General features: G+C 66.6%; 52 protein-coding genes and 2 pseudogenes (1 of these 54 running past the window's edge). 33 read left to right on the top strand and 21 right to left on the bottom strand.

Going from position 1 to position 56,861, the window contains the following annotated elements:
• Both MC380_RS17615 and typA read right to left on the bottom strand, forming a co-directional pair.
• Positions 1-316 carry the 5' portion of a 2'-5' RNA ligase family protein gene (locus tag MC380_RS17615; RefSeq protein ID WP_242166437.1) on the bottom strand. It extends 269 nt beyond the left edge of the window, so the window shows 316 of its 585 coding nt (coding positions 1-316); its start codon is at positions 314-316; its stop codon lies beyond the left edge, outside the window.
• The gene (gene typA / locus MC380_RS17610; RefSeq protein WP_242103036.1) at positions 313-2,142 is read right to left on the bottom strand and encodes a translational GTPase TypA; all 1,830 of its coding nucleotides are present in this window, start codon (positions 2,140-2,142) and stop codon (positions 313-315) included. Before typA ends, MC380_RS17615 begins: the two co-directional genes overlap by 4 nt.
• 184 nt (positions 2,143-2,326) lie before the next feature.
• Between typA and MC380_RS17605 the strand changes: the two genes are divergently transcribed.
• The 6 genes from MC380_RS17605 to MC380_RS17580 all read left to right on the top strand — a co-directional run bounded on the left by MC380_RS17605 (position 2,327) and on the right by MC380_RS17580 (position 8,094).
• Complete coding sequence (locus MC380_RS17605) at positions 2,327-2,821, top strand: peptidylprolyl isomerase (protein WP_242103037.1); 495 nt, start codon at positions 2,327-2,329, stop codon at positions 2,819-2,821.
• Positions 2,822-3,059: 238 nt separating this feature from the next.
• Positions 3,060-4,259 (top strand): aminotransferase class I/II-fold pyridoxal phosphate-dependent enzyme, encoded by a 1,200-nt coding sequence (locus MC380_RS17600; protein ID WP_242166435.1) that lies wholly within the window; start codon positions 3,060-3,062, stop codon positions 4,257-4,259.
• A 63-nt stretch (positions 4,260-4,322) separates the two neighbouring features.
• Complete coding sequence (locus MC380_RS17595) at positions 4,323-5,306, top strand: malate dehydrogenase (RefSeq protein ID WP_242166427.1); 984 nt, start codon at positions 4,323-4,325, stop codon at positions 5,304-5,306.
• A gap of 46 nt (positions 5,307-5,352) precedes the next feature.
• Positions 5,353-6,261 (top strand): methylisocitrate lyase, encoded by a 909-nt coding sequence (gene prpB / locus MC380_RS17590; RefSeq protein WP_242166425.1) that lies wholly within the window; start codon positions 5,353-5,355, stop codon positions 6,259-6,261.
• A gap of 188 nt (positions 6,262-6,449) precedes the next feature.
• Positions 6,450-7,601: a 2-methylcitrate synthase gene (prpC, locus tag MC380_RS17585; protein WP_242166424.1), complete on the top strand. Its 1,152-nt coding sequence runs from the start codon at positions 6,450-6,452 to the stop codon at positions 7,599-7,601.
• A 10-nt stretch (positions 7,602-7,611) separates the two neighbouring features.
• Entirely contained in the window at positions 7,612-8,094 is a 483-nt protein-coding gene (locus MC380_RS17580) for a potassium channel family protein (RefSeq protein WP_242103042.1), read from the top strand.
• A 67-nt stretch (positions 8,095-8,161) separates the two neighbouring features.
• On the opposite strand, the gene MC380_RS17575 is transcribed toward MC380_RS17580, so the two are convergent.
• Together MC380_RS17575 and MC380_RS17570 are read right to left on the bottom strand one after the other, a co-directional pair.
• Positions 8,162-8,620 carry a cell wall hydrolase gene (locus tag MC380_RS17575; RefSeq protein WP_242103043.1) on the bottom strand — a complete coding sequence of 153 codons (459 nt, stop codon included), beginning with the start codon at positions 8,618-8,620 and terminating at the stop codon, positions 8,162-8,164.
• 275 nt (positions 8,621-8,895) lie between these two features.
• The gene (locus MC380_RS17570; protein ID WP_242166422.1) at positions 8,896-10,923 is read right to left on the bottom strand and encodes an NADPH-dependent 2,4-dienoyl-CoA reductase; all 2,028 of its coding nucleotides are present in this window, start codon (positions 10,921-10,923) and stop codon (positions 8,896-8,898) included.
• Between the two features lie 149 nt (positions 10,924-11,072).
• Between MC380_RS17570 and MC380_RS17565 the strand changes: the two genes are divergently transcribed.
• From MC380_RS17565 to MC380_RS17550, 4 genes and pseudogenes are all read left to right on the top strand, one after another.
• Positions 11,073-12,512 (top strand): bifunctional 2-methylcitrate dehydratase/aconitate hydratase, encoded by a 1,440-nt coding sequence (locus MC380_RS17565; protein WP_277930025.1) that lies wholly within the window; start codon positions 11,073-11,075, stop codon positions 12,510-12,512.
• Positions 12,513-12,667: 155 nt separating this feature from the next.
• Entirely contained in the window at positions 12,668-13,780 is a 1,113-nt protein-coding gene (locus MC380_RS17560; RefSeq protein ID WP_242103044.1) for an OmpA family protein, read from the top strand.
• A gap of 158 nt (positions 13,781-13,938) precedes the next feature.
• Positions 13,939-14,460 (top strand): annotated as a pseudogene (locus MC380_RS17555) (hypothetical protein); the annotation flags it as partial.
• 169 nt (positions 14,461-14,629) lie between these two features.
• A complete protein-coding gene (locus tag MC380_RS17550; RefSeq protein WP_242166419.1) occupies positions 14,630-15,358 on the top strand; it encodes a pseudouridine synthase in 729 nt (242 codons plus the stop codon).
• 19 nt (positions 15,359-15,377) lie between these two features.
• Here MC380_RS17550 and kbl read toward each other — a convergent pair whose 3' ends face one another.
• Positions 15,378-16,574 (bottom strand): glycine C-acetyltransferase, encoded by a 1,197-nt coding sequence (kbl, locus tag MC380_RS17545; protein WP_242166417.1) that lies wholly within the window; start codon positions 16,572-16,574, stop codon positions 15,378-15,380.
• A 159-nt stretch (positions 16,575-16,733) separates the two neighbouring features.
• Here kbl and MC380_RS17540 point away from each other — a divergent pair, with 159 nt between their 5' ends.
• Positions 16,734-17,411: a hypothetical protein gene (locus tag MC380_RS17540; protein WP_242166407.1), complete on the top strand. Its 678-nt coding sequence runs from the start codon at positions 16,734-16,736 to the stop codon at positions 17,409-17,411.
• Between the two features lie 28 nt (positions 17,412-17,439).
• On the opposite strand, the gene tdh is transcribed toward MC380_RS17540, so the two are convergent.
• Positions 17,440-18,462, bottom strand: coding sequence for an L-threonine 3-dehydrogenase (tdh, locus tag MC380_RS17535; protein WP_242103183.1), 1,023 nt, complete (start codon positions 18,460-18,462; stop codon positions 17,440-17,442).
• A 142-nt stretch (positions 18,463-18,604) separates the two neighbouring features.
• Here tdh and MC380_RS17530 point away from each other — a divergent pair, with 142 nt between their 5' ends.
• Positions 18,605-20,779 carry a S46 family peptidase gene (locus MC380_RS17530; RefSeq protein ID WP_242166471.1) on the top strand — a complete coding sequence of 725 codons (2,175 nt, stop codon included), beginning with the start codon at positions 18,605-18,607 and terminating at the stop codon, positions 20,777-20,779.
• A gap of 76 nt (positions 20,780-20,855) precedes the next feature.
• Here the strand turns inward: MC380_RS17530 and MC380_RS17525 are convergent, their stop codons facing one another.
• The gene (locus MC380_RS17525) at positions 20,856-21,254 is read right to left on the bottom strand and encodes a DUF3224 domain-containing protein (protein ID WP_242166405.1); all 399 of its coding nucleotides are present in this window, start codon (positions 21,252-21,254) and stop codon (positions 20,856-20,858) included.
• 181 nt (positions 21,255-21,435) lie between these two features.
• Here MC380_RS17525 and MC380_RS17520 point away from each other — a divergent pair, with 181 nt between their 5' ends.
• The 6 genes from MC380_RS17520 to MC380_RS17495 all read left to right on the top strand — a co-directional run bounded on the left by MC380_RS17520 (position 21,436) and on the right by MC380_RS17495 (position 27,459).
• Entirely contained in the window at positions 21,436-22,080 is a 645-nt protein-coding gene (locus tag MC380_RS17520) for a histidine phosphatase family protein (protein WP_242103050.1), read from the top strand.
• A 73-nt stretch (positions 22,081-22,153) separates the two neighbouring features.
• Positions 22,154-23,497 carry a folylpolyglutamate synthase/dihydrofolate synthase family protein gene (locus MC380_RS17515; RefSeq protein WP_242166403.1) on the top strand — a complete coding sequence of 448 codons (1,344 nt, stop codon included), beginning with the start codon at positions 22,154-22,156 and terminating at the stop codon, positions 23,495-23,497.
• A gap of 88 nt (positions 23,498-23,585) precedes the next feature.
• Positions 23,586-24,554 (top strand): SPOR domain-containing protein, encoded by a 969-nt coding sequence (locus MC380_RS17510; RefSeq protein ID WP_242103052.1) that lies wholly within the window; start codon positions 23,586-23,588, stop codon positions 24,552-24,554.
• 21 nt (positions 24,555-24,575) lie between these two features.
• Positions 24,576-26,048: an amidophosphoribosyltransferase gene (purF, locus tag MC380_RS17505; protein ID WP_242103053.1), complete on the top strand. Its 1,473-nt coding sequence runs from the start codon at positions 24,576-24,578 to the stop codon at positions 26,046-26,048.
• 87 nt (positions 26,049-26,135) lie between these two features.
• Positions 26,136-26,933, top strand: coding sequence for a ferritin-like domain-containing protein (locus MC380_RS17500; protein ID WP_242166469.1), 798 nt, complete (start codon positions 26,136-26,138; stop codon positions 26,931-26,933).
• Between the two features lie 52 nt (positions 26,934-26,985).
• Positions 26,986-27,459 (top strand): hypothetical protein, encoded by a 474-nt coding sequence (locus MC380_RS17495; protein WP_242103054.1) that lies wholly within the window; start codon positions 26,986-26,988, stop codon positions 27,457-27,459.
• Between the two features lie 203 nt (positions 27,460-27,662).
• Here MC380_RS17495 and lpxH read toward each other — a convergent pair whose 3' ends face one another.
• Entirely contained in the window at positions 27,663-28,394 is a 732-nt protein-coding gene (gene lpxH, locus MC380_RS17490; RefSeq protein ID WP_242166402.1) for a UDP-2,3-diacylglucosamine diphosphatase, read from the bottom strand.
• Positions 28,395-28,548: 154 nt separating this feature from the next.
• Here lpxH and gltX point away from each other — a divergent pair, with 154 nt between their 5' ends.
• On the top strand, positions 28,549-29,946 hold the full coding sequence (gene gltX / locus MC380_RS17485) for a glutamate--tRNA ligase (protein ID WP_242166392.1): 1,398 nt from the start codon (positions 28,549-28,551) through the stop codon (positions 29,944-29,946).
• Positions 29,947-29,977: 31 nt separating this feature from the next.
• Positions 29,978-30,469, top strand: coding sequence for a transcriptional repressor (locus MC380_RS17480; protein ID WP_242103057.1), 492 nt, complete (start codon positions 29,978-29,980; stop codon positions 30,467-30,469).
• 9 nt (positions 30,470-30,478) lie between these two features.
• Here the strand turns inward: MC380_RS17480 and MC380_RS17475 are convergent, their stop codons facing one another.
• The 6 genes from MC380_RS17475 to MC380_RS17450 all read right to left on the bottom strand — a co-directional run bounded on the left by MC380_RS17475 (position 30,479) and on the right by MC380_RS17450 (position 35,765).
• Complete coding sequence (locus tag MC380_RS17475) at positions 30,479-30,844, bottom strand: cupin domain-containing protein (protein ID WP_242166390.1); 366 nt, start codon at positions 30,842-30,844, stop codon at positions 30,479-30,481.
• Positions 30,841-32,085 carry an MFS transporter gene (locus tag MC380_RS17470; RefSeq protein ID WP_242166388.1) on the bottom strand — a complete coding sequence of 415 codons (1,245 nt, stop codon included), beginning with the start codon at positions 32,083-32,085 and terminating at the stop codon, positions 30,841-30,843. The genes MC380_RS17475 and MC380_RS17470 overlap by 4 nt, the downstream gene beginning before the upstream one ends.
• A 19-nt stretch (positions 32,086-32,104) precedes the next feature.
• Positions 32,105-32,545 carry a PaaI family thioesterase gene (locus tag MC380_RS17465; protein ID WP_242103060.1) on the bottom strand — a complete coding sequence of 147 codons (441 nt, stop codon included), beginning with the start codon at positions 32,543-32,545 and terminating at the stop codon, positions 32,105-32,107.
• The gene (locus MC380_RS17460) at positions 32,542-32,934 is read right to left on the bottom strand and encodes a MarR family winged helix-turn-helix transcriptional regulator (RefSeq protein ID WP_242166386.1); all 393 of its coding nucleotides are present in this window, start codon (positions 32,932-32,934) and stop codon (positions 32,542-32,544) included. Before MC380_RS17460 ends, MC380_RS17465 begins: the two co-directional genes overlap by 4 nt.
• 123 nt (positions 32,935-33,057) lie before the next feature.
• On the bottom strand, positions 33,058-33,573 hold the full coding sequence (locus tag MC380_RS17455) for a DUF2938 domain-containing protein (RefSeq protein WP_242166384.1): 516 nt from the start codon (positions 33,571-33,573) through the stop codon (positions 33,058-33,060).
• On the bottom strand, positions 33,573-35,765 hold the full coding sequence (locus tag MC380_RS17450) for a TonB-dependent receptor (protein ID WP_242166382.1): 2,193 nt from the start codon (positions 35,763-35,765) through the stop codon (positions 33,573-33,575). Before MC380_RS17450 ends, MC380_RS17455 begins: the two co-directional genes overlap by 1 nt.
• Positions 35,766-35,842: 77 nt before the next feature.
• Between MC380_RS17450 and MC380_RS17445 the strand changes: the two genes are divergently transcribed.
• The gene (locus tag MC380_RS17445; RefSeq protein ID WP_242103064.1) at positions 35,843-36,253 is read left to right on the top strand and encodes a MerC domain-containing protein; all 411 of its coding nucleotides are present in this window, start codon (positions 35,843-35,845) and stop codon (positions 36,251-36,253) included.
• Between the two features lie 232 nt (positions 36,254-36,485).
• Positions 36,486-36,665, top strand: a complete 180-nt coding sequence (locus tag MC380_RS17440) for a 30S ribosomal protein THX (protein WP_242166371.1) — start codon at positions 36,486-36,488, stop codon at positions 36,663-36,665.
• A gap of 90 nt (positions 36,666-36,755) precedes the next feature.
• Here MC380_RS17440 and MC380_RS17435 read toward each other — a convergent pair whose 3' ends face one another.
• The 3 genes from MC380_RS17435 to MC380_RS17425 are packed head-to-tail and all read right to left on the bottom strand — an operon-like array spanning position 36,756 to position 39,456.
• Positions 36,756-37,949, bottom strand: a complete 1,194-nt coding sequence (locus MC380_RS17435) for a dipeptidase (protein ID WP_242166369.1) — start codon at positions 37,947-37,949, stop codon at positions 36,756-36,758.
• A 60-nt stretch (positions 37,950-38,009) separates the two neighbouring features.
• Complete coding sequence (hutI, locus tag MC380_RS17430; protein WP_242166366.1) at positions 38,010-39,230, bottom strand: imidazolonepropionase; 1,221 nt, start codon at positions 39,228-39,230, stop codon at positions 38,010-38,012.
• A complete protein-coding gene (locus MC380_RS17425) occupies positions 39,220-39,456 on the bottom strand; it encodes a hypothetical protein (RefSeq protein WP_242166365.1) in 237 nt (78 codons plus the stop codon). Before MC380_RS17425 ends, hutI begins: the two co-directional genes overlap by 11 nt.
• Positions 39,457-39,518: 62 nt before the next feature.
• Between MC380_RS17425 and MC380_RS17420 the strand changes: the two genes are divergently transcribed.
• Positions 39,519-40,784 carry a formimidoylglutamate deiminase gene (locus MC380_RS17420; RefSeq protein ID WP_242166362.1) on the top strand — a complete coding sequence of 422 codons (1,266 nt, stop codon included), beginning with the start codon at positions 39,519-39,521 and terminating at the stop codon, positions 40,782-40,784.
• Between the two features lie 168 nt (positions 40,785-40,952).
• Here MC380_RS17420 and MC380_RS17415 read toward each other — a convergent pair whose 3' ends face one another.
• From MC380_RS17415 to MC380_RS17400, 4 genes are all read right to left on the bottom strand, one after another.
• Entirely contained in the window at positions 40,953-41,468 is a 516-nt protein-coding gene (locus tag MC380_RS17415) for a methylated-DNA--[protein]-cysteine S-methyltransferase (RefSeq protein ID WP_242103070.1), read from the bottom strand.
• On the bottom strand, positions 41,468-43,021 hold the full coding sequence (locus MC380_RS17410; RefSeq protein WP_242103071.1) for a DNA-3-methyladenine glycosylase 2: 1,554 nt from the start codon (positions 43,019-43,021) through the stop codon (positions 41,468-41,470). The genes MC380_RS17415 and MC380_RS17410 overlap by 1 nt, the downstream gene beginning before the upstream one ends.
• A 130-nt stretch (positions 43,022-43,151) precedes the next feature.
• Positions 43,152-44,435, bottom strand: a complete 1,284-nt coding sequence (locus MC380_RS17405; protein ID WP_242166361.1) for an ectonucleotide pyrophosphatase/phosphodiesterase — start codon at positions 44,433-44,435, stop codon at positions 43,152-43,154.
• A 204-nt stretch (positions 44,436-44,639) separates the two neighbouring features.
• The gene (locus tag MC380_RS17400; RefSeq protein WP_242166359.1) at positions 44,640-45,401 is read right to left on the bottom strand and encodes a ThuA domain-containing protein; all 762 of its coding nucleotides are present in this window, start codon (positions 45,399-45,401) and stop codon (positions 44,640-44,642) included.
• Between the two features lie 89 nt (positions 45,402-45,490).
• Here MC380_RS17400 and MC380_RS17395 point away from each other — a divergent pair, with 89 nt between their 5' ends.
• The 10 genes and pseudogenes from MC380_RS17395 to MC380_RS17350 form a co-directional block, all read left to right on the top strand.
• Complete coding sequence (locus MC380_RS17395) at positions 45,491-46,027, top strand: nuclear transport factor 2 family protein (RefSeq protein WP_242166357.1); 537 nt, start codon at positions 45,491-45,493, stop codon at positions 46,025-46,027.
• Between the two features lie 101 nt (positions 46,028-46,128).
• Positions 46,129-46,461, top strand: a complete 333-nt coding sequence (locus MC380_RS17390) for a hypothetical protein (RefSeq protein WP_242166355.1) — start codon at positions 46,129-46,131, stop codon at positions 46,459-46,461.
• Between the two features lie 163 nt (positions 46,462-46,624).
• Positions 46,625-48,313: a urocanate hydratase gene (gene hutU / locus MC380_RS17385; protein ID WP_242166354.1), complete on the top strand. Its 1,689-nt coding sequence runs from the start codon at positions 46,625-46,627 to the stop codon at positions 48,311-48,313.
• Positions 48,310-48,969 (top strand): DsbA family oxidoreductase, encoded by a 660-nt coding sequence (locus tag MC380_RS17380; protein WP_242166352.1) that lies wholly within the window; start codon positions 48,310-48,312, stop codon positions 48,967-48,969. Before hutU ends, MC380_RS17380 begins: the two co-directional genes overlap by 4 nt.
• A 232-nt stretch (positions 48,970-49,201) precedes the next feature.
• Positions 49,202-51,907, top strand: coding sequence for a chitinase N-terminal domain-containing protein (locus MC380_RS17375; protein WP_242166349.1), 2,706 nt, complete (start codon positions 49,202-49,204; stop codon positions 51,905-51,907).
• Positions 51,904-55,167, top strand: coding sequence for an RHS repeat-associated core domain-containing protein (locus MC380_RS17370; RefSeq protein WP_242166346.1), 3,264 nt, complete (start codon positions 51,904-51,906; stop codon positions 55,165-55,167). Before MC380_RS17375 ends, MC380_RS17370 begins: the two co-directional genes overlap by 4 nt.
• Complete coding sequence (locus MC380_RS17365) at positions 55,164-55,628, top strand: hypothetical protein (protein WP_242166344.1); 465 nt, start codon at positions 55,164-55,166, stop codon at positions 55,626-55,628. The genes MC380_RS17370 and MC380_RS17365 overlap by 4 nt, the downstream gene beginning before the upstream one ends.
• 159 nt (positions 55,629-55,787) lie before the next feature.
• Positions 55,788-55,886: pseudogene (locus tag MC380_RS17360) on the top strand (transposase); the annotation flags it as partial.
• A 163-nt stretch (positions 55,887-56,049) separates the two neighbouring features.
• Positions 56,050-56,442 carry a transposase gene (locus MC380_RS17355; RefSeq protein ID WP_343223600.1) on the top strand — a complete coding sequence of 131 codons (393 nt, stop codon included), beginning with the start codon at positions 56,050-56,052 and terminating at the stop codon, positions 56,440-56,442.
• A gap of 173 nt (positions 56,443-56,615) precedes the next feature.
• Positions 56,616-56,861, top strand: a 246-nt coding sequence (locus tag MC380_RS17350) for a transposase (RefSeq protein ID WP_242166342.1), incomplete at its 3' end; no start/stop codon positions are given.

Raw genomic sequence — 56,861 nt, 5'->3', positions numbered from 1 at the left:
CCAGGAGCGTGGGGCATGTGTGCGGCAGGGCGACGACGGCACCCGACCGCGGCCAGTAGGCGAGGCGTTCGATCGTGAAATCGTGCGCTGGGATGACGGTTCCCACTTCGGCGAAGGCTCCCAGAAGCTCCGGCGTGACCAGGTGCATGACCTGGTCGCCGATGAAGCACAGGGTGACGTGCCACTGGTCCGGTCGCCGCGGTTTGACCTGTGGCCCGTGCGCAGGGCATGCGACCTGTATCGCAGCGAGCAACGCGGCGAGCTGTGTCCTGGCGGCCTCGTCCGGTCGCCAGGCAGTGAACAGCGACCCGCTCACGCCGCGCGGCTGGCCCGCTTGCGATCGGTTTCGGTCAGGTACTTCTTGCGCAGGCGGATTTCCTTGGGCGTGACTTCCACCAGCTCGTCGTCCTCGATGAAGTCGAGCGCCTGCTCCAGCGTGTACTTCAGCGCCGGAGTCAGCTTGATCGCGTCGTCCTTGCCCGAGGCGCGCATGTTGGTCAACGGCTTGGGCTTGATGGCGTTGACGGTGAGGTCGTTGTCCTTGGAATGGATCCCGATCAGCTGGCCTTCGTAGACGTTGTCGCCTTCGGCGGCGAACAGCCGGCCACGCTCTTCCAGTGGGCCGAGCGAGTAGGCAGGCGTGGTGCCGGCGGCGTTGGCGATCATCACCCCGTTCTGGCGCTTGGCGATGGCGCCGGTCTCCTTCGGTCCGTAGTGGTCGAACACGTGGAACAGCAGGCCCGAACCCTGGGTCAGGGTGCGGAACTCGTTCTGGAAACCGATCAGGCCGCGCGCGGGAATCATGTAATCCAGGCGCACGCGTCCCTTGCCGTCGGACTCCATGTTCTTCAGCTGGGCCTTGCGCACGCCGAGCTTCTCCATCACGCCGCCCTGGTGCTGCTCTTCCACGTCGACCACCAACTGCTCGATCGGCTCCATCGGCTGGCCATCGATTTCCTTGATGATCACTTCCGGGCGCGAGACCGCCAGTTCGAAGCCCTCGCGGCGCATGGTTTCGATCAGCACCGACAGATGCAGTTCGCCGCGGCCGGAGACCAGGAACTTGTCTGCGTCGCTGGTCTCCTCGACCTTCAGCGCCACGTTGTGCAGGGTTTCGCGCTCGAGCCGCTCGCGGATCTGGCGGCTGGTGATGAACTTGCCGCCGCTATGCTCCTTGCTGCCGGCGAAGGGCGAGTTGTTCACCTGGAAGGTCATGCTGATCGTCGGCTCGTCCACGGTGAGCGCCGGCAGCGCCTCGGGGGCGTCCAGCGCGCAGACGGTGTCGGAAATGCTCAGGTCCTGGACGCCGGAAATGGCGACGATGTCGCCGGCTTCGGCTTCTTCCACCTCGATCCGCTCCAGGCCCATGAAGCCCAGCACCTGCAGCACCTTGCCCTGGCGCTTCTTGCCGTGGCGGTCGACGATACTGACCGGCTGGTTGCGGCGGACCTTGCCGCGCTGGATCCGGCCGATACCGATCAGGCCCACGAAGCTGCTGTAGTCGAGCTGGCTGATGCGCATCTGGAACGGGCCGTCCGGATCGACCTGCGGCGGCGGCACGTGCTGCATGATCGCCTCGTACAGCGGGGTCATGGTGCCTTCGCGCGCGGCGTCGTCGAGGCTGGCGTAACCGTGCAGGGCCGAGGCGTAGACGATCGGGAAGTCGAGCTGCTCGTTGGTGGCGCCGAGCCGGTCGAACAGGTCGAACACCTGGTCGATCACCCAGTCCGGACGCGCGCCCGGGCGATCGATCTTGTTGACCACCACGATCGGTCGGAAGCCCATCGCGAACGCCTTCTGGGTCACGAAGCGGGTCTGCGGCATCGGGCCGTCCATCGCGTCGACCAGGATCAGCACCGAGTCGACCATCGACAGCACGCGCTCCACCTCGCCACCGAAGTCGGCGTGTCCGGGCGTATCGACGATGTTGATCCGGTTGCCCTGCCAAGTGATGGCGGTGTTCTTGGCCAGGATGGTGATGCCGCGTTCCTTTTCCTGGTCGTTGCTGTCCATCACCCGCTCGGCGAGCACGGTGCGCTCGTTCAGGGTGCCGGACTGCTTCAGCAGGCAGTCGACCAGGGTGGTCTTGCCATGGTCGACGTGGGCGACGATGGCGATATTGCGCAGGTTCTCGATGGACATGGCGGTCGGCTAATGAAGGTCGGGGCAGTCCGGTCGGGACGCGGCGGTCTAAGACATGCCGAAGGCGCGGCCGCATTGGGCCTGCGGGCCGGCGCAAGAGGCTGGGAAAGCCGCGTATTATAGCGTGCTGCGCTGCGGCAAAGTGGTCCCGGCGCCCGTCGTTCACATCCAGCCGAGGAATCCCATGCCCCTGCACGCCATTTTCGACACCGAGCGCGGCGCCATCAAGGTGGAGCTGTATCCGGACAAGGCACCGCTGACCGTGGCCAATTTCGTCAACCTGGCCAAGCGCGGCTTCTACAACGGCCTGAACTTCCATCGGGTCATCCCCGATTTCATGATCCAGGGCGGCTGCCCGGAAGGCTCGGGCCGCGGCGGTCCCGGCTACCGCTTCGAGGATGAAACCAACAACGGCGTCAGGCACGAGCGCGGCGTGCTGTCGATGGCCAATGCCGGTCCCGACACGAACGGCAGCCAGTTCTTCATCACCCACATCAAGACCGACTGGCTGGACGGCAAACACACCGTCTTCGGCAAGGTGGTCGAAGGCCTGGACGTGGTCGACGCGGTGAAGCAGGGCGATGCGATCCGGTCGGTGAAGATCGAAGGCGATGCCGAGGCGGCACTGGCGGCGAAGGCCGACCGGGTCGCGGAATGGAACCGTATCCTGGCGGCTTGATCTGCGCCGGGTAGGCGTGCGATCGATTTGTACGCTGCGCCCGTATACCCCGTTGAAATCACGCGGCTCGCACAGGCCAGTCGCGCCGGTAGCATGGCGCCCCGGAGTGTTTTTCAGCGGGTGCGCGGATGGATTCCGCGCAGCCCGCAGGCCCGGAAGCTCCGGGTCCCTGTGTTAATATTTCATCCTAATCCGGGCCCGGCGAATTCGCCCCGGGCCCACCTCACGAGGTCTCTCGATGCCCCAGCTCGCCCGGCGCATCGGTCGCGCCAAGCCCAGCGCGATCATGCTGGTTGCCGAAACCGCCAAGCGCCTGAAAGCCGAAGGGCGCGACATCATCAGTTTCTCGATCGGCGTACCCAACTTCCTCCCCGGTGAGCATGTCTATGCGGCCGCGCGCGAGGCACTGGCGAAGGATAGCGGCCAGTACGGCAGCAACCGCGGCGCGGACGCGCTGGTCGATGCCTTTCTGGCCCATGCGGGGAAGGTCGGTCTGACGGGTTACACCCGCGCCAACGTCTCGACCGGCATCGGCGCCAAGCACGTGATCTACAACCTGGCCGAGGCGTTGCTCGACGAAGGCGACACCATCGCGTTCCCGACGCCGTACTGGACCAGCTATCTCGACATCGCCGAGATCGTCAACGCGAAGATCGACCTGCTGCCCTGCCCGCCCGAGCAGGATTACAAGCTCACGCCGGCGCAACTGGAGACTGCGCTGGCGAAGAAGCCGAAGGTGTTCCTGTTCAACAACCCGTCCAACCCGACCGGCATGGTGTACACGCGCGATGAAATCGCGGCGCTGGCCGATGTGGTGGCGAAATACCCCGATACCTGGGTGCTGACAGACGACATCTACAACCGGATGGTGTTCGATGGGGTGGGTTATCACAACTTCCTGCATCTGCGACCGGAACTGCGCGATCGCGTGATCTTCATCGACTCGCTGTCAAAGACCTACGGCATGCCGGGCTGGCGGGTCGGCTTCATGGCCGGTCCCGAAGCGGTGGCCAGCGCGGTCACCACGATGAATTCGAACCACATCACCAACATCCCCGAAATCGTCACCGCCGCCGCCGTCGCTGCGTTGACCGGTCCCCAGGACGTGCCGCAGGCGAAGTGCGCAGAGTTCCAGGCCAAGCGCGACCAGGTGATGGAAGCGTTGCTGTCGATTCCCGGACTCGTCTGTCCGCGTCCGCAGGGAGCGTTCTACGCGTTTCCGGACATTAGCTTCGCCTTCGGCAAGTCGTACCAGGGCAAGGTGATCGCCAACGACGTCGATTTCTGCAATGCACTGTTGGATGCCAAGGGCGTCGCCTGCGTCCCGGGTTCGGCTTTCGGCGAACCGCGCGCGATCCGCATCAGCTATACCTGCCCGACGCCGCAGCTGGCCCCGGGTTTGCAGCGCGTCCAGGAATTCTGCTCCGAGCTGGCCTGAATCCCCGTTCGTCCAACCATTGCGGCGCCACGTGCGCCGCAAGTCTTTTCCAGGAGTCGTTCCATGAAAGCCCCCGTCCGTGTCGCAGTCACCGGCGCCGCCGGCCAGATCGGCTATGCATTGCTGTTCCGCATCGCCTCGGGCGAAATGCTCGGCAAGGACCAGCCGGTGATCCTGCAGATGCTCGAACTGCCGCTGGACAAGGCCCAGGCCGCGCTCAGGGGCGTGATGATGGAGCTCGAGGACTGCGCCTTCCCGCTGCTCGCCGGCATGGTCGGCACCGACGATCCGAAGGTCGCATTCAAGGACGCCGATTATGCGCTGCTGGTCGGCGCCCGTCCGCGCGGCCCGGGAATGGAGCGCAAGGACCTGCTGCTGGAGAACGCCAAGATCTTCACCGAGCAGGGCAGGGCGCTGAACGAAGTCGCGAGCCGCAACGTGAAGGTGCTTGTGGTCGGTAATCCGGCCAATACCAATGCCTATATCGCGATGAAATCCGCGCCCGACCTGCCCGCGAAGAACTTCACCGCCATGCTGCGGCTGGATCACAACCGCGCGTTGAGCCAGCTCGCCGGCAAGGCCGGCGTGCCGGTGGCCGACATCGAGAAACTGATCGTCTGGGGCAACCATAGTCCAACGATGTATCCCGACTATCGCTTCGCCACGGTCAACGGCCAGTCGCTCAAGGCGAAGATCGGTGATGAAGCCTGGAACGCCGATACCTTCATCCCGGTCGTCGGCAAACGCGGCGCCGCGATCATCGAGGCGCGCGGCTTGTCGTCGGCCGCCTCGGCGGCCAATGCCGCCATCGACCACGTGCGCGACTGGGCGCTGGGCTCCAAGGGAAAGTGGGTCACGATGGGCGTGCCCTCCGACGGCAGCTACGGCATTCCGGAAGGCGTGATCTATGGCGTGCCGGTGACCACGGCGAACGGCGAGTACACACGCGTGACGGGCCTTGAGATCGATGCCTTCAGCCGTGAGCGCATGGACAAGACGCTGGCCGAACTCGAGGAAGAGCGCGCCGGCGTGGCGCATCTGCTCTGATCGATCGTGGCGGCCGACAGGTCGCCTCGCCACTTGGAACACACCGATGTCCGAGCCAAGCACTTCCGCAACCGGATCCGCCGGCGCCAGGTTCCGTGCCGCCGTCGCAGCCGAGTCTCCGCTGCAGGTCATGGGCGCCATCACCGCCTACGCGGGTCTGATGGCGAGGCGCGTCGGCTACCGCGCCCTGTACCTGTCCGGCGGCGGTGTCGCCGCGAACTCGCTGGGCATGCCCGACCTGGGCATCAGCACCATGGAGGACGTGCTCACCGACGCACGCCGGATCGTGGATGCGACCGGACTGCCGCTGCTGGCGGACATCGATACCGGATGGGGCGGGGCCTTCAATATCGCCCGCACCATCCGCAGTTTCGAGCGCGTCGGCGTCGCCGCGGTGCACATGGAGGACCAGGTCGGACAGAAGCGATGCGGGCACCGTCCAGGCAAGGAAGTGGTGCCGGCTGACGAGATGGTCGACCGGGTGAAGGCGGCCGTCGACGCGCGCACCGACCATACCTTCGTGATCATGGCGCGCACCGATGCTGCGGCCAGCGAGGGCGTGGATGCTGCGATCGAGCGTGCCGTGGCCTATGTCGAAGCCGGGGCGGACATGATCTTCCCCGAGGCGATGAAGACGCTCGACGATTACCGTCGCTTCAAGGCTGCGGTGAAGGTACCGATCCTCGCCAATCTGACCGAGTTCGGTGCGACCCCGTTGTTCACGACCGACGAGTTGCGCGATGCCGACGTCGACATCGCCCTGTACTGCTGCGGCGCCTATCGCGCGATGAACAAGGCCGCGCTGCACTTCTACGAAACCGTGCGCCGGGAAGGCACCCAGAAGCGCATCGTCGACACGCTGCAAACGCGCGATGAACTGTACGATTTCCTCGACTACCACGCGTACGAGCGCAAGCTCGATGCCCTGTTCGCACGCGGGGAAGGCAAGAATTAGTCGGCCGACGGAGTGAATGGAGTTCCGCGCATGAGTTCCCCCTGTCGCCTCCGCCGGCGCGTGCCTGGTCCCGTAGCGGTTTTTGAATGCGCTCCGCGCGGGACTTCTTTCCGATTCAACGGTGACAACGAGGTGTGGGTCGGCGACCGGACAGCGCGGCTCGTTCCTTTCAATTGGAGATGCCCCTGATGAGCGAACCTGCACAGGTCCTGCCCAAGCCGAAGAAATCGGTAGCCCTGTCCGGCACGGCCGCCGGCAATACCGCGCTGTGCACGGTGGGCCGCAGCGGCAACGACCTGCATTACCGCGGCTACGACATCCACGATCTGGCGACGCAGTCCACGTTCGAGGAAGTCGCGCACCTGCTGGTGCATGGCATCCTGCCCAGCGCCTCGCAGCTGCAGGCCTACAAGGCCAAGCTCAAACGCCTGCGCGGCCTGCCGGCAATCGTGCAGGAAGCGCTGGAGCTGGTGCCGGCCAGCGCCCACCCGATGGACGTGATGCGCACCGGTTGCTCGATGCTGGGCACGGTGCTGCCCGAACGCGACGGTCATCCGGCGCCGGAAGCGCGCGACATCGCGGACCGACTGATGGCCAGCTTCGGATCGATGCTGCTGTACTGGTGGCATTTCACCCGCAACGGGCGGCGCATCGATGTGGAGACCGACGACGACACGATCGCCGCGCACTTTCTGCATCTGCTGCACGGCGAGCCGCCCAGCGCGTTGCATGCCGACGCGATGGACAAATCGCTGATCCTGTATGCCGAGCACGAGTTCAATGCCTCGACGTTCGCCGCGCGGGTCATCGCCGGCACCGGCAGCGACATGTACAGCTGCATCACCGGCGCCATCGGCGCGCTGCGTGGGCCCAAGCATGGCGGTGCCAACGAGGTGGCGATGGAGATCATCAGCCGCTACGCGACGCCGGAAGCGGCCGAAGCCGACATCCGCGCGCGGATGGAGCGCAAGGAGATCATCATCGGCTTCGGTCACCCGGTGTACACCATCGGCGATCCGCGCAACCCGATCATCAAGCAGATCAGCCGCAAGCTCTGCGCCGAAGGTGGCAATCAGGTCCTGTTCGACGTGTCCGAGCGCATCGAGAACCTGATGATGGACACCAAGAAGATGTTCCCCAACCTGGATTGGTACAGCGCGTCGAGCTACCACATGATGGGCGTGCCGACGCCGATGTTCACGCCGCTGTTCGTGATCGCGCGGACCAGCGGCTGGAGTGCGCACGTGATCGAGCAGCGCGAAGACGGCAAGATCATCCGGCCCAGCGCCAACTACACCGGACCCGAAGACCGCGCATACGTCCCGATCGGGCAGCGTTGATGGCTCTGCGATGGGCTGGCTGATCCCGACGGATTCCTTCGGCGTTTACCTGCTGGCTGCGCTGACGGCCGGTGTGGCCAGCGCCGCGGCGGTGGTCGTCCATTACGAAGGCGTGCACTGGCTGGCGCGGCGTTACTCGCGCAGGAAGATCGACATCACTGGCGATCGCGGCACGATGCTGAAAATCATCTTTGCGCTGCTGGCCCTGCACGTCGTCGAGATCTGGTGCTTCGGCCTGGCGCTGTGGGGCTTGCTGCATGTACCCGGCGCCGGCTCGGTGGTCGGGGTGGGAGGTGTGGAGACCCTGTTCGACGCGTTCTATCTTTCCGCGACGACGTTCACCACCCTGGGTTTCGGCGATCTGACTCCGATGGGGGCGGTCCGCGTGCTGAGCGGGTGCGAGGCGCTGACCGGGCTGCTGCTGATCACCTGGTCGGCATCGTTTACATACCTGGAGATGGCGCGCCTATGGAACGAACGGGACAGCGCCTAGACGGTGCGCTCTGTCGCCGCGATAAGCGCGATCAACGCGACATCGCAGCCGACGCGCCAGGCTCGGTCTAGCTCTGCCGTGGCCTGAGCTTTTGCACCCGCAGGAAGGTGTGATCGCCGATGGTCGCCACCTGGTAGGCGTTGCGCCAGCTCGGGCTGGCAATGGAATGCGCCAGGAAGTGGCTCGCACCGGGAACGATCTCCTTGCGTTCGCCCGGCGGCAGCGCCCAGTTCTGCTCGGCCTCGAGCGCGACGGTGACGGCCTGCGCCCATGCCTCTGTGTTGCTCAGGCGGGTGCCGGGCGGGACCAGGGTCGGCGCGAACTGCTTGCGCGCGGTGACCACGTCGCACATCGAATCGCCCCACAGGCCGCTCTCCTCCCGGCGCAATGCCACTTCGGCTACGGCCTTCTGGCCGCGGACGGACTGATCCCGGGCCTCCAGGTACAGGGTGGCGCTGAGGCAGAGCGAGTCTGCGGTTTGCGGCGGCAGGACCGAGGCCAGCCACAGGATCCAGGCGAGTTTCACGTCTTGCTCCTTGCTCCGTTGCGGCGCATTGCCGCCCACGGCGAACCGGGGCGCCCTGCGTCATGGCGTGTTGGGGAGGGCGGCGGCTCTATGGCGCCTTTGCCCGGGCGCCGGGCATCCGATGGAGTGCGGCCGGCGTCGGTGGCCCGCAGGGTGGCGGGCCGGAAAGTGCGCGCACGGTAGCGTGGCGAAACCCAATCGAGGCTGAACGTCAAATCAAAAACATTTGATTCGATTGGAGTTTTTGTTCGGTTCTCGCTGTGCTGTACGTGCAGTCAAAGCTGCGCCGCGAGCCGACTGCCCTGATCGATCGCACGTCGGGCGTCCAGCTCCACCGCGATATCCGCACCGCCGATGACATGTGCCTGGCGTCCGCCCGCGCGCAGCGTGTCGAACAGTTCCCGGCGCGATTCCTGACCTGCGCAGACGACGACGTGTTCGACTGCCAGCACCTGCGCGACGCCATCCACCCGGACGTGGAAGCCATCGTCGTCCACGGCTAGGTATTCCACGCCGCCGAGCATGCGCACGCCCTTGGCCTTGAGCGTGGCGCGGTGGATCCACCCAGTCGTCTTGCCCAGGCGCGCGCCCGGTCGGCCTGCGCTGCGCTGCATCAGCCAGAGCTGGCGGGCGGCGGGTTCCGGCCGCGGGGGCGCCAGCCCGCCGCGGCTGGCGAACTCCGGATCGATGCCCCATTCGGCCATCCAGCGCGCAGGGTCCAGGGTCGGCGACTCGCCGGCGGGAATGGCGAGGAATTCGGCCACGTCGAAGCCGATGCCACCGGAGCCGACGATGGCCACGCGCGCGCCGGGGACCACGCGGCCTTCGAGAACGTCGAGATAGCCGACCACGCTGGGATGGTCGTGCCCGGCGAAATCGACCGTGCGCGGGCGCACGCCGGTGGCGACGACGACCTCGTCGAAGCCATCGAGCGCGTCGACGCCAACATGCGCCCCGAGGCGCAGCTCCACCCCCGTGTCCGCGATCCGATGGTGGAAATAGCGCAGGGTCTCGTGGAATTCCTCCTTGCCGGGGATGCGCTTGGCGAGATTGAACTGGCCGCCGATCTCGCCGGCCGCGTCGAACAGGGTGACGCGGTGACCGCGCTCGGCGGCGACGGTCGCGCAGGCCAGGCCTGCCGGCCCCGCGCCCACCACGGCGATGCGCTTGCGCGTATCCACCGGCAGGTAACGCAACTCGGTCTCGGCGCAGGCACGCGGGTTCACCAGGCAGCTCGCCTTCTTGTTCTCGAACACCCGATCCAGGCACGCCTGGTTGCACGCGATGCAGGTATTGATGCGGTCGGCCCGTCCACTGCGCGCCTTCTCGACCCACTGGGCATCGGCCAGCAGCGGACGCGCCATCGAGACCAGGTCAGCCCCGCCGCCGGCCAGGATCGCCTCGGCGACGTCGGGCATGTTGATCCGGTTGGTCGCCACCAGCGGCAATGCCACGTGCGGGCGTAGGCTGGCGGTGACGCCGGCGAAGACGGCGCGCGGGACCGATGTGGCGATGGTAGGTACGCGAGCCTCGTGCCAGCCGATGCCGGTGTTGATGATGCTGGCGCCCGCGGACTCAACTGCCTGCGCCTGGGCCACGATCTCGTCGTGATCATTTCCGCCTTCCACCAGGTCGAGCATCGACAGGCGGTAGATGAGGATGAAGTCCGGCCCGCAGGCTTCGCGCGTACGGTGCACGATCTCCACGGCGAAGCGCATGCGGCCGGCCGCATCGCCGCCCCACCGGTCGCTGCGCCGGTTGGTGCGGGCCACGGTGAACTGGTTCAGCAGGTAGCCTTCCGAACCCATGATCTCGACGCCGTCGTAGCCGGCCTCGCGCGCCAGGCGCGCGGCATGGGCGAACGCGCCGATCTGGCGTTCGACGCCGCTTGCGCCTAGGGCGCGCGGCGTGAACGGATTGATCGGGGCCTTGAGCCTGGATGGCGCCACCGAGAGCGGGTGGTAGGCATAGCGCCCCGCATGCAGCAGTTGCAGGCAGATCTTCGCGCCGTTCGCGTGCACCGACTCGGTGACCTGGCGGTGCTTGCGGGTCTCCCACGTCCAGGACAGCTTGCCGGCGAACGGCTTGAGCCAGCCCTCGACGTTCGGGGCGAAGCCGCCGGTCACGATCAGTCCGACCCCGCCCGCCGCACGCTCGGCGAAGTAGGCCGCGAGCCTGGGGAAGTCGCGCTTGTGGTCTTCCAGCCCCGTATGCATCGAGCCCATCAGCACACGGTTGCGCAGGGTGGTGAAGCCCAGGTCCAGTGGCGCGAACAGGTGCGGATAGGGCGAGGGCTCGGGCATCACGCGCAACATCCAGGCAGGCATACGGACCAGTACGGAGCGCGCACCATGCCGGGAAAGCCCGGTTCGCTCAAGTTCCGTGGATGCGTTCGCAGGGGTGCGGATTGGCGATCTGTCAAAATTGCCGGCTTCGACCGATCGAGCCAGCCATGGGCCACCACGACATCCGCAGCGCCACCCGTCCCGACCCCGACCAACCCATGGTCGACATCGCCAATTACGTCATCGACACCCGGATCGAGTCCGAAGAGGCCTTCGACACCGCCCGCTACATGCTGCTGGACTCGCTGGCCTGCGCGATGCTGGCGATGAAGTTTCCGGATTGCGTCAAACACCTCGGGCCGCTGGTGCCGGGGGGTGAGATCGCCGGCGGCGCACGCGTGCCCGGTACCTCGTTCGAACTCGACCCGGCGCAGGCTGCGTTCAATATCGGCACGCTGGTGCGCTGGCTCGATTTCAACGACACCTGGCTGGCGGCGGAATGGGGGCACCCTTCCGACAACCTGGGCACGATCCTGGCCGTCGCCGACTGGCAGGCGCGCAAGCAGGGCAAGCCGGTCAGCGTGCGCGACGTGCTGGGCTGGGCAATCAAGGCGCACGAGATCCAGGGCGTCTACGCGCTGCAGAACTCGTTCAACCGGGTCGGCCTGGACCACGTGATCCTGGTGCGCCTGGCGTCCACGGCGGTCGCAACGGCGATGCTCGGCGGCGGCAAGGACGAGGTGATCACCGCGGTCTCGCACAGCTGGATCGACAACGGCGTACTGCGCACCTACCGCCATGCCCCCAACACCGGGCCACGCAAGAGCTGGGCGGCCGGGGATGCCTGCCGCCGGGCCGTAATCCACGCCCTCAATGCAGTGGAGAAGAAGGTGGTCGGGTATCCCAGCGCACTCAGCGCCAGGACCTGGGGGTTCTACGACGTGGCCTTCAAGGGCAGGGAATTCGCTTTCGAACGGCCTTTCGGCAGCTATGTGATGGAGAACGTGCTGTTCAAGATCAGCTTCCCGGCCGAGTTCCATGCCCAGACCGCGGTCGAATGCGCCATGCAGCTGCACCCGCAGGTCAGGGACCGGATTGGCGAGATCGAGAAGATCGTGATCGAAACCCAGGAAGCGGGCGTCCGCATCATCGACAAGACCGGCCCGCTCGCGAACTACGCCGACCGCGACCACTGCATCCAGTACATGGTGGCGGTGCCGCTGATCTTCGGACGTCTGACCGCCGACGACTACACCGACGCCGTCGCAGCCGACCCCCGCATCGACGCGCTGCGCGCACGGATGGAGGTGGTCGAGAACCCGCGCTTCACCCAGGACTATTTCGATCCGGACAAGCGCTACATCGGCAACGCCGTGGAGGTCCATTTCAAGGACGGAACCTCGACCGACAAGGTCTCGATCGACTTCCCGATAGGCCACCGCAAGCGCCGCGCCGAGGGTATCCCGGTGCTGATGGCCAAGTTCGAGGCGGCCCTGCGCGGCCACCTCGGGGGATCCCCGGTAGACACGCTGATCGGCTTGGTTCAGGATCCTCAGGCCTTCGATGCCATGGGGATAGACGATCTGCTATCCCTGTGCGAGGGCTGATCTGTCATGCTGCTGGTTCAGGGGGAACTGTTATGCTAGTGTTAACACGGGCTTCACATCCCTCAACCTAACCTGCGCCGGATGGCGTGTGGGTGGGGCCGTCCAAGTTTAACCACGCTTTACCGTTTTAATTACCCTGATCTAAGGAGCTGAAAATGAACAAGAAACTCCTCTGTGCTGCGCTGCTCGGCGGGCTGGGCGTCGCACAGGTTGCGTCGGCGCAGGAGTTCGACGATCGCTGGTACATCACCGGTTCGGCCGGTATCAACATCCAGGACAGCGAACGCGACACCAAGAATCCGCCCTTCGGCGCCATCGGCTTCGGCAAGTTCTTCAATCCGAACTGGTCGTTCGATGTTGAACTCAACTACCAGAACGCCAAGCGCGAATCGAACGAAGACCTGAACTGGAGCCAGTACGGCATCTCGTTCGACACCCGTTACCACTTCGTCACCGAAGGCCGCAGCTGGAATCCGTACCTGCTGGCCGGCCTCGGCTACCAGCGTGAAGAGATGGAGGGCGACAACTTCCCGAATCCGGATTCTCCGTGGGAAGAGAAGGAAGGCGCCCCCGCGCTGAAGCTCGGTGTCGGCGTGCAGGGCGACGTGGGTCGCGTCGGTATCCGTACCGAACTGGCCTATCGTGCAGTCGGCCTGAATGACACCCGCGTCCAGCTCGAGCTCGACGATCCGCCGCCGGAGATGAACGATGGCGAAGACTGGTACGGCGACGTGCTGGCCTCGGTCGGCATCATCATCCCGCTGGGTCCGGAACCGGAAGCTCCGGTCGCCCCGGCCCCGGTCGCTCCGAACTGCGCCGACAGCGACAGCGACGGCGACGGCGTGAACGACTGCGACGACAAGTGCCCCGGTTCGCAGGCTGGCCAGACCATCGGTCCGGACGGCTGCCCGGTTCCGGTCTCGATCGACCTGAAGGGCGTGAACTTCGACTTCGACAAGTCGACCCTGCGTCCGGATGCGATCGCGATCCTCAACGAGGCGATCGAGATCCTGAAGCGCTACCCGGATCTGCGCGTCGAAGTGGCTGGCCACACCGACGAGTGCGGTACGGACGAGTACAACCAGGGTCTGTCGGAGCGTCGCGCACGCGCCGTGTACGACTACCTGACCAGCAACGGCGTCGATGCTGGCCGTCTGACCGGTCCGAACGGCTACGGCGAGAGCCGTCCGCTGGAGGCCCTGGGTGACGAGTTCCCGGGCTGCAAGAGCGAGACCAACCGCCGCACCGAGCTGAACGTCCAGAACTAACGGACGCGAGGTTCAAGCAAGACACGAAGCCCGGCCTAGCGCCGGGCTTCGTTTTTCCGCCATGCATCGTCTCTATGAAGCTGAAGCGCGAGGGCGCCGCAACTTGTCGAGCCCTTTCGCGATGCCTACACTCGCCGCAACCACGACAGGATCTGCGCATGAACCGTTCGACCCTCGCCTTGTTGTTGCTCGCCGCGGCCGGCGGGGTCCAGGCGCAATCGATGAATTGCGCGACGGTGCCCAAGACCATGCCGCTACGGGCGTCGGTACTGGCGCCGGTTGCGTCGGAACTGGTATCGCCCTCCGAGCAGCTCGGGATCGCAGGTGGGGTCCTGGCGCGCGCCTACGACGAATCGCAGTCGGTCGACCAGGTGTTGCTGCGGATGCGGATCGAAAGCTGCAAGAACGTGGCGGCGGTAATGCCTGCCCCGAGCGTGGTCGATCCGCTCGACCCGGCGGCGTACAAGCCCAAGACCGAGTTCGACAATACGCCGTGGCGGTTCAACATGACCCAGAACGGCAAGAGCATGACCGCCGACGAATTCAGTGCATGGATGAAGTCGCGTGGCGTGCGTGTGGCGCGCGGCGGCGGTGCGGCCGCGGCGCCCGCAGCTCTCCCTCCAGGCACCGCGCCGGGAGCGACTCAGCCGCCGGCACCGGTGCCGGATGCGAATGCAGTGCCTGCCAACAGCCCGCCCGGCACCTTGCCGGCGCCGCCGCCCGCGACGCCTGCGCCGACCACGCCTCCGACCACGCCCTGATTCGGCGATGGTCGCTCTTGGATAGCCAGCGGCCCGGGAAACCGGGCCGTGGCGCTTCTGCGCCTTTCCGTCGTTCGTCCTCCAGCTGATGGGCGCGCCTTCGGTCCCACGGCATGGGCTCGCGCGGGTGTTGTCCAAGCGGGGTCTGTGTTCGCGTACCGAGGCCGCGCGCTGGATCGAGCAGGGACGCGTGTCGGTGGAGGGCCGTATCGTGCGCGATCCGGATACGCCGGTCGCCTTGTCGCAACAGCACATTGCAGTCGACGGCCGGCCGCTCGTCGCGGTCGAGCGCTGCTACGTGATGCTCAACAAGCCCAGGGGGCTGGTGGCGACGGTGAGCGACGAACGCGGCCGCGACACGATTTACCGATGCCTCGACGGTGCAGGTCTGCCCTGGGTCGCTCCGGTCGGTCGCCTGGACAAGGCCAGCGAGGGTCTGCTGCTGCTGAGCAACGATCCGCAATGGGCGGCGGGTATCACCGATCCGCAATACGGGCCGGGCAAGACCTACCACGTGCAGGTCGACACAATTCCGGGCGCGTCCCTGCTGGCGCGGCTGGTCAATGGCATCGAAGTGGAAGGCGAGTGGCTGCGTGCCACGTCGGCGACCCTGCTGCGCACCGGCGGGAAGAACTCGTGGCTGGAACTGGTGCTGCACGAAGGCCGCAACCGCCAGATCCGCAGGTTGCTCGCCGAATTCGATATCGGCGTACTGCGGCTGGTGCGGGTCGCCATCGGCGCGTTGTCGCTGGGTACCTTGCCCAAGGGGCAATGGCGCGCGCTGACGGCGGACGAAGTCGAGACGTTCCGCCGCTAGGCGCGGAGCGCGCCGACGTTCAGATCACGCCGAGTTCGCGGCCGATCCTGGTGAACGCGGCGACCGCACGATCCAGGTGCTCGCGGGTATGCGCGGCGCTGATCTGGGTGCGGATCCGCGCCTGGCCCTGCGGCACCACCGGGAAGAAGAAGCCGATCGCGTAAATGCCTTCCTCCAGCAGCCGGGAAGCGAACTTCTGCGCCAGCGGCGCGTCGTAGAGCATCACCGGACTGATCGGGTGCGTGCCGGGCTTGATGTCGAAGCCCGCCGATCCCATCCGCTCCCGGAAGTAGGCCGTGTTTTGCGCCAACTGGTCGCGCAGGTCGCCGGCGGAGTCGAGCATCTCGAAGGCCTTGATGCCCGCGGCCACGACGTGCGGTGGCAGCGAGTTGGAGAACAGGTAAGGCCGCGAGCGCTGGCGCAGCAGTTCGATCACCTCACTCGATGCCGTGGTGAAGCCGCCCAGCGCGCCGCCCATGGCCTTGCCAAGGGTGCCGGTAATGATGTCGATCCGGTCGAGCACGCCCTTCACTTCGGCCGAGCCGCGCCCGGTCGGGCCAAGGAAGCCAGTGGCGTGGCATTCGTCGATATGGACCAGCGCGTTGTACCTGCGGGCCAGGGCGGTGATTTCATCCAGCGGGGCGATGAAGCCGTCCATCGAAAACACGCCATCGGTGGAGATCAGCTTGGTGCGGGCGCCGGCCTCGTCGGCGGCCTGGAGCTGACGCTCCAGGTCGGCCATGTCGCAGTTGGCGTAACGGAAACGCTTGGCCTTGCACAGGCGCACGCCGTCGATGATCGAAGCGTGGTTCAGCGCATCGCTGATGACGGCGTCGTTCTCGTCGAGCAGGGGTTCGAACAAGCCGCCGTTGGCGTCGAAGCACGCCGCGTAAAGAATGGTGTCCTGCTTGCCGAAGAATCCGGCGATCGTGCTTTCCAGTTGCTTGTGCAGGTCCTGGGTGCCGCAGATGAAGCGCACCGAGGCCATGCCGAAGCCGTGCGTGTCCAGCGCGTCCTTCGCCGCCGCGATGATGTCGGGGTGGTCGGCCAGCCCCAGATAGTTGTTGGCGCAGAAGTTCAGCACCGTGCGTCCATCGGCCAGCGTGATCTCTGCCGACTGCGGGCTGGTGATGATGCGCTCGGCCTTGAACAGCCCTGCGCTGCGGATCTGGTCGAGGGTGTCGGCGTAGCGTTGGGTCAGGGAAGCGGTCGGCATGGCGGTCGGCAGGTGGTGGTATGACGCTGCGAGTGTAGCTGCGGCCGCATCGGACCGTTGCGCAAGCCTGTAAGAGCGGCTCCAGCCTCGGGCAGGCGAGAAAGCTCGCGACTCACGTCGCTCCTACGCGTGGTTGGCGCTTGCCCTAACATCGCCCCCATGGGTCCCGAGAGCTCGCCCCGCACCGGCTTTCCGCTGTGGCCGCTGGCGCTGCTGTGCGCGCTGCTGCCTTTCGTCGCGGCGCACCTGGGTTGGTGGATCTCGAGCGCGCAGGGGCTGGTTCCGGCCTGCAATCCTTACCTGGATGGCTGCGTTTCGATCAGCCGCGCCTCGCGCCATGGCCTGGGCAATTTGTTGTTCCGCATGCTGATGCTGCCGGCGGCGACGCTGCAGGCGCTGTGCTGGCTTACCGCCGCCCTCTGGATGCGGCGCCTCGGCGCGAACGGGTTGGCGCCGGCATGGCTGGGCGGCATGGCCGCGCTCGCACTGGTGCTGTACGCGACCTTCCTTGGCAGTGAAGGCCGCACTTACGAGCTGCTGCGGCGTTATGGCGTCTACCTGTGGTTCGGAGGGACATACCTGGCGCTGCTCACGGTGCTGCGCGGGATGGCATCGCGGCGTCCGGCGCATGCGTACGTGCCGCTGCTGGTGGTGGCCTGGGGCTGCCTGGTGTTCGGGCTTGCGAGCGTGGTGGTGCGCTACGTCGTGTCCGCCGATGCGTTGCGCGATCGCCTGGAGAACCTGCTGGAATGGCATGTCGCGCTCTGGCTCACGGCCATCTTCGCCGTGCTTGCCTGGAGCTGGTGGAAGGAACAGTTGCGATGGCGAATCGAATAGGCAACCGCCATGGCCGCTCTCACCACCTTCAATTCCAGCTGAGCACGACCTTGCCCGACTTCCCCGATTCCATCAGGTCGAATCCCTTCTGGAAATCGTCGATCGGCAGCTGGTGGCTGAGCACCTTGCCCAGCGGGAACCCGGACAGCACCAGCTGGGTCATCTTGTACCAGGTCTCGTACATGCGCCGGCCGTAGATGCCATGAATGGTCAGACCCTTGAAGATGATCCGGTCCCAGTCCACGCCGGCCCCCTTGGGCAGCAGGCCGAGCAGGGCGATCTTGCCGCCGTGGTACATGCAATCGAGCATGTCGTTGAACGCGTGCGGGTTGCCGCTCATTTCCAGGCCCACGTCGAAGCCTTCCATGTGCAGGTCGCTCATCACGTCCTTGAGCGATGTGTTCGACACATTGACCACGCGCGTCGCGCCCATGTCAGCGGCCAGCTTGAGCCGGTAGTCGTTGACGTCGGTGACCACCACGTTGCGCGCACCGATGTACTTGCAGATGCCGGCGGCCATGACCCCGATCGGGCCGGCGCCGGTGATCAGCACGTCTTCGCCGACCACGTCGAATTCCAGCGCGCAGTGCGCCGCATTGCCATAGGGGTCGAAGAACGCGGCCAGCTCGCTCGGAATCTGATCGGGGATCGGCCACAGATTGCTGGCCGGCATCACGATGTATTCGGCGAACGCGCCGTTGCGGTTCACGCCGATGCCCACGGTGTTCGGACACAGATGCTGCTTGCCCGCGCGACAATTGCGGCAGTGGCCGCAGACGATATGCCCCTCGGCCGAGACGCGTTGCCCCAGTACATAACCGCCCACGCCCGGGCCGATCTCCACGATCCGGCCGACGAACTCGTGTCCGATCACCAGGCCGGGCTTGATCGTGCGCTGGCTCCACTCGTCCCACAGATAGATGTGCAGGTCGGTGCCGCAGATTGCGGTTTTCTCGAGCTTGATGAGCACTTCATTGGGTCCCGGCGACGGGACCGGCACCTGCTCCAGCCAGATGCCTTTGGCCGCTTCGCGCTTGACCAGCGCCTTCATCATCTGAGCGGACATGCGCCCTCTGCGAGTGCTCGGAACGGGGGCGGATTATACGGCGCGGCCGCATCCGCAGCTGGCAGGACCCGGCCAGTCGCTAGAATCCGACGATCTTCAAGGGGAAACAAAGACCATGCGCATCAGCATGTTGGCGGCCGCGGTGGCGGCTGGAGCAGTGTCCGCGGGAATCGGAGCAGGCCAGGCGCGCGCGGACGAGGGTATGTGGATGCCTGCGCAGCTGCCGGACATCGCCGCACAGCTGAAGGAAGCCGGATTCAAGGGCGATCCGGAGGATCTGGCCGACCTGACCCGGGCACCGATGAATGCCGTGGTCAAGGTGGGCGGTGCGACGGGCGCCTTCGTCTCGAAGGACGGACTGGTGCTGACCAACCACCACGTCGCCTTCGGCGTGATCCAGTACAACTCGGGCAAGTCGGTCGATGGCCAGACGCGCGACCTGATCGGCGACGGCTACATCGCCGCGAGCCGCGCTGAAGAGTTGCCGGCGAATCCGGACTATCGCGTGCTGGTCACCACCGGCTTCGACCGGGTCACCGACCGCATCCTGGCCGACGCGCGCGGCAAGACCGGGCGCACCTACTACGACGCCGTCGACGCCGCGACCAAGGCCGCGGTCGCCGAGTGCGAGGCCGACGCCGGGCATCGCTGCAGCGTGGCCAGCATGTACTACGGCACCGACTACTACCTGATCAAGCAGCTGGAACTGAAGGACGTGCGCCTCGTCTATGCGCCGCCCGAGGCCATCGGCAACTACGGCGACGAAATCGACAATTTCATGTGGCCGCGGCATAGCGGCGACTTCACCCTGCTGCGCGCCTACGTGGGCAAGGACGGTAAGCCTGCGGCCTATGCGCCCGACAACGTGCCCTATGCGCCTCCGGCGCATCTGCAGGTCTCCACCGACCCGGTGGGCGAGGGCGATTTCGCCATGCTCGCTGGCTATCCGGGCATTACCTACCGCCACCGCATGGCCTCGGAGTTCAAGGACCAGGTGGAATGGCAGCTGCCATCGCGGGTCGAAATCTACGGCGCGATGATCAAGACCATAGACACCGAAACTTCCGGCAACAAGGACACGACCACGCTCTACGCCGCGCAGCTCGCCAGCCTCAAGAACAGCCTCAAGCGCGCCCAGGGCGAGCTCGACGGCCTGCGTCGCAGCGATGCGGTGCGGGCGCGCGGTGGGGACGAGGCCGCGATGCTGGTCTGGCTTGCCGGGCAGCGTGATGCCAGCGACACGCGTGCCGACATCGCTGCCGCGCAGGCCGTCCTGGACTCCGCTCGTGCGGAGCGCGAACGCGAGCAGCTGTTCGGCCTGATGCGCGCCCAGACGCAGCTGCTCAAGAGCGCATTGCAGTTGCAGCGCCTGGCCGCCGAACGGAGCAAGCCCGACGCGCAGCGCGAGACCGGCTACCAGCAGCGCGACGAGGCGCTGATCGAAGGCCAGCTCAAACAGGTGCAGCGCCGCTACGACGCGACCGTGGAAAAGGCGCTGCTGGCCGAACTACTACGCCGCTATCGCGCGCTGCCGGTGGACCAGCGCATCGCCGAGGTCGACGCGGTCTTCGGCCAGGACGAGGTCCAGGCCAAAGCCGCGCTGGACACCTTGTACGCGGGCACCAAACTCGGCACGGAAGACCAGCGCCTGCGCTGGATGTCGGCCGACGCCCAGGCGCTTGGGAACAGCGACGACCCGCTGCTCCAGGCGGCGGCAAAGCTGATGCCCGCGGTGCTGCGTGCCGAAGACACCGACAAGCAGCGCCAGGGCGAGCTGATGCGTCTGCGCCCGGCCTATATGCGCGCGCTCATCGCCTACCGGAAGTCCCAGGGCCGCGCGGTCTATCCCGATGCCAACTCCACCTTGCGGGTGAGCTATGGCAAGGTCAGTCCCATGTCGCCGCGCGATGGCGTGGACTACGTGCCGGTGACCACGGTGCAGGGCATCCTCGAAAAGCACACCGGCCAGGCCCCGTTCGATGCACCGCAGGCGCTGCGCGATGCAATCGTCAAGGGCGATTTCGGCAGCACTTCCGACCCGCGGCTCAAGACCCAGACCGTCGATTTCCTCACCAATCTCGACACCACCGGCGGCAATTCCGGTTCGCCCGTGCTCGACGCCAACGGCAAGCTCATCGGCCTGAATTTCGACAGCAACTGGGAGGCCGTCAGCGCCAGCTGGATGTACGACCCACGCTACAAGCGTGCGATCCACGTAGATGTGCGCTACCTGCGCTGGTTGCTGGCCAAGGTGTATCCGGCGCCGCACCTGCTAAAGGAAATGAACCTGCCTGCCGATTAGCGGTTGCGGGACTGTCCTTGTGCTGACCGACCTTCGCGAAGCGAATTGAAGTTCGCCCGCCGGCAATGCGGCAGCCTTACTCCGACCGCACTTCGTAGTCGAAGGTGTAGAAGTGCTGCCCGTCGACGATGTCGATCTGCATGCTGCCGGTGAGGCCCTGCAGTGCATCGGTGCCGGAGTCTGGGACCACGGTCAGCGACAGCGACGGCTTGCCACGGTCCATCACGCCGCTGTGCTGGGCGAAGAACACGCCCTTTCGACCGTCGAGCGTGCCGCTGACGCGTTCGATGGCGACATATGCGGCCGAGCCCTCGACCGCGGTGCCGACGGCCAGCATGTGGACCACGCTGGCGGCCTGCAACGGCCCTTCGAATGTCTTGTCGAAGCGGAAGTGGCCCGCTTCCGCACCGCCTCCCAGGTCGACGGCGCCCTGCGACGTGCGCTTCACTTCGAACCTGCCTTTCGCCTGTGGCATGGGGAACGCTCCGCGGGATGGGTGGGCATCGTCGCGCAAAGCGCCGGGGGCCGCCAGCAGCCGGGGCGGCGTCGTGTCCTCCAGGCGTATGCCGAATCGCTGACTGCCAGTCGCAACCGGCAATCAGCCACCCCAGCGAGCGCTCTGATAACCTGCCGCGCCCGGTCCACTGCGTCGATCCATGAGAATCCTGCTTGCCCGCCACGGCGAAACGCCCTGGAATGCCGAAGGCCGCTACCAGGGGCAGGAGGACATCCCGCTGTCGCCCGTGGGCGAAACGCAGGCGGCCGCCCTGGGCGCGCGCCTGCGGGACGTGGCGATCGACCGCGCCGTCTCCTCGCCGCTGTCGCGTTCGTTCCACACCGCCCAGCTCGCGCTGGGGCCGGAGCGCGCAGCGATGCTGACCACCGACGAGGGGTTGAAGGAAATCGCGCACGGCACCTGGGAAGGCCTGCTCTCCAGCGAGATCCGCGAGCGCGATCCCGAGCGCCTGCAGGCCTGGCGCGACGCGCCCCACGAAGTCCTCATGCCCGAGGGCGAGTCCCTGCAACACGTTTTCGAACGCGCCTGGCCGGCGCTCGCGCGTGCGGCACGTGGCCTGGGCGATGGCGACACCCTGCTGGTCGTCGCCCACGATGCGGTCAATCGTGTGCTGCTCTGCCACGTGCTCGGGATTCCGTTCGCCAAGTTGTGGACCTTCCGCCAGGCGCCGACCACGCTCAACCTGCTGGAAGGCCCGGACCTCGAACACCTCGACGTGGTCCGCCTCAACGACTGCGCGCACCACACGCCGCTGTTTGGCGAGGCCGTGCACCGGGCGCTGTGAACGGCGGACTTTGGCGCTGCAGCCTGCGGCAACCTGCTTTGCTTCGCCGTGAAATCCGCCGCTTCGATCGAGCATGACACGTACCCTCGCCGACTGGCTGGACTACATCGAGGCCCAGCACCCCAAGTCCATCGACATGGGCCTGGACCGGGTGCGCGAAGTCGCCCGGCGCATGCAGCTGGCCAAGCCGGCGCGTCACGTGATCACCGTCGCCGGCACCAACGGCAAGGGCTCGACGGTCGCCTTCGTCGAATCCATCGCGCTCGCGGCCGGCTGGAAGGTCGGCGCGTATACATCGCCGCATCTGCTGCGCTACAACGAGCGCGTACGGATCGGCGGCGTCGAAGCCGCAGATGCGGATCTGGTGGCCGCATTCGAAGCCGTGGAAGCGGCGCGGTTGGGGCGAGTTGCGCGCGCTTCGGTCCAGACATCGGGCGAGCCGACGGGTGCTGCTCCCGCAGAGCAGGATCGCCCCGTGTCGCTCACCTATTTCGAGTACGGCACGCTCGCCGCGCTGTGGCTGTTCGGCCGTAGCTCGCTTGACCTGGCGATCCTGGAAGTCGGCCTGGGCGGGCGCCTGGACGCGACCAACCTCATCGATCCGGACGTGGCCGTGATCACCACGGTGGACCTGGATCACCAGGACTGGCTCGGCGCCGGGCGCGAGGCGATCGGCTTGGAGAAGGCCGGCATCGCCCGCGCCTGGAAGCCCCTCGTGCTTGGTGAGGACGATCCGCCGGCCAGCGTGCTGCGGCATGCCTATGCCATCGGCGCCCCGGCGATCCGGGCCGGCTGCGACTTCTTCGTCGATCCGCCCGCCGAAGGTGTCGGTACATGGCGCTGGCGGGAGCTTGGTTTCGAACTCGAGCTGCCGATGCCGCCCCTGGCGGCGCCGGTGCAACTGCGCAATGCGGCCAGCGCGATCGCCGCGCTGCGTTCTCTTGATGAGGACATCCCCGACGAGGCCTTCATGCGTGGCGTGGCGCAGGTGCATATCAATGCGCGCCTGCAGCGGTTCGCTCTGGATGGGATCGAGGTTCTCGTCGACGTCGGCCACAATCCGCAAGCCGCGCGCGAGCTGGCGGCCGCACTGCTCGCCAGGCCCTGCATCGGGCGCACCATCGCGGTGTACGCGGCGCTTGCGGACAAGGACCATGCGGCGGTGGTGGCGGGGCTGGCGGCGCAGGTGGATGCCTGGCTGCTGGCCAGCTCGCTGGCGGCCGGTGCGCGTGGTCTGGGCGCGGATGAACTCGCGTCGCGTCTTGCGGGGACCCCGGCGGCCTCCGCGGAGCGGTACGTCGATGTCGCGACGGCCCTGCACGCCGCACGCGCCCAGGCCCGTGCCGGCGACCGCATCCTGGTGTTCGGCTCCTTCCATGCGGCGGCCGAGGCGTTGCAGGCGCTGAACCGGACCTAGGTTCGCACCCGGCCCGCAGTCGGGGCACGACAGGCCACGCGTATAATTCCGCACGCCTTCAGGTCGCCCCACGACCGAGCGAGTGCCGATGGATACTCCGACGAAACAGCGCCTGGTCGGCGCTGCCGTGCTGATCGCGCTGGCCGTGATCTTCCTGCCGATGCTGGTGAAGGGCCCGGCGCCCGACAGCGGCGTTTCCGACGTGCCGCTGGACATCCCCAACCAGCCGCCGAGCGGAATGGAAACCCGCGACCTGCCGCTGGTGAGCCCGCAGGCGGGGGACGAGGGCGCGCTCGCAACACCCGCACCGCCGGCGGGGGAAAGGCTGCCCACCGTCGACACGGCCGACGCCGGCGCCGAGCCGATGCAGCCACCCAGCGTGGTGGGCGGCGATTACGCCGTGCATTTCGGCTCCTACGCCACTCGCGCCGATGCCGGCACCGTCGTCGGTCACCTGCGCGGCTCGCAGCTGCCGGGCTACAGCGAGCAGACCACGCTCAATGGTCGCAGCGCCTGGCGCGTGCGCATCGGGCCCTATGCCACCCGCGCCGACGCCGAAGCCGCGCGCCTGCGCGCCGCGCACGTGCGCGATGACGTGGGCGCCCGCGTGGTGGTGCTGGATGCCGATGCGGGCACAGCCGCCACAACCGCACCCGCCGCCAGTACCTCGCAACCGGTCGCCAAGCCGGCCGCAGCGGCGGTGACCACCGAGCCCCTGCCAGCGGAAACGCCAGCGCCGAAACCTGCGACCGCGCCGGTGGCGACGGCGCCGACAGAAACTCCCAGGCCGGCAGCGCCTGCGTCCGCGCCCGCCGCTTCCGGTACCGGGTTCGCAGTGCAGGTCGGCGCCTTCGGCAATGCCACCGAAGCCGGGAAGCTGCGCGATCGCCTGCGCGCTGCCGGTTTCACCGCCTTCACCGAAACGGTCAACAGCGACAAGGGTGCGCTCACCCGCGTGCGCGTGGGCCCGGTGCTCAGCCGTGCCGAAGCCGACCAGCTGCGCGCGCAGCTGAGCGCGAAAGCCGGCGTCAGCGGCATCGTGCGCCCACATCCCTGAGCGCGAGGAGCAAACACACACATGTGCGGCATCGTCGGCATCGTCGGCACCTCGGACGTCGCAGCCCAGCTGTACGACGGGCTGACCGTGCTGCAGCACCGCGGCCAGGATGCCGCCGGCATCGCCACCGTCAACGGCACCCAGCTGCGCGTGCACAAGGGCAACGGCCTGGTGCGCGACGTGTTCGACGCCAAGGCCATGACCCTGCTCGAAGGCAAGGTCGGCGTCGGCCACTGTCGCTACCCGACCGCGGGCAGCGAGGGCAGCGACGAGGCGCAGCCGTTCTACGTGAATTCGCCTTACGGGATCGCGCTGGCGCACAACGGCAACCTGATCAACACCGATGCGCTGCGGCGCGAGGTGTTCGAACAGGACCGCCGCAACGTCAACACCCAGTCCGATTCGGAAGTGCTGCTCAACGTGTTCGCGCACGAGCTGGACATGCAGAAGGCGCTCACGCCCGAAAGCGCGTTCCGCGCGGTGGAAGGCGTCAACCGCCGTGCCCGCGGCGGCTATGCGGTGGTGGCCACGGTGCTGGGTCTGGGCCTGGTCGCCTTCCGCGATCCGCATGGGATCCGTCCGCTGGTGCTCGGTCGCCGGTTGGGGGACGCGGGCCCCGAGTATGCGATCGCTTCGGAATCGGTGGCGCTGGACATCCTCGGTTTCGAGCGCGTGCGCGACGTGCGCCCGGGCGAGGCGATCGTGGTCACCGCGCGCGGCGAGCTGCACGAGCGGCAGTGCGCCGAACCGCAGCAGCACGCGCCGTGCATCTTCGAGTACGTCTATTTCGCGCGCCCGGACTCGATGATAGAGGAGATCTCGGTGCACAAGGCACGCATGCGCATGGGCGTGACCCTGGGCGAGAAGATCCTGCGCGAGCGGCCCGATCACGACATCGACGTGGTGATCCCGATTCCGGATACCTCGCGCGACTCGGCGCTGGAAATCGCCAACGTACTCGGCGTGAAGTACCGCGAGGGCTTCATCAAGAACCGGTACGTGGGCCGCACCTTCATCATGCCGGGGCAGGGCGAGCGCGCGAAATCGGTCAAGCGCAAGCTCAATCCGATCCCGCTGGAGTTCCGCAACCGCGTGGTGCTGCTCGTCGACGATTCGATCGTGCGCGGCACCACCTCGAGCCAGATCGTGCAGATGGCGCGCGACGCCGGTGCGCGCAAGGTCTACCTGGCCAGCGCCGCGCCGCCGGTGCGCTACCCCAACATCTACGGCATCGACATGCCCACGCCCGAGGAACTGATCGCGCACGGTCGCAGCGAGGACGAGATCGAACGGATGATCGGCTGCGACTGGCTGGTCTACCAGGATCTGGCCGACCTGGAAGCCGCGGTCGCGGGGCCGAAGTTTCCGGGCCGCGTGTTCGATTCGTCCTGCTTCAGTGGCGAGTACGTGACCGGCGTGGAGCCAGGCTATTTCGAGGGGCTCAAGCGCCTGCGTTCGGACGATGCGAAGCGCCAGCGCCGGCTGGCGCTTTGACGCCCTGCGTGTAGGAGCGACGTGAGTCGCGAGCATCTGACCGGAACGCGCGAACAGCTCGCGACTCACGTCGCTCCTGCGACACGGCTGTTCGCCACGGCCAGGACCTGCCTGGATGCCGCGACCTGCGAAGCCAAGGTCGCGTCGACCTTCGCCGCCGCGCAGGCGTTCCAGCGCGGTGAGCTGGACATCGACGACAACGGTGCCGCGCCCGAACCCATCCACATGCCCGGACGCCCGCCCAAACCGACACTGGTGCATCCGCGCGATCTCCCCAGACGCGGCTTCGGAACGCAAGCCGGGCGCGCGGTGTTCGTCCACTCCATTGCCCATATCGAGTTCAATGCGATCGACCTGGCCTGGGATGCGGTCTACCGCTTCCGTGGCCTGCCCGAAAGGTTCTATGCGGACTGGGTAGGCGTTGCCAACGACGAGGCCCGGCATTTCGTGATGCTGCGCGATCGGCTGCGCCAGCTTGGGCACGACTACGGCGACTTCGACGCGCACAACGGTCTGTGGGAAATGGCGGAAAAGACGGCGCATTCTGGGCTGGCGCGGATGGCGCTGGTGCCCAGGGTGCTGGAGGCGCGCGGACTGGACGTGACACCGGGCATGATCGTCAAGCTGCGCGCCCTCGGCGACGATGCGACCGCAGACATCCTGGAGGTGATCCTGCGCGAGGAAGTCGCGCACGTCGCCGCCGGCTCGCGCTGGTTCCGTTGGTTCTGCGAGCGCGAAGGCTTGCAACCGCATGCCGAGTTCCGGCGCCTGCTACGCGAGCACGCCGGCGGAGCCCTGCACGGCCCGTTCAACCTGGAGGCACGCCTGGCGGCCGGGTTCGACGAGGACGAGCTGCGCAGCCTGCAGGCCGTCAGTTTCTCTTAACGTGTCCCCGCGCAGGCTCGGTGGGCCGATGCCGATTCCAGGAGAGTCCGACATGTCACGTACCGCTGCGGTTGTCTCGTTCGCGTGCGCGCTCGCGCTGGTATGCATCGCCGGCTGCACGGCGCCGGACCCCCAGCCGACTCCCGAATCGCCAGCAGCGCCCACGCCGCCGACGCCAGCGACCGATACACCGCCCCCGCAGGGCAAGCGCGGCCCGGGGCAGGAAGGCGAACCGGTGCTCGCCTATCGGGTCGTAGGCACCGAGCCGTTCTGGGGCATACGCGTGGACGGCGACACCCTGCACTTCACCACGATGGAAGACCAGGTCGGCAAGCATCTGACCGGGCAGCACACGCTGCAGGCCGATGGCATCCGCTACGAAGGGACGGACGCTGGTACCGCGTTCGAACTGGATATCCGTCGTGGCGAATGCAGCGACGGCATGTCCGACACGCAATACGCGTTCACCGCGGCCTTCCGCTACGGGAATACGGATTACAAGGGTTGCGCAGAAGCGGCGAAGTAGGGCTGGCGCCTGCTCGCTCCGGCGTCGGGGGTAGTACGAGGGAGCGCATTTCCTCCGCGGCGCGGCGAAAGCGGTCGGCTACAGCGCTTCGACCTTGAGGCCGCCGCGGTCTACCCGCAAGACGGAGCCGCGTCGCGATCTCTCGCCACTCGCAATTCGATTACAACGCGCCGCCGCGCGCTGGCAGAACTAGGTACGCTTTTTTAGAGCATGTCCAGACGGATGCCGTCGGGCGCGACGCGCAGGACGGAGCCCTGGTCATACCAATCCCCAAGCACGACACGCTGGCATGCACGGCCCTCGACATCGAGGTCATGGATCGCCGGCCGATGGGTATGTCCATGGATGAGCCGACCGATGCCGTAACGCCGGAACGTATCGGCCACCGTGGCCGGCGACACGTCGGTGATCGTTTCCATCGTGCCCTGGTCCTTCAGCCCTGACTGGTGCGCCGCGCTTGCCGCGCGCGCCTGTTGCGCAAAGGCGATGCGCGCGGGCAGCGGCTGTGACAGGAATTGCGCCTGCCAGCGTGGATCGCGCGTCTGCACGCGGAACTGCTGGTAGGCGGTGTCGTCCGTGCACAGCAGGTCGCCGTGCATCAGCAGGGTCGGAGTTCCGTACAGCATGGCGACCGCCGGATCCGGCAGGATCGCCATGCCCGCGCGCCGCGCGTAATCCTCGCCGAGCAGGAAGTCGCGGTTGCCGCGGATGAAGGCCACGGGCACGCCCGCGCCCGCCAGCGCCTTGAGTTTCGATGCGACGAAGGCGCCGGTTTCGGAAGGATCGTCGTCGCCGACCCAGGCTTCGAACAGATCGCCCAGGATGTACAGCGCATCGGCGCCGCGCGCTTCGCCCTCGATGAATTCCCCGAACAGGCGGGTGATCTCGGGGCGTTCGGGGTCCAGATGCAGGTCGGAAATGAACAGCGTGGTCATGCCGCCATTGTAGTGGTGGGTCACTGTGGGAGCGGCCTTGGCCGCGAATGCTCTTTTCAGAAAGCGCGCCACGGATGAGGCAAGGCGCGGCCAATCGCGGCCAAGGTCGCTCCTGCAGGGCGTAAAATCGCGCGGTTCCGTTCCAGGCCTGCCCATGACCACGCGCACCCGCTTCGCCCCGAGCCCGACCGGTTACCTGCATATCGGCGGTGCGCGCACCGCGCTGTACTGCTGGCTGCAGGCGCGTCGCCATGGGGGGCAGTTCATCCTGCGGGTGGAGGACACCGACCGCGAACGCAGCACTCAGGCGGCGATCGACGCCATCCTCGAAGCGATGGACTGGCTCGGGCTGGACTACGACGAAGGCCCGATCTACCAGACCGATCGGCTGGACCGCTACCGCGAAGTCGCCGAGCAGATGGTGCGCGCCGGCACGGCCTACTACGCTTACGAAACCAGGGAAGAGCTCGAGGCGATGCGCGAGGCGGCCATGGCCGCGAACGAAAAGCCGCGCTACAGCGGCGCCGCCCGCGATGCCAACCTGGAGTATCGCGACGATACCAACCGCGTCATTCGCTTCAGGAATCCGCTAGAAGGAGCGGTGGCCTGGGACGACAAGGTCAAGGGCCGCATCGAGATCGCCAATGCCGAACTCGACGACCTGGTGATCTTCCGTTCCGATGGCTACCCCACCTACAACTTCGCGGTGGTGGTCGACGATATCGACATGCGCATCAGCGATGTGGTGCGCGGCGACGATCACGTCAACAACACGCCGCGCCAGATCAACATCTATCGCGCGCTGGGCGCCGATGTGCCCGCGTTCGCGCACCTGCCGATGATCCTGGACGAACACGGCGCCAAGCTGTCCAAGCGCACCGGCGCCGCAGATGTGATGCAGTACCGCGATGCCGGCTATCTGCCTCACGCGCTGCTCAACTACCTGGTGCGTCTGGGCTGGTCGCACGGCGATCAGGAGATCTTCTCGATCGCCGAAATGACGTCGCTGTTCGACCTGAAGGACGTCAACGCCAAGGCATCGCGCCTGGACCCGGCCAAGCTCGGCTGGCTCAACCAGCAGTATCTGAAGTCCGACGATCCGGAGCAGGTCGGCAGGCACCTCGAGTGGCATCTGCGGCAGGCGGGTTACGACCTGTCGGCAGGGCCCGCACCGGCGGATATCGTCTTCGCGCTGCGCGACCGCGTGCAGACGCTCAAGGACATGGCTGAGCGCGCCGCGGTGTGGTTCGGTCCGCTGCACGATTACGACGCCGCCGCCGTCGCCAAGCACCTCACCGCCGCGGCCGGCATGCCGCTGGCCGAAGCGCGCGAACGCCTGTCAAAGCTCACGGCGTGGAGCGCCGAAACTGTCTCACAGGCCCTGCATGCCAGCGCGGAAGCGCTCGGCCTCGGCATGGGCAAGGTGGCGCAGCCGCTGCGCGTGGCGATCACCGGCACCCAGGTCAGCCCCGACATCGCGCACACCGTCTACCTCGCCGGCCAGGCAGAGGCGCTCAAACGCATCGACGCGGCGATCGCGCGCATCGCTTGAGTCGCCTGCGTTTCGGCACCATCATCCGATCATGACCCATCCGTGCACCTCGCCGGAACTGCACGTCCACGACGCCGCCGGCTTCGTGGCGGCGGTGGAGCGCGCCTGCAGCGATCGTGGGCTGCGCCTGACGGCGATCCGCGCGCGGGTGCTGGGCCTGATCGCCCAGGCCGGCCAGCCGATCAAGGCCTACGACCTGCTGGACAAGGTGCGCGACGGGGAAGGCGCCGGCGCGGCGGCACCGCCCACGGTGTACCGCGCGCTCGACTTCCTGCTGGCGAACGGCTTCATCCACAAGCTCGAATCGGTCAATTCATTCGTTGCCTGCCACCACCCCAATGCCGCGCAGCATTCGGCGCCGTTCCTGATCTGCGATGCCTGCCACAAGGCGGTGGAGCTCGAAGACGAACACGTCGTGACCACCCTGGACGCGCAGGCGCGCGCGCTCGGCTTCAGCCCGCAGACGCAGACGCTGGAAGTGCATGGGCTGTGCGCGGATTGCGCGCAGCTGCCGCCGCGTTGATCAACGCTGCTAGATCGTCCTGCGCGTCGCGGCCGTTGCCGGATCGCCGGTGTTGGGTGTGCCGGTCGGTTCGATCAGCAGCAAGTGCGCCTCCTCGTCCGCCACCGGGCGGTGCGCGGCGCCGCGCGGCACCACGAACAGCTGCCCGGGGCCGAGCCGGACGGTGCGATCTTCCAGTTCGATGCGGAGGTTGCCGTGCAGGACCAGGAACAGGTCGTCGGTGTCGTCGTGGCTGTGCCAGACGAACTCGCCCTTCACCTTCACCACCATGATGTCGTGGCCGTTGAACGTGGCGACCGTGCGCGGCTGCCAATGTTCGGAAAAGGTGGCGAGCTTGCGTCCGAGATCGATGGCTTCTTCCGGTGAGTCATTCATGCAGCCTCCGGGGCGATTCGTGCAGGGAACAGTCGGGCCTCGCGGATCGGCAGATTGGCCAGCGCGGCCAGCAGGGCCAGGGCGATGTCGGCGTACCACATCCAGCTGTAATCGCCGAAGCGTTCCATCGCAAGACCGCCAAGCCATGCGCCGAAGAAGCCGCCGACCTGGTGCGAGAGCAGCGTCAGGCCGAAGAGCGTGCCCAGGTAACGCGCGCCGAACAGCTTGCCGACCAGGCCCGCGGTTGGCGGCACTGTCGCCAGCCAGGTCAGGCCCAGCCCTGCGGCGAACGCATAGAACACCAGTGGCGTCGGCGGCGAGGCCAGGTACAGGACGATCAGCAGTGCACGGCTGGCATACATCAGCGCCAGCAGCGACTTCATCCGGTAGCGCTGCCCGAGCCAGCCGATTCCCAGGCTGCCCGCCACGTTGAACAGGCCGATCAGCGCCAGCGAGATCGCCGAGACCCGGTCCGACAACCCGCACAGCGCGATCTCGCTGGGCAGGTGCGTGACCAGGAAGGCGATGTGGAAGCCGCAGGTGAAGAACCCGATGTGCAGCATCCAGTAACTGCGGTCGCGCAACGCGATGTGCAACTGCTGACGGAGGCCGATGTCTGCAGATGCAGCAGCGACCGCTGCGGTATTCGTGGTGCGATGCTTGCGGCCGCGCAGCGGCCACGCCAGCGGCAGCGTGGCCAGTGCGGACACCGCCAGGGCCCACATGCCGGCAGCCCAGCCGAATGCCGCGATCATGGCCTGGGCGAACGGGGCGAACACGAACTGGCCGAACGATCCGCCCGCGTTGATGATGCCGGCGGTCATCGAGCGCTTCTCGGCCGGGACGCGCTGCGCCGCGGCGCCGATCAGCACCGAGAAGCTGCCCGCTCCCGCGCCTGCCGCACCGAGCAGGCCGAGGGTGAACACCAGGCCCCAGGGCGAGACCAGCATCGGCGTCAGCGCCATGCCCAGTACCAGCAACAGGCCGCCGGCGACCAGCACACGGCCAGGCCCGGTCTTGTCCGCCCAGGCGCCGAACAACGGCTGGACGATGCCCCACACCAGCTGCGCCACCGCCAGCGCGAAGCTGATCTCGACGATGCCGAGCGCGGTGTCGCGTGCGATCGGCTGCACGAACAGCCCCAGCGACTGGCGCACGCCCATGGTCACCATGAGGGTCAGCGTGGCGGCTGCGATCAGCAGCCAGGCATGTCGGTTGGCGGAGGGTGCGGTGGCGGACATGGGCATCAGGGTCGCAGGATCATGCGGTGGGCAGGATCTGGCAGGTCGACTGGCACAGCGCCAGCACGCGATCGTCGGGATCGCGGACGTCCGCCGCCAGGTGCAGCTGGTTGCGGGTGCGCTCCACCAGCCAGGCCTTGCAGCGGATGTGCGGCATGCCCGCAACGACAGGGCGCAGGTATTGGGTATTCAACGACGCGGTCGCGCTCGGCGGCGCGATCAGATAGGAGAACGGCCCCAGCGTATTGTCCAGCGCGGCGACTATGAAACCGCCCTGCATATGTCCCATCGGGTTGCGGTAGCGCGCCAGCACCGGAAAACGCGCGCTGAGCGACACGCCTTCCACGTACTCCACGAATTCGCCCTGCATGTCGGTCAGGCAGGGCGGTGGAATCTGCAGCGATGCGCCTTTGGGCAGCAGGCCACGGAGCATTTCGTCGATGTCGGGGCGCAGGTTCATGCCTTGTGATCCAGCCGCCTGATGGCCTCGTCGAGCTGCGCGTGCAGGCGCAATGTGCGCTGGCTCCCGAGCAGGGTTTCGATTTCGTCCTGCGCATCGCGCCACAGCGGCACGGCCTGCTTGAGTGCGCGGACGCCGGCAGCAGCCACGCGCAGCGGCCGCTGGCGTGCGTCTTCGCCGGCGACCTGCTCGACCCAGCCGCGGGCGATGAGCGGCTTGAGATCGCGGCTGAGGGTGGTGCGGTCCATGCCCAGCTCGCGGGCGAGCTCGCTCACGGTGCGCATATCGCGACCGATCCGCCGCAGGATCGAGTACTGATTGACGTTGATGTCGGCAGCGGCGAGCCGGCGGTCGTAGCGCTGGCTCATCAGCCGGGTCAGTTTGCGCATGCGGAAACAGGTGCAGGGACTGGTCTGGGGCGTGAGCTGGTCCATAGGTGCATATACACGTATTTTCCGACGCACGTCAACGATGTCGGCCCGGCACGTGGCCGCTGGATCAGGCAGCAGGCACTAGGCTGCGGCCGATGGGAAGAGCAGGGCGAGGCCGGCGAACGCGAGATACAGGCCGACCCCGAAGACGGTATGGGTCAGCAGGCTCTGCAGGCGGGCCCGGGGCGGGTGCGGTGTACGCGCAGCCGCGACTCCCGCGCCCATCGCCGGCTGCATCACGAACCAAGGGAACACGATCGTCAGCCAGCCGGTCGCCAGGCAGGCGATCAGCGTCGGCCGGCGTGCCCAGTCGGCGCCCATGACCGCCAGCAGCGCGGCGGCGAACACGATTCCGACCGCATAGTGGAAGACCCAGCCGATCGCGCGTTCGCCGCGGACCACGGGCGCCGCTGCGATGCGTTCGTGCGCGAACCTGCCGCTCCGCAGATGCCCGATCCAGCGCCCGGCCATCGACCAGTCGAGCGAAGCCCAGCCCAGCGCTCGCCGCAGCAGCAGCGCCCACAGGTCGACCACGACCGTGGCCCCGATCCCGGCGGCGATGCTGCGCGCGGCGAATTCCGCCAGCGCCGTCGCCATCAGAAGAACAGCCTGACCCCGGCGCTGATGTTGCGTCCCGGTAGCGGTGCGAGATCCTTCAGGAACGAGGTATGCGGACGCGCCTCTTCGTCCAGCAGGTTGCTGCCGTCGACGAACAACTCCCAGGCGTTGCCGCCGGGGGTGTCGAGATGCCAGGCAACGTTCGCGTTGACCAGCGTGTAGCCCGCGGTTTCGGATTCGAAGTCGGCCACATTGTCCTGGCGCGCATAGCGCACCGCGCCGGCACCCGCGCGCCAGTGCTCGCCTTCCCAACGCAACTCGCCGCCCACGCGCCAGGGTGCGATCCGCGGCAGGTTGCCCGACAGCGCGATCTCGGCCGTGTAGTCGTGGGTGTGATCATCGTGCGGCACCGAGAAGGCGACCTCGCGCGTGCCGTCGCCGGTCAGGCGTCCGCGCACCAGGTCGCCGAAGGCGCGCAGACTCCATTGGCCGGTGTCGTTGTCGAGGAAGGTCCACTGCAGCTCGGCTTCGGCGCCGGTAAAGCGCGCATCGCCCTGGTTCCAGACACGCGCCGGCGTGCCATCGTCCTCCACCCCGGTATCGGCCAGATAAACGAAGTCGGTGTAGTCCACCGCATAGACGGATGCGCCGATCTTGATCGGGCCGTGGTGCCAGTGCGCGCCGATCTCGGCGCGATTGGCGGTTTCCACATCCAGATCCGGATTGCCGAATTCGAAGCTCTGGGTGGCCACGTGCAGGCCGTTGGAATACAACTCCTCGGCGGTGGGCGAGCGCTGCGCGCGGTCGAGGCCGAAGGACAGATGCAGGTCCTCGCCCAGGTTCCAACGCGCAGATGCGGACAAACTGGTGGCGCTGAAATCGCGCGATGGTCCGATCGCCTCATCCGCATCGACGTCGACGCTGTTGCGGTCGTGGCGTGCGCCCAGCTCGAGGTCCACTGGTCCGAAGCTGCGCCTGCCCATCCAGAACAGGCCGATATCGCGCGACTGCGAGGCAGGCACGAAGGCTTCGTCGCCGATGGCGCGGAAGTCGCGGTCCGACGCCTGCAGCCCGAATGCGCCGTCCCAGCCGGCCCAGCCGCGATGCGCCAGTTCCACCCGCGCCTCGGTGCTGTCGTTGTCGAATACGGTGCCGACTTGCTGGCCTTCGTATTCGGTATGGGTGTATTCGTTGCGCGCCAGCTTCACCCGCAGCGTATCGAACGCGCCCAGTCCGTTCAGGCCGCCGCGCAGTTCGCTGCGGCGCTGATCCATGAGGATGTGCACGGGGCCTTCTTCTTCGGCTCCGGCTTCGGCCTCACCCTCCTCGTGTTCCTCGTGTTCGTGCGCATGTCCGGGCACGCCGTAGCGGGTGTTGAACAGGCTGGCGCCGACGCCCAGGAAGCCACGTTCGCCGACGTAGGACACGCCCAGCGCCCCGCTGTCGGTGCGCACGAAGCTGTTGGGCAGCACGCCATGGGCCTCTTCCTCTTCCTCGTGACCCTCTTCCTCGCCTTCTTCCTGTTCGCTGGCGCGCATTGCCGCGCTCTCGGCGTAACCCGGGATGTCGTAGTCGCCGGTTTCGCGATGCAACGCGTCGGCGTGGAACACGAAATGTCCGGAGGCGCTGGTGCCGTCGACGCGCACCATGCCGGTCTTCTCGCTGTTGACGCTGCCGGCGCGCAGTTCGGCGCGGCCCTCGAACGGATCTTCGGTGGCTGCCTCGGGAATGCGACCGTCGACGACGTTGACCGCGCCGCCGATGGCGCCGCTGCCGTAGAGCAGGGTGGAGGGGCCTTTGAGCACCTCGATCTGGTTGGCCAGGAACGGCTCGATCGAGACGGCATGGTCCACGCTCACCGTGGACACGTCGCCGGAGGACAGGCCGTCGCTGAGCACCTGCACGCGCGCGCCGTCCATGCCGCGGATGATCGGACGCCCGACGCCCGGCCCGAAGTACGAGGACTGCACGCCCGGCAGGCGGTTCACGGTTTCGCCCAGTGAATTGGCCTTGGCCTCGTCCAGACGTGCGCCGGCCAGCACCTCGACCGGCCGCGCCAGGTCCTCGGCCGTCTGCGGCAGCGGTGTGGCCCGGACCACGACGGCGGACAGGTCCTTGACCTCGTCATGGCGGGCATCCTCCTGGGCCAGTGCCGGCGCGGTGGCCAGGGCCAGGAGGATGGCGGCGGACAGTGGGCCGGGGCGGGAGAGAACGCAGGGGCGTACGGGCATCAGGCTTGGTCTTGTTGGATGAGTGATGTTATATTATTACCATTCCAGCGCACCTGCCCGTCAACAGCCCGGAAGTCATGCCCGACCTGCACCGCCACCACTGGCTCGATCGCTTCGGCGCCATGGGCTCGCTCATGTGCGCGCTGCACTGCGCGCTGCTGCCAGTCGTGATCGCGGCGCTGCCGTCGCTGGGGATTGCGAGTTGGCTGAGCGATGGCTTCGAGCGGGGCTTCGTGCTCTTCGCCACGCTGCTGGGCGTCTTCAGCCTGCTCTGGGGCTACCGGCGCCATCGTGTGGTGCGGGCACTGGGGCTGCTGCTGCCAGGACTGGCGATCCTGTGGCTGGGCGTGCTGTACCAGCCGTTGCACGAGACCGTGGTGCCTCACGCCGTGGCCATGACCCTGGGTGGAACCCTGGTCGGCCTGGGACATCTGGTGAATCTGCGGCTCAACCACGGCCACGTGCACGATGCTTCCTGCGCGCATTGATCCTTGCTGCGCACGGATCAATCCCAAAGTTCGCTGCGCGAACCTTGGTCCCGGCCATGCGCTGTCAAACCCTGCCCCTTCAGGGCGCCCCCGTACTAAGAGGGCTATAGGGCCGGCCCTGATGCACCGGGTATCCTGATGGGCCAACGCGGGCTCCAGCCCGGCTTTTCCTTTAGAATGCGCGCCTTTCCGCACCCGCGCGCGGATCCACAGATCGCAGGAGTACGACACCATGGGCAAGGGCGACCGCAAGACCGCCAAGGGCAAGCGCTACAACTCGAGCTACGGCAATGCCCGCTCGCATGTGGCCACCAAGGCCACCGGCAGCGCCAGCGCGCCGGTCGCAAAAAAGACCGCCGCCACCAAGGCGCCGGCCAAGAAGGTCGTGGCGAAGAAGGCGGCTGCCAGGTAAGCGCCCGGCCTTCGCCTTCGAACCGAAAAGCCCCGCTGATGCGGGGCTTTGTTTTTTCGGCATCCTGCGGGACCGCGCCCGCACCACGGGTCATTTCGCCCCGGCTTCGACTTCCGCCCACACACGTAGCAGGTTGCCGCCCAGGATCTTGCGGATGTCGGCGTCCTGGTATCCGCGCGCCTGCAGGCCCGCGACCAGGTGGGGGTAGTCGGCGACCGTCTTGAGTTCGCTCGCCAGTTCGCCACCAACGCCGTCGAAGTCCGAGCCGATGCCGACGTGGTCGACGCCCATCAGCTTCACGCCGTGATCAATCTGGTCGAGCACCTGGTCCAGCGTGCTGGTTCCCGGCGGATGCGCGGCTTCCCAGGCCTTGTCGAACGCCTCGCGCGATTCTTCCGGCTTACCCTGCGCCTTGAGCGCGGCATTGCGCCGGTCGAAATCGGCGACGGCGCGGAAACGCGCCTGGGTGGTGGCGGCGCTCGCCGGGTCGATGAACGCGGTGCCGAACGGCACCTGCACCACGCCGCCCTTGGCCGCTACGGCCTTGGCGATCTCGTCGCTGATGTTGCGCTCGAAATCGGGAGTGAAATGGCGGAACGCGGAATGACTAGCGATCACCGGCACGCGGCTCAGTGCGATCGCCTCCTTGGCCGAGGCATCGCCCAGATGCGAGACGTCGACCATGATCCCGAGCCGGTTCATTTCGCGCACCGCCTCGCGGCCGAATGGGCTGAGTCCGTTCCACTTTTTCTCCAGCGCGTACGACGAATCGGCCATGCGGTTGTTGGCGCTGTGGGCGAGGGTGATGTAACGCACGCCGCGGTCGAAGAAGAACTTCACGTTTTCCAGCTTGTCGCCGAGCGGGGCGCCGTTCTCCATGCCCAGGGGCAGCAGCACGCGGCCGCCCTGCGCGAGCAGGTCGGCATCGCCCGGTGAGGTGAGGATCGCGAACTTGTCGGGATGGCGCTGCACCAGGGCTTCCACGCCGTCGATCATCGCGTTGGCCACCTGCCAGGCGCTGCCGTCCTCGTCCTGCTTGGGCGAGGTGTAGATCGACATGAAGGCCACATCCAGGCCGCCGGCGCGCGCCTTGAAATAATCGAACTCGCGATCCTTGGCCTGGTTGCCGAGGTCGGCCCATTTCTCGGTGAGGATGCCTGGCGCATCGATATGGGTGTCGACGATCACCGCCTCCTGCGCGAGCCGCTGCGCGGCCTCGGGCGCCTGTGCGGCGAAGGCCGGGGAGCCCAGCAGGCAGGCGAGGGCGAGCATGGTGCGGAGCATGTGCGGTCCTTTCATCTGGTTCGCCCGCATTGTGCGACAAACCGCCGGGCCGCCGGAGAGCTAGGCGACGCGTTGGCCGGCGGCATAGACGCCGAGCGCCAGTTTTCCGCCCAGCCAGTAGCACAGTTCGGCCGGATGACGGATGCGCCAGTGCACGAAGTCGGCACGCAGGCCATGGCGCAGCACGCCGCGGTCGTGCAAACCCAGTGCGCGCGCGCCGTTGACCGTTGCGCCGCGCAGCGCTTCCTCCGGTGTGAGCCGGAAATGCGTGCAGGCCAGCTGCATCGCCTGGCGCAGCGACTGCAGCGGCGAGGTGCCGGGATTGCAGTCGGTGGCGACCGCGATCGGCACGCCCCGCGCATGGAATTCGGCCACCGGCGGCAGGGTGGTTTCGCGCAGGACATGGAACGCGCCGGGCAGCAGCACCGCGACGGTGCCGGCTTCGGCCATGGCGTGCACTCCGGCTTCCGAGGTGTACTCGACATGGTCTGCCGACAGGCCGCCGAATTCGGCCACCAGCGCCGCTCCGGCGCCGTCGCTCAACTGGTCGGCGTGGAGTTTGACCGGCAGCCCCAGTGCACGGGCGGCTTCGAACACGCGCCGCGTCTGCGCGGCGGTGAATCCGATGCGTTCGCAGAACGCATCCACCGCATCCACCAGTCCTTCGGCGTGCAGCCGCGGCAGCCATTCGACGACGGCATCGATGTAGCCGTCCGGATCGCCGGCGAACTCCGGCGGCAACGCATGCGCACCGAGGAAGGTGGTGCGCACGCCCACCTGCAGGCGCTCGCCCAGCTGGCGTGCGACCCGCAGCATCTTGCGTTCGTTGTCGAAGTCCAGGCCGTAGCCGGATTTGATCTCCACCGTGGTCACGCCATCGGCGATCAGCGCCTGCAGGCGAGGCGACGATTCCCTCGCCAGATCCGCTTCGCTCGCCGCGCGGGTGGCGCGCACGGTCGACACGATCCCGCCGCCGGAGCGTGCGATTTCCTCGTAGCTGGCACCTTGCAGGCGCTGTTCGAACTCGGCGGCGCGGTCGCCGGCAAACACCAGATGGGTATGGCAGTCGACCAGCCCCGGGGTAATCCAACCGTCGGTCTCGATCACCTCGTCGGCAAGCGACGCGGGCGCGCCTGGCAGTGCAGTGCGGGCGCCCACGAACGTGAAAACCCCGTCCTTCCAACCCAGCGCCGCGTTGTCGATCGCGCCGTAGCCCCCATCGCCATCCAGGGTGGCCAGCGAAGCGCCGAGGATCAGGCCGTCCCAGGGCTCAGTCGCCACCGCCGCCTCCATCGCCGCCGCCGCAATCGCCACCCGCGAACGAACCGCTGCAAACGTGCACACCATGTGCGCCGCCGTCAGTACCCGACACGATTGCCGGGCCGCTCGCGTCGCTGCTGCCGAATTCGTGGGCGTCGGCGCGTTCGACGTGGCGGCGCACGAGCAGCGCAAACACGCCTGCGGCCACGATCACCGCCACCACGACGCCAAGCAGACTCGTGTCCACGACGTATCCCATCCGGTTCCGACGCGGTAGCCTAGCGCATCCCACCGCGCAGCCGTGGCCGCATGTCCGAACATACGAACGCCGACGCCGCGAACAAGGCCGGGATAACGCGCGTGGCCGATGGCTGGCGCACGCCCGGCGTCGCCAACCTGCACTCGCATGCCTTCCAGCGCGCGATGGCGGGCCTGGCCGAACGCCAGACCCATCCTGAAGACAGCTTCTGGACCTGGCGCGAGACGATGTACCGGTTCGCCGCACGCTTCGATCCGGACACGCTGCACGCGGTGGCCGCGCAGCTGTACGTGGAGATGCTCGAAGCCGGTTACACCACGGTCTGCGAGTTCCATTACCTGCATCACGCGCCCGACGGCGGGCCGTATGCCGTGCCGACTGCGATGTCCGATGCGCTCATCGCCGCCGCACGCGAATCCGGCATCCGCCTGACCCTGCTGCCGGTGCTGTACATGAGCGGTGGTTTCGATGGGCGCGCGCTGTCCGATCGCCAGCAGCGCTTCGGCCACAATGTCGAGGGCTACCTGCGCCTGTTCGAAACCCTGCACGCGCACCAGGACGCCACGCTGCGCGTGGGATGCGCCCTGCACAGCCTGCGCGCGGTGCCGCGGGCCGCGATGCAGGCCGTGCTGGAGGCGCTGCCGCGTGATTGCCGGATCCATATCCACATCGCAGAGCAGGTGGGCGAAGTGCAGGATTGCATCGCCATCCGCAATGCGCGTCCGGTGGAATGGCTGCTGGCCAATGCGCAGGTCGATCCGCGCTGGACGCTGGTGCATGCGACCCATCTGGACGCTGCCGAGATCGCGGGGATCGCCAGTTCCGGCGCAACCGTGGCGATCTGCCCGACCACCGAAGCCAATCTCGGCGATGGCCTGTTCCCGCTGCGCGCGTTCCTGGATGCGGGAGGCGCATGGGGCATCGGTTCGGATTCGCACATCTCGGTCTCGCCGGTGGAAGAACTACGCTGGCTCGAGTACGGACAACGGCTGGCGACCCGGCACCGCAACGTCGCAGTGGCCGCCGATTCGCCCAGCGTGGGCGTGACCCTGCTGAGCGGCGTGGCGGGAAGCAGTGCGAATGCAACGGGATTCGGCGACACGGGCGATCACATCGTGCTCGATGCCACAGCCCCGCTTCTCGCGGGTGCAGCGCAGGCCGATGTCGCCGATCGCTGGATCTTCAGCGGCAACCGCAGCGTGGTGCGCGAAGTCAGCGTCGCGGGACAGACGGTCGTCAGCGCTGGCCGGCATCGCGACCACGAGCGCATCGCAGAACGCTATCGCAGCGCGATGTCGAAGTTGTTGTCGGCATAGCCAGATCCCTTCCGTAGGAGCGCCGCTTCGGCGCGACCAGGGTGCCTGGATAGCGGCCGCGCCGAACAGGTGCTCCTACGTGGGCGATACAGAACACCGAATGGCTGGGACGCAGGTCGGCCCTACGCGGCCGACGCTCGAGCGTCACGCGTCGGGGGCCGCCCCGACCTACCCGAACAGTTCGGCGGGCTCGCGCGGCAGCGCACCTTCCAATCGCAGCAGGAAGGCCTTCGTCGGCAGCCCGCCGCCGAAGCCGGTGAGCGCGCCGTCGGCGCCGATCACACGGTGGCAGGGCAGGACGATGGGAATCGGATTGCGGCCGTTGGCAGCGCCGACCGCGCGCACCGCTTCGGGCTTGCCGATGGACCTGGCCACATCGCGATAACTCCACGTGTCGCCATAGGGAATCCGGGCCAGCGTGCTCCAGACCTCGCGCTGGAACGGCGTGCCCAGCGGCGCAAGCGGCACATCGAAGCTGCGGCGTGTCCCGGCGAAGTACTCATCCAGCTGGCGTTGCGCGTCGCGTAGCACGGCGTTGTCGCCTTCATGCCAGTCCGCGTCGCGCCGCACCGGATGCCGGTTGCGTTGGAATTCGATCGCGACCAACGCATCGTCCGATGCGGCGAGCAACAGCGGGCCGACCGGGCTGTCGACATGGCGCCACGCGATCGCACGGGTTGCCATCACGCTGCTTCCCGGCGCTTCCTCGCGCCTTGCGCGGCGGCGCGTTCGCGCGGGGCGATCGGTACCGGCATGCTGTCGCGCCACAAGTGCAGCACCGCGTACGCGCGCCATGGGCGCCAGCGTTCCGCGTGCGCAGTCAGCGCCGCGGCGCTCATGCGCGACCCGTCGCCGGGCAGCGCCTTCTGCAGCACCAGATCATCGGCGGGGAAGGCGTCGGGATGGCCCATCGCCCGCAACGCGATGTAGTGCGCGGTCCAGGGTCCGATGCCGGGCAGGGCGGTCCAGCGCGCAACGAAATCCTCCAGCGTGCGATCGACCCGGAAGTCGACTGTGCCCTCGAGCACCGCGCGCGCCACCGTGCGCACGGTATCGGCGCGTGCGCGGGTCAGGCCGATCTGGGTCAGATCCGCGTCCGCCAGTACCTGCGGCGTGGGGAACAGGTGCTCGAGTCCGGGTGTCGACGGCGTCGGCAAGGTCTCGCCAAAGCGCTGCGCGATGCGCGCTGCGAACGTGCGCGCCGCGGCCACGCTCACCTGCTGGCCCAGGATCGCGCGCACCGCGATCTCGAATCCGTCCCAGCCGCTCGGAATCCGCAGGCCCGGACGCTGACGCAACAATGGCGCCAGGCGCGGATCAGGCGACAGCGCCGCGCCGATCGCATCCGGATCGGCATCCAGGTCGAACATGCGCCGCAGCCGGCCGACGATGTCGAGCAGCCGCGAGGCCTGCGCGGCGTGCAGCTCCAGCCGCAGCGCATGTTCGGTGCCGGCACGCGCATCGGGCCAGGCGCTGACTCGCAGCCACCCGGGCGGCGTGCCCCGCTCGCCCGCGATCACGCGTGCGTAGCTGTCGGCATCGACCACTTCCACGCCGGGCAGCGCGCGACCGCGCAGGAAGTCGAGCATCGCCGGGAAGTCGTACGGCGGCCGATAGCCCAGCCGCAGTACCAGGCTTTCGCCATCCTGGCGCACTTCGCCCACGGGACGCTTGCGCAGGTCGCGCGGCGCCATGCGATAGGCAGCCTGGAAGCTCGCGTTGAAACGGCGCACGCTGCCAAAACCGGAGGCAAGCGCGACTTCGGTGATCGGCAGCGCCGTTTCGGTCAGCAGCTGCTTGGCGAACAGCAGGCGGCGCGTCCCCTGCACCGCAATCGGCGGCGCGCCCACGCGCTCCACGAACAGCCGACGCAACTGGCGTTCGCCCACATTGACCCGGTCGGCGAGCGCGGACAGCGGATGCTCATCCAGGAAGCCCTGGTCGATCAGCTTGAGCGCGCGTGCCAGGACCGCATCGCCGCGCCGCCACGCGCCGTCGGCGGGGGAGAGTTCGGGCCGGCAGCGCAGGCAGGGCCGGTAACCGTCTGCTTCGGCCGCCGCGGCGGTCACGTAATAGCGGACCCGCTTCGCCCAGGGCGCGGGGCACACGGGGCGGCAGTAGATGCGGGTGCTGTGCACCGCAGTAAAGAACACGCCGTCGAAGCGCGGATCGCGGCTCAGCCGCGCCTGTTCGCAGACGTGGGCGTCGGGCAAGGCGGTGACCGGATCGGAAATCATGGGGTCAGCCTAGCACCGCCGGAAACCGGCGACTGGCCGCTTTCGGACATGGGCATCGGACGTGTAGGTCGGCGCTACGTCGCCGACACGCAGCCTAGCCGAACGCCATGTCGTCGGGGCGTGGGCCGACCTACGGCGTTGCGCGCAACGCGGGCAGCAGCGGCGCGATGTCGCCATCGTTCGGTGCGGGCTGGATGCCGAGCAATCGCGCCAGCAGCGGATAGACATCGACATTCGCGAATGGTTGCAACGTCACGCCGCGACGGAACGCGGGGCCGCTGGCGACGAACAGTGCGCGCATCGACGGTAGCGCCGGGTCGTAACCATGCGACCCGCGTATCGCCGTCGTGCGTTTGGCGATCGTCTCGCGTGGCAGCATGTCCCAGCCTTCGTGCATCTGGCAGACGATCGGCGGGATGCGCGGATGGCTGCCGTAGTGCCAGCGTGCGGGCAGCTCGCCCTTGCGCCAGCAATCGTAACCATCGTGCATGCCGAGCAGCTTGCGTTCGACCCGTGCCTCGTGCCCCGGGTTGGGCGCGATGGTGATCACCTGGCCGATGGTGACGACCGTGGCTTCCTCCTTCGAGACCACGTCCTCCACCGCGACCAGCTGCGGACGTGGCACGGCGGCCATGCCATGGTCGGACACGACGACAAGGTTCACGTGTTCCGCGATGCCGCGAGCGACAAGCCCATCCAGCAGGCGTCCGAGTTCCGCATCCACCGCCCGTACCGCCGCATACGCCTGCGGCGAATCGGGGCCGTAGGCGTGGCTGTCGTGATCGACGGTTTCGAAGTACAGCGTGGCGATGCGCGGCCGCGTCGCCTGCGGCTCGGACAGCCAGCCGAGCACCGTGTCTACGCGCTCGTGCAGTGGCAGGGTGTGGCCCTCGCGGTATTGGCTCCAGCGCGTCGGCCGGACGCCTGCGATCTCCGCCTCGCTGCCTGGCCAGTACAGGGTGGCGCTCGGCAGACCGGCCTTTTCCGCGCTCACCCAGATGGGTTGTCCATCCCACCAGCGGCCATCGCCAACGGCCTTGCGGTCGGACAGCTTGAATCCGCCGATCGCCGCATCGCGCATGGTGTTGTGGACGATGCCATGGTGGTCCGGCACCAGGCCGGTGACCATGCTGTAGTGATTGGGGAAGGTGAGCGTGGGGTACGACGGACTCATCCAGCGCGCACGCACGCCCTCGCGCGCAATGCGCGAGAGGTTGGGGGTGATGCCCAGGTCCAGATAGTCGGCGCGAAAGCCGTCCAGAGACACCAGCAGCACGCTGTCAGGCGCATGCGTGGCGACAGCGCGCGCCGCGCTGGCGGGATTGGAATCCGGACCGGAAGTGGAGAGCGATGTCGCGCAGGACGCCAGCAGGCAGGCGAGCAGCGCGGACAGGAAACGGAGCGGTATCGGCATGCCGGCGATCATAAATGACGCTCATGACAATCCGTTCGCGGGTGTCGCGCATTGATCTGGGTGAAACATAAAGGTCTAAAGCTCGCGGCTCACGCCGCTCCTACATACCGGTTTCGGTGTAGGAGCGACGTCAGTCGCGAGCTCGACAATCGGTGGCGTGAATGGCCAAACGCTCGCGACTCACGCCGCTCCTACGGAAGCGGATCAGCAGTCGGCAGACTGCCCGGTCACGTAATGCAGTCCGCGCAGCAGGTGCGCGCGATAGGTCGGGTCGGCATACATCTTGGCGTCGTGGCCGAGGCCGGTATACCAGGCACGGCCGCCGCCGGAGGCATGGCACCATGCGATCGGGTGATCGTTGCCCATCGTGCCGCCGGTGTAATCGTCTTCGTCCACTGTGGCGAGCACCTCGACATCACTACGCGGGTTGCGCTTGTAGTTGTACAACTCGTCGCTGATGCGCCAGTCCGCGGCGAGCCCGGCTTGGTCACCTTCGAAGCGCACATCCGTGGTCTGCAGTCCCGGCGGATGTCCCTGGAACCACGCGCCAACCAGGTCGCCATACCACGGCCAGTCGTATTCGGTATCGGCGGCCGCATGCACGCCGAGGTAGCCGCCGCCCGCAGCGATGTAACGTTCGAACGCAAGCTGTTGCGCACCATCGAGCACATCGCCGGTGGCATTGAGGAACACCACCGCGCGGAAGCGCGACAGGCTCGCGGCGTCGAACAGGTTCGGGTCCTCGCTGTGCTCGACCTGCAGGCCCGACTCGGCCGCCAGCGCGCGCAGCGTGTCCACGCCCACCGGGATCGAGTCGTGGCGGAAGCCCGCGGTGCGGGTGAACACCAGGATGCGCGTGGGCGAAGCCGGGGCGCTCGCCTCCGGCGTCGATTGCACGGAGCTGGCGGTACAGCCGCCCGCGAGCAGCAGGGCGGCACAGCAGGCGAGGATGGTTGGAATGCGCATGCGGGCAAGATTAGCGCGTCATGACTTCCGTCGCTTGCCGCAGGCGCATGGAAGCGCGATCTTGGCGCCCCGCCCGAGGGAGTACCGCGATGCGCGCCTGGTTGCTTGCGATCCTGATGCTCCCGGCTCTGCCCGCCATTGCGCAGGAAGCCGCGCCCGCGCCAGCACCCAGGCTGACCGACGCCGAATGCCAGGTCTGGGCGCGCGAACTCAGCTTCGCGCAATCGGTGGCCGATCATGATGCCGCCGCCTTCGCCGAACATCTGCACCCGCAGGCCGCCTTCAATTCCGGCGCGCCGCAGCCGCTGCGCGGGCGCGAGGCGGTGGCCGCTGCCTGGGCCGACATCGTGGCCGGCAAGGGGCTCAAGCTGTCCTGGTACCCGAGCCGGGTGACCATCGGCGGACCGGACGATGTCGCCTGGTCCAGCGGACCGGCCCTGTTCGAGGACCTTACGCCCGGCGCCACGCAACGGTTCTCGGTCGGTACCTTCCATTCGGTCTGGCACCGGGATGCCGACGGCGTCTGGCGCGTGCTGTTCGACAACGGAGCCGGGCGCAGGCCCGCGGACGAAGCGGCCGTGCAAGCCTTCCACGCCGGCCGCCAGGCCGCCTGTCCGCAAGCCTGACGCGACTCTGAATCGCGACCGCCGGGGCCTTCGCCGCCCCGTCGGCATCGGCGTATGGTGGAAACAAGCCGCAACGGCGGCACTCACCAAGAGGTGCTCCCATGACCCGCACTTCCATGACACGCGCCCTGCTGGCAGCCGTGCTGTGCACCATGGCCTTTGCCGCGGGCGCACAGGACGTGGTGGCCCCGGCTTCCGACGCCAGCCCGGCGGAAAAGCGCGCGCAGGCCGAGGACGAAGCGCTTAATGACCGCAACTGCCTGCGCGAAACCGGTTCGCGCATCGCCACCCGCATCAAGCCGCGTGCCGACAACCGCGACACCAAGCGCTGCGTCAGCGCCACCGGCCGCAGCTATTCCGGCGAAGAGCTGCGCCGCACCGGGCGCTGGGACCTGGCGGACGCACTGCGTTCGCTCGACCCCGCCGTCCACTGATCGCCCCGCACCAGGCACTGCAATAACGCCCGGCCATGCCGGGCGTCTTGTTTTGCGCAACCCGGCAGGTCCGCAGCGTGATTTGCGCCCGGTCGAACGCGCGGCACCGGTCCAAAGGCGCGCTGGGGGATAATCGGGGCATCGTTTTCCGATGGATGCCGCCATGGCCGATACGCCCCACGCCGCGTTGCGCAACGACCCCAGCCGCAGGATCCGCGCCCCGCGCGGCAGCACGCTCAGCTGCCGCAGCTGGCTGACCGAGGCCCCGTTCCGCATGCTGCAGAACAACCTGGATGCGGAAGTGGCGGAGAACCCGGCCGAGCTGGTGGTCTACGGCGGCATCGGCCGCGCCGCACGCGACTGGCAGTGCTACGACAAGATCCTGGAGACGCTCAAGACCCTCGGCGACGACGAAACCCTGCTGGTGCAATCGGGCAAGCCGGTCGGCGTGTTCCCCACCCATCCCGACGCGCCGCGCGTGCTGATCGCCAATTCCAACCTGGTGCCGCACTGGGCGACCTGGGAGCACTTCAACGAGCTCGATCGCAAGGGCCTGATGATGTACGGCCAGATGACCGCGGGCTCATGGATCTACATCGGGTCGCAGGGCATCGTCCAGGGCACCTACGAGACCTTCGTGGAACTGGGCCGCCAGCATTACGGCGGCGATCTCACCGGCAAATGGCTGCTCACGGCCGGTTTGGGCGGCATGGGCGGCGCGCAGCCGCTGGCGGCGTCGCTGGCCGGCATGAGCAGCCTCAACATCGAGTGCCGCCAGAGCAGCATCGATTTCCGGCTGAAGACCCGTTACGTCGACGAGCAGGCCACCGATCTGGACGATGCGCTTGCGCGCATCGACAGGTACACCCGCGCGGGCGAAGCGAAATCCATCGCCCTGCTCGGCAACGCCGCAGAAATCCTGCCGCAGTTGGTCCAGCGCGGCGTGCGCCCGGACGCGGTGACCGACCAGACCAGCGCGCACGATCCCGTGCACGGCTACCTGCCGATCGGCTGGACGGTGGAGCAGTGGCTCGCCCTGCAGAAGCAGGACCCCGAGCGCGTGCGCGATGCGGCGAAGAAGTCGATGCGCGTGCACGTCGAGGCCATGCTCGCCTTCCACGCGCAGGGCGTTCCCACAGTGGACTATGGCAACAACATCCGGCAGATGGCCAAGGACGAAGGCTGCGCCAACGCCTTCGATTTCCCCGGCTTCGTCCCGGCCTATGTGCGCCCGCTGTTCTGCCGCGGCGTCGGCCCGTTCCGCTGGGTCGCGCTGTCCGGCGATCCGGAGGACATCTACAGGACCGATGCGAAGGTCAAGGAACTGATCCCGGACGATGCGCACCTGCACAACTGGCTGGACATGGCGCGCGAACGCATCAGCTTCCAGGGCCTGCCCGCGCGCATCTGCTGGGTCGGTCTGGGGCAACGCCACAAGCTCGGCCTGGCTTTCAACGAGATGGTCCGCAATGGCGAACTGAGCGCGCCGGTGGTGATCGGCCGCGATCATCTCGATTCCGGCAGCGTCGCATCGCCCAACCGCGAGACTGAAGCGATGCTCGACGGCAGCGATGCGGTCTCCGACTGGCCGCTGCTCAACGCCATGCTCAACGTCGCCGGCGGTGCCACCTGGGTCTCCCTGCACCATGGCGGTGGAGTAGGGATGGGCTATTCCCAGCACAGCGGCGTGGTGATCGTCTGCGACGGCACGCCGGAAGCCGACAAGCGCATCGCGCGGGTGCTGTGGAACGATCCGGGCACTGGGGTGATGCGGCATGCGGATGCGGGGTATGAGATTGCCAAGGCGTGCGCGAAGGAGCAGGGTCTCACGTTGCCGATGATGCAGATATGAGCGGGAGCTCGCTCCCCGTGCCGCTGCGCATCGACTTTGTCTCCGATGTCGTCTGCCCGTGGTGCGCCATCGGACTGGCGTCGCTGGAACAGGCACTGGCGCGCACGCAGGGTGAAGTGGAAGCGGACGTCCACTTCCGGCCGTTCGAGCTCAACCCGCAGCTTGCCGCCGAAGGCGAGGACATCGGTGAACACCTGGCGAAGAAGTACGGGTTGTCCGCCGAACAGCTCGCCCAGAACCACGAGCGCATCCGCGAGCGCGGTGCGACGCTGGGTTTCACCTTCTCGCCGGAGCGTCGCCGCATCTACAACACCTTCGACGCGCACCGGCTGCTGCATTGGGCGGGGGTAGAAGGCGGACAGCGCGAACTCAAGCATGCGCTGTTGCGTGCCTACTTCAGCGACGGGCAGGATGTGTCGGATCACGACACCCTGGTCCGCATTGCCGGCGACAGCGGATTGTCGGCCGACCGTGCGCGGGAGATCCTTGCCTCGGATGCCTACGCCGACGCGGTCCGCGCCGAGGAGCAGTTCTACTTGCGCAGCGGCATCCAGGGCGTGCCGGCCGTGATCATCGACCAGAAGCACCTGATTTCCGGCGGTCAGCCGGTCGAGGTGTTCGAGCGGGCGTTGCGGCAGATTGCGGCGGGGAGATAGGTTGGGGGTCGATTCCCGAACATCAGGTTGATGACCGTTGCTGGTGTCCCGCCGGCATGCGTCGGCTGCCGCAGGAATCAGACCCGATGATTTTCGTGCCGATCAGATTGGCTGCTTAAGTCTTGACAACGATTCACCGCTGACGGATAAGCCGGATGCCGGACGAGGAGATCGTCGCGGCAGGGGATACAGGATTCGGCCGCAAGGCTGAAAGGGAACGGGAAGGGGAAGCATGGCCGGATGGACCAGGGCTGTCGCGCTTGCGGGCGCGGCGGTGGTGTTGTGCGTGTTGCCCGTGGTGGCGAGCGCCCAGGGCAAGCAGGCGTGGGAAGAGTACGACCGCCTGATCGAGTCCAAACGTGCCGTGGCCGCGCTGAGCGCGGACAACGTGTTCGGCGACAGCCTCGACCTGTATTCGGGCGTGCTGTCGTTCACCGCCACGGACGTGTCCATCCCGGGCAACAGCAAGCTGCCGGTGGCGGTTACGCGGAAATTCACGGTGACCAATCGGGAAGGCTACACAGGCTATGCCCATCCGTTTGCCGAATGGGAACTGGACATTCCCCATCTCAGCGGCGTGTTCCAAGAGGCATGGCACGACAACCGCTGTGACGTGGCTGTGCCGCCGATGGGCGCTGGGGGGCTGCCCGCGGACGAATTCTGGTCTGGTAACTATGCCGACATGCCCGGAGGCGGCGAGATGCTGCAGGCGACCACGACCTGGCCCAAGCCGAGCACGGGCGGGCCTTACAAGTGGGTAACCGCCGGAAACACCTATTTCAGCTGTCTGTCGAGCATCGCCAATGGCACCGGCCAGGGATTCCTGGCGATCGCCAGCGACGGGACCAAGTACTGGTTCAATCACATGGCCCGGACTCGAGAGCCGGACTACAAGTATCAAGGAGTGGACTATGGTCACGATTGGGAGGGCAATCCGCTCGGCTTCACCGCAGCGCGCTTCAAGGTCGCGCTGTATGTCACGCGGGTGGAGGATCGCTTCGGCAACTGGGTGACCTATAGCTATTCCAACACGCCGACCCAGGCGCTCAAGATCACGCAGATCACCTCCAACGACAGCCGCACCCTCACCTTCGGCTACAACACCAGCGGCCTCATTTCCACGGTCAGCGATGGATCGCATACCTGGAGCTACGGCTACCAGGGTAATTCCCTGTCCAGCGTGACCTTGCCGGATACGAGCAGTTGGCAGCTCTCGTTTGCCAACCTGTCCAACGCAGTGATCCAGCCGTCCGGCGACGAGGCGCGCCCGTACGGATGTTTCCAGCTGGATTCTGTGCTTGCCGACAATTTCACCGGCACCATCACCCATCCCTCCGGAGCGACAGGCACCTATACCGTCGGGCCGGTGCGCTTCGGCCGGACCAACGTGCCGGCGATCTGCCGAAACTACCGGAGCCCGGGCCAGCCCGACCCGAACGGCAAAAGCGATGACTTCTTCCTCCTGCCGGTGCGGGCCTTCTCGCTGACGCTCAAGAGCCGCCAAATTTCCGGCCCCGGTATTACAACGGGCACATGGACGTATGCGTGGTCGGGCGGGCTCGGCACCTGGCAATATCCGCCTGGTGAGACCGAACCGGTCTGCACCCAGTCCAATTGCCTGGATCCCATATGCACAAGCGACGACTGCGCCGGTGCGCGCAGCGTCACCATCACCGAGCCCGACGGCAGCTGGACCAAGCACCTCTACGGCAACAGCTACCGCTACAACGAAGGCAAGGCGCTCAGCGTCGAGACCGGCAAGGGGTCGAACGCGCTGCGCACGGTATTCAATGACTACAACTACTGGACCCCAAACGCCCCGCCCCAGCCCTACTCGGCCAGGATCGGCGTCAGCCCGCAACCGCGTGGCGCAGGCTTCGTCTCGGAATATCCGCGCCCACGGGTCTGGACCGCCACCTTGCAGGATGGGGCGGATTTCATCTGGGAAGTGGAGAAGGGCTGCACCACGGCCGGGATCTATTGCTTCGACGAGTTCGCGCAACCGACCAAGGTCACCAGGACCGGCACCGTGGCCAAGACGATGCCGGGCACAACGCTCGTTCTGCCGCCGGGTACGGCCCCAACGCTGACCGCGCCTGCCACGAACGCCAACGGCAGCTTTACGGTCAGCTGGACCACCGTTTCGGGCGCCGCGACCTATCAATTGCAGGAACAGAAGAACCAGGGCGGCTGGAACACCCTGCAGAACACGTCGGCCACCAGCAGATCGCTCTCCGGCAAGACCGATGGCAGCTGGAGCTATCAGGTGCGCGCCTGCAACAGCGCCGGCTGTTCCGCCTGGTCGGTCACTGAGACCACCGAGGTCGCCATTCCGCCCAGCGGCGTGCCCACGCTGACCGCGCCGGCCACCAACACCACCGGCAGCTATACCGTCAGCTGGACAGCGGTCTCGCTGGCGACCCGCTACGAGCTGGACGAGCGCAAGAACGGCGGCAGTTGGGTCAACATCGTGGACGCAGGCATCGTGAGCTGGGCCGCGTCCGCCAAGGGCACGGGCACCTACGACTACCGCGTCCGGGCCTGCAACGGGGCCGGCTGCGCCGCCTATTCGGCGGTCGACACCACCACGGTCTCCTCGCCGTTGCCGGCGCCCACCCTGACCGCGCCGACCACCGCGCAGACCTACGAGCCGTTCACGGTCAGCTGGACCAGCGTCTCCACTGCGACCAATTACGTGTTGCAGCAGAACCGGAACAGCACCGGGTGGAACGATGTCTACACCGGCGCCGGCACCAGCACGGCCCGGACGATCAACATCGCCGGCACCTACCAGTACCAGGTGCAGGCCTGCAACGCCAACGGCTGCAGCCCGTATTCGGCGGTCAAGACCGTGCAGGTGGAAGGCGATACCAGCCTGCTGGTACCCGAGGAGCCGCCGCCAGAAGAGCCTGCGGATCCGGGGGAGGGCGCGCCATGAACGGGCTCCGGAGCACGAAGACCGCGCGTTTCTTTCAGCGCCGCGCCTGGCCGGTGATTGCGCTCCTGGCATGCCTGCTGCCGCTGGGCGCGCAGGCGCAGACGGTCACCTACGAAAAGACCGAGCAGATCGTCTACGAGAACAACAAGACGGCTTGGGTGATCGGTCAGGTCAAGAGCGTGACCTGCCTCACTTCGATTCCGTCATCAACCCAGTCGTGCAATGGGCATGTGGTGTCGGAGACCAGCTACGACGCTGCCACCGCCCTACCGCTGCAGACCAAGGCGTTCGGCAAGATCCAGCAGACCCTGACCTACAACCTGACCACCGGAACCCAGGACGGCACCCTGTCCACGGTCAAGGACGGCAACAACAACATCACCACGCTCTCGAACTGGATGCGCGGCATCCCGCAGACGATCACCCATCCGGCCACGACGGACCAACCCACCCCGGTGACCGAATCGGCGGTGGTCAACAATGACGGCACCATTGCCTCGGTCACCGACGAGACCCAGTCCAAGACCTGCTACGGCTACGACGCGATGGGTCGGATCAACCTGATCACCTATCCCTCAGAGACCGCCAATGTCTGCGACACGAGCAAGTGGGCGGCCACCACCATCAGCTTCAATGACGGGTACCCGGCGGTGTATGGCATCCCGGCCGGACACTGGCGCCAGCTCGTCCAGACCGGCAACGGCCGCAAAACCGTGCTCTTCGATGCGCTCTGGCGGCCGATCGTGGAACAGACGATCGACATGGGGAATATCGCCAACACCAGGAGCGATGTGGTCAAACGCTACGACGCGGGCGGGCGGCTGATATTCCAGTCGTACCCGACCAGTACCCTTGCCAACTGGACCGACACTACCCTCAGCGGCACCGACTACACCTATGACGCCCTGGACCGGCCGCTGACCGCGGTGCAGGACTCAGAATTGGGCCTGCTGACCACGACGACGGAGTACCTGACCGGCTTCCAGACCCGAGTCACCAACCCGCGTCTTTATCAGACAGTGATCCAGTACCAGGCCTACGACCAGCCCAGCACGGATGCGCCGGTCGGGATCACCCGCTATGCCGGTGTCGACACCAGTGCGACGGAAATCGCGCGCGACCCGCATGGCAAGCCGCTCACGATCAAACGCCGCAACGCGGGCAACACGCTCAGCGCGACGCGTAGCTATGCCTATCACGCCAGTCAGGAACTGTGCGCGGCGGTGGAGCCGGAGACCGGCGCCACGCTGATGGGCTACGACGGCGCAGGCAACCTGGCCTGGTCGGCCTCGGGCCTGCCAGCGGCCACCGCCTGCGACCTGGAAGGCGATACCACGGCCATCCTGGCCCGCAAGATCACCCGTGCTTACGACGCCCGTAACCGGATGGTCCACGTTTACCACCCGGACGGGCGTGGGAACGTTGCATACACCTACACCCCCGACGGACTACCGGCACAGGTGGGCACCAATAACGACAACACCGGTGCCCAGATGGCCACCACCACCTACGCCTACAACCGGCGCCGGCTGCTGGAATCCGAGACCCTGCAGTACGCCAGCGTGCTCAGCTGGCCGGTGGACTACGTCTACAACACCAACGGCCACCTGTCCGCGCAGGTGTGGCACGGATTGAACGTGAGCTACGCGCCAGACGCCTTGGGCAGGCCGACCCAGGCCGGGACCTTCGCCAGCGGCGTGAGCTATTACCCCAACGGGGCGATCAAGCAGTTCACCTACGGCAACGGGATCATTCACCAGCTGACCCAGAACGTGCGTGGGCTGCCGCGCAGAAGCCTGGACATCTACGGCAGCACACACCAGCTGGATGACACCTACGACTACGATCCCAACGGCAACGTGCTGGCCATCAGCGACGGCCGCGATGCGGCCCAGCGGCGCAACGTGGACATGGTCTACGACGGGCTGGATCGGCTGACCAGCGCTATCTCACCGATGTTCGGCACGGCCACCTATGCTTACGACGTGCTGGACAATCTGACCCGGACCAATGTGACGGGCGGCAATGGCGTCCGGGACCGCTACTACTGCTACAACAGCCAGTGGCAGCTGGCCTTCGTCCGTAGCGGATCGGTCTGCACCGGGGCGACCCCCAGCCCGGCCGTCACCGCGCTGGAATACGACGTCCAGGGCAACGTAAGCGACAAGAACGCCCAGACCTTCGCTTTCGACTACGGCAACCGCCTGCGCAGCGTGAACACCCCGGCATCCACCTATGCCTACGACGGGCTGGGCCGACGGGTCTGGGACCGGACCACGGACGACAAGTACAGCCATTACCTGCAGAACGGCCAGCTCTCGATGACAGGGGACGAGCGGGCCAAGGAGGTAGCCGAGTACATCTACCTGCAGGGTAGCCTGATCGCGATCCGGGAGCGGAACACGGTCACCAATGTGTACACCACCAAGTACCAGCACACCGATGCGCTGGGCAGCCCGGTGGCGGTGACGGATGCCAGCCGGGCGGTGATCGCGGCGGAGACGAACGAGTTCGAGCCTTACGGCAGGGTGGCGAACCGGGCGTTGACGGATGGGCCCAACTACACCGGGCATGTGGCGGATGCGGCGACGGGGCTGGTGTATGCGCAGCAGCGCTATTACGATCCCGGGATTGGAAGGTTCCTCTCCGTCGATCCAGTAGTGGTTCGCGTCATCGGCGACAACTTCAATCGCTACTGGTACGCAAACAACAATCCTTACAAGTTCACCGACCCCGATGGGCGCGAAACAGGGATGTTTCAGTTCGGCGAGAATAGGATGCAGGTGTCCTCTTACGAGGGCGTTGGCACAGTGGCAGGGGCCCTACCGGGTATTGGGACTGCCATGGCTATTGGTGAGGCTATCCAGAATCCGACACTTGGCAATATTGCATCTGCGGGCGCGAGTGTTCTTGGCCCGATAGGCAATGCAGCAAGCAAGATGATAAGGGCTCTAGATAAGGGAGCAGATATTGCGAAGGCGGCGAGAGCGGAAGCGAGAGCTGAAGCGGTCGTACGGAAACTGCCTGAACTTCCAAGTTTAGATTCTACGGGCAAAGTTCATGGCGCGCTTCCTAATGTTAGAGATTTAGGGAGGTATGACGCATCTGATTTAAAGAGTCTGAAAGGCGATCTCGAAAAGAGCGTTCAAAAGCGAATTGAAGTAACGGTGCAGAAAGGGTCAGACTATGGGCACTCTGCTAGACAAGCGGCAGAGCAGCAGTTGATTAAACGAATAGATAAGCATTTGCAGGACAGATGAAAATACAAAACCAGTTAGCACAAGAACTTGCCAGCTTGATGGAGGGGGTTCGAGTAGAAGAAGAATTTGAGGTGAGGCCTTCCTCTTCTTTGTGCTCTTCTCTGGAATTATTTCTACCTGCGATTTTGAGAAATAAGTATCCGAGCTGGGAAAAGGAAAGTATTGATGGAATTTTTCCCTCTTCTGCTGTCAGGACAGGTGAGGGCAGTGCAAGAATATTTGGGATCGCGATATTGATCAGCGATCAATATGTAACTCCGTTCTTGGCAAATATTGATTTAACGTCAGACGGCTGCCAGATTCGGGTCGCCGAAGTTTTTGTTGGCGAAGCAGGGGGTGGTAAATTGGGGATATCTATTGCTCCATTTTCAAAAGATAAAATTGAAACACAAATTTTCCATATCTCTAAAAGGGTAAACGAGATTGAATGGAAATATAAAGTCAAGTTCGTGTCGCATTGACGAGAAATAGAGGGTAAAGAGGGTAAAGGGGTCAGGTTCATTTACTGAGGCCGCAATCAGGGATTTTCCTACCCTTGGCGCTGATGTGTGCTGATAGTCGAGGCCCGGTCGCTTTGGCAACGTGTGGCCTCATCTCCTTGCGATGGGCGCGCACACACCATGGCCCGACAGCCAAGACTCGACGTGCCCGGAATCCCGCAGCACGTCATCCAGCGCGGCAACGATCGCCAGCCTTGCTTCGCTGCAGAGGACGACTACCTGTGCTATCGGCAGGAACTGGGAGAGGAGAGAAATAGGGGTCAGAGTACCTTTTCTGACGGCCTGTTCCGTAGATTTCCTACCGTACTCTGGTAGCGGCACCGATAGGCGCTGATCCGCTTCCACGCGACGATTGCTTCTCGTCAAGACGGAGAGGCGCCGGATGCCAAGGACCAAGCGGCTTGATCTGGCGGGAGTGACACAGCACGTCATCCAGCGCGGTAACGACCGGCAGGCGTGCTTCTACTGTGAAGCGGACTACACGCGTTATCTTCAGGATCTGCGCGACGCGGCGTCAGCCTCCGGTTGCAGAGTGCACGCGTACGTTTTGATGACCAACCATGTGCATCTCCTGGTCACGCCGGAGGCCATCGGTTCGGTGGCGCGGATGATGCAGGCAGTCGGGCGGGGGGAAATAGGGGTCAGAGTACCTTTTCTGAGGGCCTGTTCCGTAGATTTCCTACCGTTCTCTGGCAGCGGCACCGATATAAGAAATAGGGGTCAGAGTACCTTTTCTGACGGCCTGTTCCGTAGATTTCCTACCGTTCTCTGGTAGCGGCACCGATAGGCGCTGAGCCGCTTCCACGCGACGATCGTGAAATAGGGGTCAGAGTACCTTTTCTGACGGCCTGTTCCGTAGATTTCCTGCCGTTCTCTGGCAGCGGCACCGATAGGCGCTGAGCCGCTTCCACGCGACGATTGCTTCTCGTCAAGACGGAGAGGCGCCGGATGCCAAGGACCAAGCGGCTGGATCTGGCGGGAGTGGCGCAGCACGTCATCCAGCGCGGTAACGACCGGCAGGCGTGCTTCTACTGTGAAGCGGACTACACGCGTTATCTTCAGGATCTGCGCGACGCGGCGTCAGCCTCCGGTTGCAGAGTGCACGCGTACGTTTTGATGACCAACCATGTGCATCTCCTGGTCACGCCGGAGGCCATCGGTTCGGTGGCGCGGATGATGCAGGCAGTCGGGCGG

Source organism: Lysobacter sp. M15 (assembly GCF_022662515.1).
GTDB lineage: Bacteria > Pseudomonadota > Gammaproteobacteria > Xanthomonadales > Xanthomonadaceae > JAKPBU01.
Note: the sequence above shows the minus strand (reverse complement) of the source record. Positions and strands in the feature narration are given on the sequence as shown.

Coding starts and splice junctions, on each gene's coding strand:
- typA (WP_242103036.1), bottom strand. CDS start 2,142: ATGTCCATCGAGAACCTGCGCAATATCGCCATCGTCGCCCACGTCGAC.
- MC380_RS17605 (WP_242103037.1), top strand. CDS start 2,327: ATGCCCCTGCACGCCATTTTCGACACCGAGCGCGGCGCCATCAAGGTG.
- MC380_RS17600 (WP_242166435.1), top strand. CDS start 3,060: ATGCCCCAGCTCGCCCGGCGCATCGGTCGCGCCAAGCCCAGCGCGATC.
- MC380_RS17595 (WP_242166427.1), top strand. CDS start 4,323: ATGAAAGCCCCCGTCCGTGTCGCAGTCACCGGCGCCGCCGGCCAGATC.
- prpB (WP_242166425.1), top strand. CDS start 5,353: ATGTCCGAGCCAAGCACTTCCGCAACCGGATCCGCCGGCGCCAGGTTC.
- prpC (WP_242166424.1), top strand. CDS start 6,450: ATGAGCGAACCTGCACAGGTCCTGCCCAAGCCGAAGAAATCGGTAGCC.
- MC380_RS17580 (WP_242103042.1), top strand. CDS start 7,612: ATGGGCTGGCTGATCCCGACGGATTCCTTCGGCGTTTACCTGCTGGCT.
- MC380_RS17570 (WP_242166422.1), bottom strand. CDS start 10,923: ATGCCCGAGCCCTCGCCCTATCCGCACCTGTTCGCGCCACTGGACCTG.
- MC380_RS17565 (WP_277930025.1), top strand. CDS start 11,073: ATGGGCCACCACGACATCCGCAGCGCCACCCGTCCCGACCCCGACCAA.
- MC380_RS17560 (WP_242103044.1), top strand. CDS start 12,668: ATGAACAAGAAACTCCTCTGTGCTGCGCTGCTCGGCGGGCTGGGCGTC.
- MC380_RS17550 (WP_242166419.1), top strand. CDS start 14,630: ATGGGCGCGCCTTCGGTCCCACGGCATGGGCTCGCGCGGGTGTTGTCC.
- kbl (WP_242166417.1), bottom strand. CDS start 16,574: ATGCCGACCGCTTCCCTGACCCAACGCTACGCCGACACCCTCGACCAG.
- MC380_RS17540 (WP_242166407.1), top strand. CDS start 16,734: ATGGGTCCCGAGAGCTCGCCCCGCACCGGCTTTCCGCTGTGGCCGCTG.
- tdh (WP_242103183.1), bottom strand. CDS start 18,462: ATGAAGGCGCTGGTCAAGCGCGAAGCGGCCAAAGGCATCTGGCTGGAG.
- MC380_RS17530 (WP_242166471.1), top strand. CDS start 18,605: ATGTTGGCGGCCGCGGTGGCGGCTGGAGCAGTGTCCGCGGGAATCGGA.
- MC380_RS17525 (WP_242166405.1), bottom strand. CDS start 21,254: ATGCCACAGGCGAAAGGCAGGTTCGAAGTGAAGCGCACGTCGCAGGGC.
- MC380_RS17520 (WP_242103050.1), top strand. CDS start 21,436: ATGAGAATCCTGCTTGCCCGCCACGGCGAAACGCCCTGGAATGCCGAA.
- MC380_RS17515 (WP_242166403.1), top strand. CDS start 22,154: ATGACACGTACCCTCGCCGACTGGCTGGACTACATCGAGGCCCAGCAC.
- MC380_RS17510 (WP_242103052.1), top strand. CDS start 23,586: ATGGATACTCCGACGAAACAGCGCCTGGTCGGCGCTGCCGTGCTGATC.
- purF (WP_242103053.1), top strand. CDS start 24,576: ATGTGCGGCATCGTCGGCATCGTCGGCACCTCGGACGTCGCAGCCCAG.
- MC380_RS17495 (WP_242103054.1), top strand. CDS start 26,986: ATGTCACGTACCGCTGCGGTTGTCTCGTTCGCGTGCGCGCTCGCGCTG.
- lpxH (WP_242166402.1), bottom strand. CDS start 28,394: ATGACCACGCTGTTCATTTCCGACCTGCATCTGGACCCCGAACGCCCC.
- gltX (WP_242166392.1), top strand. CDS start 28,549: ATGACCACGCGCACCCGCTTCGCCCCGAGCCCGACCGGTTACCTGCAT.
- MC380_RS17480 (WP_242103057.1), top strand. CDS start 29,978: ATGACCCATCCGTGCACCTCGCCGGAACTGCACGTCCACGACGCCGCC.
- MC380_RS17475 (WP_242166390.1), bottom strand. CDS start 30,844: ATGAATGACTCACCGGAAGAAGCCATCGATCTCGGACGCAAGCTCGCC.
- MC380_RS17470 (WP_242166388.1), bottom strand. CDS start 32,085: ATGTCCGCCACCGCACCCTCCGCCAACCGACATGCCTGGCTGCTGATC.
- MC380_RS17465 (WP_242103060.1), bottom strand. CDS start 32,545: ATGAACCTGCGCCCCGACATCGACGAAATGCTCCGTGGCCTGCTGCCC.
- MC380_RS17460 (WP_242166386.1), bottom strand. CDS start 32,934: ATGCGCAAACTGACCCGGCTGATGAGCCAGCGCTACGACCGCCGGCTC.
- MC380_RS17455 (WP_242166384.1), bottom strand. CDS start 33,573: ATGGCGACGGCGCTGGCGGAATTCGCCGCGCGCAGCATCGCCGCCGGG.
- MC380_RS17450 (WP_242166382.1), bottom strand. CDS start 35,765: ATGCCCGTACGCCCCTGCGTTCTCTCCCGCCCCGGCCCACTGTCCGCC.
- MC380_RS17445 (WP_242103064.1), top strand. CDS start 35,843: ATGCCCGACCTGCACCGCCACCACTGGCTCGATCGCTTCGGCGCCATG.
- MC380_RS17440 (WP_242166371.1), top strand. CDS start 36,486: ATGGGCAAGGGCGACCGCAAGACCGCCAAGGGCAAGCGCTACAACTCG.
- MC380_RS17435 (WP_242166369.1), bottom strand. CDS start 37,949: ATGCTCCGCACCATGCTCGCCCTCGCCTGCCTGCTGGGCTCCCCGGCC.
- MC380_RS17420 (WP_242166362.1), top strand. CDS start 39,519: ATGTCCGAACATACGAACGCCGACGCCGCGAACAAGGCCGGGATAACG.
- MC380_RS17415 (WP_242103070.1), bottom strand. CDS start 41,468: ATGGCAACCCGTGCGATCGCGTGGCGCCATGTCGACAGCCCGGTCGGC.
- MC380_RS17410 (WP_242103071.1), bottom strand. CDS start 43,021: ATGATTTCCGATCCGGTCACCGCCTTGCCCGACGCCCACGTCTGCGAA.
- MC380_RS17405 (WP_242166361.1), bottom strand. CDS start 44,435: ATGCCGATACCGCTCCGTTTCCTGTCCGCGCTGCTCGCCTGCCTGCTG.
- MC380_RS17400 (WP_242166359.1), bottom strand. CDS start 45,401: ATGCGCATTCCAACCATCCTCGCCTGCTGTGCCGCCCTGCTGCTCGCG.
- MC380_RS17395 (WP_242166357.1), top strand. CDS start 45,491: ATGCGCGCCTGGTTGCTTGCGATCCTGATGCTCCCGGCTCTGCCCGCC.
- MC380_RS17390 (WP_242166355.1), top strand. CDS start 46,129: ATGACCCGCACTTCCATGACACGCGCCCTGCTGGCAGCCGTGCTGTGC.
- hutU (WP_242166354.1), top strand. CDS start 46,625: ATGGCCGATACGCCCCACGCCGCGTTGCGCAACGACCCCAGCCGCAGG.
- MC380_RS17380 (WP_242166352.1), top strand. CDS start 48,310: ATGAGCGGGAGCTCGCTCCCCGTGCCGCTGCGCATCGACTTTGTCTCC.
- MC380_RS17375 (WP_242166349.1), top strand. CDS start 49,202: ATGGCCGGATGGACCAGGGCTGTCGCGCTTGCGGGCGCGGCGGTGGTG.
- MC380_RS17370 (WP_242166346.1), top strand. CDS start 51,904: ATGAACGGGCTCCGGAGCACGAAGACCGCGCGTTTCTTTCAGCGCCGC.
- MC380_RS17365 (WP_242166344.1), top strand. CDS start 55,164: ATGAAAATACAAAACCAGTTAGCACAAGAACTTGCCAGCTTGATGGAG.
- MC380_RS17355 (WP_343223600.1), top strand. CDS start 56,050: ATGCCAAGGACCAAGCGGCTTGATCTGGCGGGAGTGACACAGCACGTC.